This is a genomic window from Streptomyces curacoi (assembly GCF_001513975.1).
Classification (GTDB): domain Bacteria; phylum Actinomycetota; class Actinomycetes; order Streptomycetales; family Streptomycetaceae; genus Streptomyces; species Streptomyces curacoi.
Genome location: NZ_KQ947995.1, coordinates 172,893 through 228,138, shown reverse-complemented (window position 1 = coordinate 228,138; position 55,246 = coordinate 172,893). Strand labels below are relative to the sequence as shown.

The following is a 55,246-nucleotide window of genomic DNA, read 5'->3' as shown; positions in this document are numbered from 1 at the left end:
CCTCTAAGTCCTCGGGGCCATAGCCGTGTGCACGCAACCAGTGCGGCATGTCGGCCATGATCCCAGGTCAAGGGTGGCTTCGCCCGCCCCACACGCTAATTGATCGACTGTCGTGGATCGCGGATGATTTCTCCGGCTCTCTGAAGGAAGCCGGCGTGGGCCAGCACCATCTCCTCCCTAGTCCGGTCAAAGCTGGACGAACGCGCGTTCACGCCCACAGAACCCGCACGCTGCATCTGCAACAAGGACCCCATCGCAGCCAACGACTTCCTCGTCACCCCGTAAGCCAAGTCGATTGCCTCACTTGGCCCCCAGAGCGCCAATTGACTGGTTTTATCCTGCAGTTCACGTATGCGCTCATGCAGCTCACGCCTTGTCGCCTCGTTAAGTTGACCCCCATTTCGCACCTCAGGCACAAACCCTGAAAGGACGTCATCGAGAGCAGCATAAGCCGCAAAGTAGGCAGCAAAGGACTGGTGCCGTTGGCTGCGCACCCACTGCCAGTGCTCCGCTGCCGCCTGCCCCTGCACCTGTGCTAGCGCCGCCTCAACTGCCTTACGCCCGCCGGCCTCCGCTCCTCGCTTAGCGTATCGACCAGCGATCACGGCCCCGATGACTGCAGCTGCGAAAGCGATAACACTCGCAATGAGCGTCCCCGTCACCTCACTCATGGCACCATCCTCACCCGAGCCTGCCATTGCCACAACGGCATGCCGTGCCCCGTGCGTCACCTTGCCGCACCCCACCAACAGCGAACCCATTAACCTCGACCCATGACGACACCCAGGACCGGTTTCCAACCCGGCGAGATCCTCACGCGTGATGAGATCCACCCAGTGCTCGGCGGCAGTGGCTACGCCGGAATCTGCCCCGCAGTAGAAAAGCAGAACGTCCTCATTTTCTCCGATAGCGAGGTTGGCAAGCGCTACGGATACCGCGACGGATGGCTCGCGGAGGACGATGACCTGGGCCCTGTATTCACCTACACGGGAACCGGGAAGCAAGACGATCAGGCCCTCAAGGGTGGAAACATCGCAATCCTGAAGCACGCCGAGATGGGTCGCACTCTGCATTTATTTATCGCAGTGGGCAAAGTTCCAGGAACAGACAAGAAGACACATAAATATATAGGGCAGTTCAAGGTTGATGAGCGTAAGCCGTACGAGACACGTGTAGCCACTGACGAACAACGTAAAGTGCGCAACGTTATTGTCTTCCGACTGCGCCCCATCGGTCCGTACATACGGACAGCCTCCGACACTCTTCAACTGGCATCCACACCCCGGTCTCTGTTCAGTCAGACCGCAGGCCGTTTCGCCCGCTCCGTTCGACGCCAGAGGCGCCAACTCCAGCCGCAAACCAACATCGATCATGTGGAAGCGACCCGCGATGACCTGGCGGATGCCTTCGAGGATCACAAGGTCGCTCAAGGAGAAACGATTGGCCAACTAGAGTTGGAGATGCGAAACACGGCAGATCGGCTCACGTGCGGCCTCTACAGCCAGACGAACAACACGGTGTATGAGCCCACGGGCAGCACGGCAAGTGAGTCGATTGCCCAGGCCATTACTCAACTGCTCCTAGCACGGCACTACCTGAGAGATCTCGAACCCGATCAACCCCTCCACCTCATGCTGCTCACACCAGCGCTTCCCCGCGAGGACCTCCGGGGCCTACTAATTGAACACGGGATTGGCATCGTGTACCGCACCGACAGCGGCGGCTTCGCTGAGTTCACGACGAGCAGCGCGCCTCCAGGCAGCGCCCCTCGGTCTTTCCGCTGTTTGGATTGCCCCGTATCCGCCGCGTAATGCGTCTTGCAGGAGGGGGTGCGCAGGGCATTTCCTGTGTATGGCCACTGGCTTGCGATCTGAGCGGGTGTGGAGGAACTCCTCGCCCTGGGCACCGTCCGAACGGCGCTCACGACGAAGAAAGAGCGTCGACGCTGGGCCACGTCGGCGCCGCGCTGGGGCAGCTCCCGCGCTTCAAGGGGCCGAAGGTGCCCGGTCGTTACGCGGACGTCCGTGCCGGCAGCCGCATCGCTCAGAGCTGTGCCGCTTGCTTCGTCACGAGCCATCCCTCCCCTGGGCACCGACACGCTCACGTCTTGTCGATTCTCCAAGCGATCATGCCCGTTGCGCCCCGCTCTCCCCGGACGTCGAGGCGGAGTTCCTTTTCCGCTGTGAGGCGTGTGAATACCAGGGACTGGTCGCAGGGGACTGGTTTCTTCGGGCCCGCGTCGGGCGGAGTGAACTCGATTACTGCGGCTCCGCTGCCGGCGCAGACCACGGTCAGTTTGTAGGTGGCACCTGGCGTGAGGCCGGGCTGGGTGTGTACGCCGTCGGATACGCGCTCCACGCCTGATGCGGCCGTCGAAGTGTCGTTGGTGGAGGTGGTGTTGAGTGCCGACTCGGCTTGGGCTGTGAGCTTCTTCTCGGGTTGGGTCTCCGCAATTTGGGGGGAGGCGGGGCGGTTGGAGTCGGGGGCGTGGGGCGATGTGCAGGCCGTCAGGAGGAGGACCGGTGCCGCGGCACCAGCCAGGAGTGATGCTCGCCAGGGCCTCATGGTGACGCCTCTTCTTCTTGGTCTCGGTCCACGTCTGCGGGGCGTCACAGTATCCGGATGTTCGGGTTCGGCTTCGGGAGCTTCTCGGGTCCCGTCTTCCTGGACCGGCTGCCGCGTGTGGCGAGCTCCCTGGAGGCAGCCGCCGTAAGCCGTTTGGGGCCCCTAGCCCCGGATGGCGGCGTCGATGAGCGCTGTGGGAGATATCGGATTAGCCTCCGAAATGAGCGCTAAGTGGATCTTTTGTTGGTGCGCTCTACTCGACTCAAGGAGGAGAAATGCGCAAGCTTCAGAAGGCCGCTGTTGCGGCCGCCGTGATCGGTAGCCTCAGCCTCATAGCCGCCGGCCCCGCCAACGCCCAGGGTGCGGTCGCCATGCACGGCGGTTGCAAGTCACATGACCTGAACGTGGACATCCTCGGCCAGGTCGGCCTGCTCAACGGTCTATTGGGCAATGCGCTCAATGGCGAAGGCAACGCAGGCGGACAAGTCACCGACTTCGGATCTGACTGTAACGGCCACGGCCACGGCCACGGGCACCACTGAGCAACACGAAATCGCATGAACGTAGCTCACCGCTCGCGGTAGCTCACCGAGATGGGCCTCGGCGCCCGGGTCACACGCCCGGCCGCCGGGGTCCTTTCGCTGTGCCTTCGCGGGATCTGCGGGGGGGGGGAGAGAGAGCAGACAACCTAAGTCGCAGGCGCCGTAGACCATCGGCCGACGACAGGGCGTGCGGCCTCCCTCCAGACTCGGCACTGGATGGAAGAGAAGAGCAACGGGAGAGTTGGCAGACATGCAGGCGGGGGACATGAGGGATACCAGGGATACTGGGGATTTTCTGAAGGAGGGCGGGCGTGCTCCGGTCGGTGGCGCCGTCGTCATCGCCGAGTCGGCCTGGGTTCTCGTGCTCTGCTGTGTCGGGGGTGGGGCCCTGATCGGGTGGCTTGTCACCCTTCTCGCGGACTGGCTCGTGACGCTGCCCTGGGCGCCGTTGCAGGGGCCGGCCGAGTTGCTGACCTCCCTTCCGGAACCTGGGCTGACCATGGGTGCCGTTGCGGCGGGTGCGCTGCTGGGGCTGCTCGTCGGGTTTGTCGCGGTGCATGAGTCGCTGGCGGTCAGGGTCTCCAGCGGTCAGGTGGTTCTCAGTGTCAGGGACGAGTCGCAGGAGTTCGGGCGCGATGAGGTCGCCCTGGTCGTGCGGGACGGCAAGCAGCTCGTGCCGCTCGGGCCGGACGGCATGGAGATCGCACGGGAGGATTGTGGGCTGCCCTGGCGGCGGCTTTCCGATGCCTTCGCCAGGCATGGTTACCGCTGGGCGGATGAGGATCCGCACCGGGAGGAGTTCAGGCGCTGGGTTCCCGGGATGCCCGGTCTGCCCGAGGCGGCGGACGCGCTGCTGAGGGCTCGTGCGGTGGCGCGGGAGAAGGAGGAGGACGCCGAGGACGTCCGGGAGCTGCGCAGGGAGCTGTGGAGGCTCGGGGTCGTCGTGCGTGACGAGAAGCAGCGGCAGTACTGGCGTATGCCTCGGTAGCCCCGGCGCGCCTCACCTTTGTGGAGCCGGACGGGGGACGGCCGATCGAGGCATTCCCCCGGAACCGCGTCGGCCCTGGCCTCGCCTGCCCTTCGGCCTTCCGTGGCTGAGAGGATTGCGCGGACCGTAGAGGAAGAGGGGGGTTGGGCATGGCCGTGCTCGTCTTGGTCGGCGTTCTGCTGATCGTCGTCGGAGGGTGTGTCTGTGTCGTGTGGGCGTCGCGGGGCGGGCCGCGCTGGGTGCGCGCGGTGGCCGCTGTGACCCTGGCGGCGGGCGAGTTGGTGCGGGCGGGGCGTTCCGGTCGGGGCTCGCGCTCGGGCTCGGGCTCGGACGACGACTGAATCGGACGACGACTGAATCGGATGACGACTGAGTCGGGCGATGTCTGAATCGGACGACGACTGAAGTCGTACGGCAGTCGACGGCGGGGCCGCGCCGAGAGGTCGTGGCGGCGCGGCCCGCGGGCAACCGCGTGGAGGGGGCGGTGGTGCCGGGGTCAGCCTGTCGGCTTTGTCGGTGGGCTCGCTGTCGCCGTTCCCTCGCCCTTCGCCAGAAGCCACTCGTGGTGGAGGGCGCCCAGCGGGATCTTCGTCTGGAAGAGGGGCGTGCCGAAGATGGTCAGCTGGAGCTGGAGTGAGCCGGTCAGGTCCACTCCGCCGTAGAGGGCGTAGGCGCCCGTGACCGAGCCGGTGCCGTCGGACGAGACCTCGGCGGCGGCGTTCGCGTGGGCGCGGATGTACGGGGCCAGGTCGGCGGTGACGCCCACCGTGCCGTAGAGGCCCACGGTGGCCTCGGCGCCCAGCGTGGCCTTGACGTCACCGGCGGCCCTGATGCCGGCCTTCAGGGGCTCGCCCTTCATGTCGGACTCGCTGACCGGGGTCCAGCCCTTGGCCCAGGAGAACGTGCCGCCCACGCGGAAGTCGCCCTTGAGGTCCTGCTCGACATCGACGGTGACGCGGCCGTCCGCGGTCACCTGGATATAGCAGGTCAGGTCCAGGTTGACGACGACGGGGATCGGGCCGACCTGGATCACCGGGTCGGCGTGCAGCCTCGCGAAGGGGATGCGGATCGGCTGTCCCTCGGTCGAGACGGCCGCGCGGCCCTTCAGGGACCACTGGGAGGCCCAGTCCCCGGACAGGCCCAGGAACGCGCCGCCGGGCGAGGCGCCCGTGCCGGAGCCGGAGCCGTCGTACGAGAACGCCACCTCGGGGGCGAGTTGGACGAAGCCGTCCACGGACGCCGACGCCGAGGCCGGGGCGCCCTGGGCCGTGGCCACCGCCGCGCCCACGTCGATACGCAGGCTGCCCAGCGGGAGTTCCGCGCCCTCGGGGCCGAAGTGGAGGCCGCCGGTCTTCGCCCAGGAGACCTTCACGCCCTTCACGAGCGGTTCCACGTCGACGGCCGCCGGGTCCACCGGGACCGTGCCCTCGGCCTTCCTCTCGCCGAGCACGGAGTTGAGCTTCGCCGGTTCCGTCTCGACGGTCGTACCGCCGTCCTCCGTGGCGCCCACGACCTCCGTCACCTCGGCCAGCACGCCGTCGGGGGCGCCTGGGGCCGGGGCGCTGGCGATGATGTCGCCCACGGCTACCGGGGGTTGGGCCGAGGGACTGGCCGGAGGAGTCGCCGGAGGACTGGTCGGCGAACTGGCCGAGGGGCTGGCGGTCGAGGGGCCGGCCGAGGGTTCGTCTGTCGGTTTCGGGGCCGGCGGTGACGATATGACCGCCCGTCCGCTCTTCCTGTCGTACGAGGCCACCTTGAGGGAGGTCTTCTTCGCCGTGCCTCCCTCGCCGCCGTCGGCCACGGCGGTGGGAGTGGCCGTACCGGACGGGGCCGGGACCACGGCGAGTTGCTCCTGCACCGCGGCGGCCACCGGGGTCTCGGCCGCCTTCGCGGCGGCCGATTCGGTGGTGGGCGCGGAGCTGGTGGAGCAGCCGGTGGTGAGCAGGGCCGCGATGACGGCTGCCGACAGTAAGGCATGCCTGTTGAGCTTGGGTCTGTGCACGTGTGTTCCTCGGGAGCGGTGTATGGGGGTGCGCTGCAGGAGGTGACGAGTGGGGAGCAGGGCTGCCGCGCTGCGGGACGGCGTGTCGGGGCATGCCGATACGGCCGTACGGCGCTCTGCGCGGACGGTGATTACTCCTCAGTAGTCATGCATGAGCATGCCAGGCACGCAGAGACAGCAGACGCTTTCTTTCCCGCGCGACTTCGGTGACGTGAGTCACACACAGGGCCTGGTAGTCACCCTGCGGGGACTGGGCGGGTGGAGTGCCCGCCCGGGCTCCGGTCAGTTCCCGCAGTCGTGTCCGGGGTCCTCGTGCGGTGGCCGGGGGGCGGGGGCAGGGGCGGGGGTAGGGGCGGGATGGGGGTCGGTCGTCTCCGTGGGGGTGGGGGCTTCCGGGGTTTCGGGGGCCTCCGGGGTCGCCGGCATCTCCGGGGTCTCCGGAGCCTCCGGGGCCTCCGGGGTCTCCACCACCGGGTCGGGGTGGCTCGGCGCCGGTTCATCGACGGCCGGTGCCTCGGCCTCCGGCTCATCCGCGGTCGGCGACTCAGGGGCAGCCACCGGCCCGTCCACAGCCGACGGCTCATCCGCAGCCACCGGCTCAGCGGCGACCACCGTCGCAGCGCCGACCGCCCCCACCGCCGTATCCGAACCAGCGACGTCGGCCGAAGACGCGTCGCCGGCCGAAGACGCGTCGCCGGCCGAAGACCCGACCCCGCCGTCCGCCCGGCCTTGCCTCTCCCGCCCGGCCTCGGAAGCCCCCGTCCCCGCCCCCGCCGGTCCGCCACCCCGCTCCCCCGGCACCCCGGCCCCTGCCGCAGGCCCCTCCGACGGTCGGGCAACCGGCGCTTCCGCCAAGGGCACCCGTGGCGGAGGCGGTGTCGGGGCGGGGTCGCCGGTGCCCAGGGCGAGCATCATGGCGAGGGCCGCGCCCGCGACCGTCGCCGACGCCGCGATCGCCGTAGGCACCTTCGCACCGGCCCCGCCGCCGGTCACCGCCTGGCGTGCCGCGGGCAGGAAGCCGCCGCCGTGACCGCCGGCCGCGGCGGCCGTGGCGGCGGCCGACCCCGCCGTGAGGGACAGCAGGAACTTGCCCGCGCCGCCGACGGTGAAGACCAGCAGGGCCGGGCCGACCAGGGCGGGCAGGCGGTCGTTGGCGCGCATGAGGACCGCGAGCCGGCCGCGGCAGTCGGCGCAGGCGTCGACATGGGCGAGCAGGCGTTCCGACTGGCGTGGCGTCGCGCTGCCGCGTACGTATGCCGGCATGCGCACCCAGTGGACCTCGCACGCGGGGTCGTCGGGTGCGCCGGTCTGGGAGCGCAGGAAGGCCTGGCGCATGCCCTCGCGGGCGCGGTGCAGGAGGACCGCGGTCGCGCCCTGCTTGGCGCCGATGCGCTGCCCGACCGTCTCCAGCGGCTGACCCTCCGCCTCCGCCAGCCACAGGGCCTGCACCCAGCGTTCGGGCAGTTGGCCCAGCACCCGCACCAACAGGTCCACGGAAGAGACCTGTTCGGCCGGGTCCGCCGTGCCCTCCCCGTGGCCGGGGGCCTCCGTGCGCTCGGCGGTCCGCGGGTCGTGCGGGGTTTCGCGCGCCTCGCCGACGGCAGTCGCCGCCAGGTGCCGCACCGTCGTCATCAGGTACGCCGGTACGTTCTCGATCTCGTGCCCCGCCGACAGCCGTCGCCAGACGCGGAAGTGCGCCTCGGCGACGAGGTCCTCGGCGGCCCAGGAGTTGTTGCGGGTGAGCGAGCGCGCGTAGGCGACCAGGCGCGGCTGCTGTTCCTCGTAGATGCGGGCGTACGAGGCGGTGGCGGACGCGGGCGGTGACGCCTGGGCGGGCACCTTGGGAGAACCGTCGGACATGGCGGGAACGCTCCAGTTGCCTGCTGGGCTGAAGGGCGCGGACGAGTTTGTCAGCGTAGATGACTAAAATCTCAACTAAATGGTTCGAGTGACTTGGATCACCAACGTGCGCTCCGGTTCGGCGTAATCAACAGGCCTGCCACTCGGTCGAGAAAGCGCACACACCCCGACACCGGAGAAGACCGACCATGCGCCTCACCCTGGACCAGCCCGTCCGTGCCCGCCTCGTCACCCCCGGCCACCCGGAGCTGCCGATACGCCCCACGCTGCGCTACTCGGCCGCCGAGCCCTTCGCCGTGCACGTCGTTTTCCCGCCCCATGTCTCGGCCGACGAGAAGGGCGTCACATGGACCTTCGCGCGCTCGCTGTTGGAGGAGGGGCTCGATACGGCGGCCGGGATCGGGGACGTACGCATCCGGCCGTGCGAGCGGTCCCGTACGGTCGTCGAGTTCCACGCGCCGCACGGCCTGGCCGTAGTCCGGTTCGGCACGGCCTCTCTTCGGCGCTTTGTGCTGCGTACGTACGCCGTCGTCGAGCCGGGGCGAGAGGATCTGGGGCCGGAGCTCGACCTCGGTCTGCTGTCCCTGCTCGACGGAGTCTGAGAGTCAGCGGCTCTCGGCGTCGCAGCCCGAGGCGTTCATCGGCGTCAGTACGCGCGTGCCCGTCTGCCGGTAGATCACCGAGCTGCGAAAGCTCACGACCTCCCGGCGGGCGCTGAAGCGGTCCATGAGGAAGGCGTGCAGGTGCTCGATGTCCGGGACGGCCACGTGGACGAGGAAGTCGTCGTCGCCGGAGACCACGAAGACCGAGACGACCTCGGGGAGTTGGGTGAGATAGCCCTCGAAGTCCTGGATCACCTCGCGGCTGAGGGGGCACAGACGGGCGAAGACCAGGGCCTGGAGCGAGCGGCCCAGCAGGCGTGGCTGTACGGCCGCGTGGTAGCCGGTGATCACGCCGCGGGCACGCAGGGCGCGGACCCTCTCCAGGCAGGTGGAGGGTGCGATGCCGACCCTGCGGGCGAGTTCGCGGTTGGTGAGCCGTGCATCGCGCTGGAGATGGGTGAGGATCGCCGAATCAGTGTCGTCCATGGCCGTCATTCTTCCCGGGGTGCCGAATTTCGTTCGGCCGGGCCGCCCAACTCCCGTATTCCCGCCTAGATTTCCCTCGTCCGCCGGACCGAAGGGAGCCCTCGCCCCATGACGACCGCCATGCCGACCACCCAGCCGAGCGCCACGCCTACCGACGAGCCGACCGCCAAGCCGAGCGCCACGCCGACCAACCAGCCGAGCGCCGTGTCGACGGCCGTGCCGGGCACCACACTGAGCACCGTGCCGACCGCCAAGCCGAGCGCCATGTCGACCACCGAGCCGAGCACCGTGCCGACCGCCGAGCCGAGCACCGTGCCGACCACCGAGCCGGCCACCCCCGCCGTCACCGACCGGCCCGTGAACCAGGCCGTCGACCACTACGACCGGTTTCTCGCCGAGCACTACACCTGGATGCTCGGCGGTGATCTCGACGCGCTCGCCGCCGCCCAGCGCGATCTGCTCGCGCAGTGGGGTGTGGTGCCCGGCTCGCAGGACGGGTCGCTCGCCGTGGACCTCGGGTGCGGCCCGGGGCACACGAGCCTCGCCCTGGCCGGTCTGGGCTACGACTCGGTCCTCGCGGTCGATCTGAGCGGGCCGCTGCTCAGCGAACTCGCCGCGCACGCCCGTGACATGCCGGCGGTGCGGCCGGTGCGGGCGGATGTGCGCACCGCTCTGCCGGAGCTGGTGCGGCCGGGGTCGGCGGGGGCCGTCGTCTGTCTGGGTGACACGCTGACCCATCTGCCGACCCGCGGTGATGTGGCCGCCCTCTTCGCCGATGTCACCGCCGCGCTCGCGCCGGGAGGGACGGCCGTGTTCGCCTACCGCGACCTGACGGTCCCGCTCACCGGCACCGACCGCTTCCTCCCGGTCCGGGCCACCGAGGACCGGATCATGACCTGCTTCCTGGAGTACCCGGACGACTACGACGACTACACGGTCGTCGTGCACGACCTCATCCACAGCCGGGACGGCGCCGGTGCCGGTGCCGACTGGCGCCTGAACACCCACAGTTACCGCAAGCTGCGGCTGTCCCACGCCTGGGTGCTGGCCCAACTGCGCACCGCCGGGCTGCGCGTCAGGCACGAGGAGAGCGGGCCCGGGGCCATGCGGACGGTCGTGCTGGAGCGGGCCTGCGAGCAGCCGCGCTGAGCACGACGGGAGCGGCGAAAGCCCAGGCCGGGAGATCTTTCCGGCCTGGGCTTTCGTATGTCCTGAGAGGTCAGGCGTCGTACCAGAAGACCCCGTTGAGGCCCTGCTGGGCGATGGTCTTGGTCATGACGTTGCCGTCCTGTGCGTAGCGCCGGTGCACGTCGGTGAGGAAGAAGTCGAAGGCGGCCACGGGCGTCGTGGCGTCGCAGGCCAGGTCACCGCGGATGCAGAAGCGGGCGACCGGGACGCCGGGGAACTCCCTGGGGCCGGGGCCGGTGGAGGTGAAGCCGAGGGCGCCCAGGCCCTTGGGAACCTTGGCCCACATGCCGGTGTCGGGCTGCTTCGGGTCGGCGTACAGCTTGCCGTCGACCAGCTCCCGCGGGATGGCGGTGCCGCCGTTCGCGATGGTCTCCAGGACCGCGTCGGCGGCCTGGGCGCCCTGGGAGTAGCCGACGATCGTCAGGCGTGCGGTCGGGTTCTCGCGGTGGGTGTTTTCGGCGGCGGTCAGGAGGTTCCGGTAGCCCTGGGCGACGCTGCTGTCGTAGCTCTGCGCGGTGAGGTCCGTCTGGTTCTGGCCGTTGAGCCAGGGGCCGGCGCTGGCCGGGTAGCAGACGGGCACGACCTCGGCGCCCGGCTCCAGGTGCTGGTTGGCGAAGCCGAACGTCCGGGTGCAGTCGGGCGCGGGCAGCGCGGAGCCGGTGCCGCCGATCTCGATGTAGTAGTGGCGGGGGGCGTCGTCGGCCTGGGCGACGGTGGGTGTGAGGGCGGCGGCGGCCGTCATCGCCGCCGTGAGGGCGACGGTTTTGGCGCGGCGCACGATGCGGTTGGTTGTCGACATGGGTGTCCCCCTGGGTCCGATGGTGCCTGTGACGCCGATGGCGTGCGGGCACGTGCTGGCTGGTGCTGTGGTCCGAGACGCTAGGGAGGAGCGATGAAATCGCCGTGAAAGCCCGTGCGGCGATGGCGCTCGGCGAGGTGGTGTTGCAGCCGGGCGTGGCGGAACTGGTAGACCGCGCCGGCCTGGCGCAGCACGCCGCGCTGGTAGGCGTCCTCCAGGAACGTGACCACGGCCCAGGGCAGGCGCCCGGTCAACGGCAGCCAGATCCGGGCGAGGACGAGCCACTGCCCCCAGGCGGTCAGGGTGAGGGCATGGCCGAGGGCGGCGCCGAGGCCGCTGATGACGCCGAGCAGGAGGCTGGCTTCGGAGGGCCAGGTGAGGGGGCCCAGTGGTCCCTGCAGGAGGTCGACCGCCGCTCCGCTGCCGCATCCGACCACGATCCCGAAGGTGGGGGCCCAGACGAGCAGTTGGGTGGCCACGGTGCGGCGGTTGGTGGTCAGGAGGGTGCGCGGGTTGACGGCGGAGTCCAGGTCGAGGGGGGTTTCGAGGAGGCCGAGGAGGCAGAAGGCCAGTCCGGTGCCGGCGCCGAAGACCAGGCCGTAGACGAGCCCGTCGACGAGGCCGATACGCAGCATGGTCGAGGGGTCGGTCCAGGCGTACGACTTCACCAGGCCGACCAGGAATCCGTACGCGAATCCGAACGTCGCGCCGCCGAGTGTGCCGATCACCAGGCGGGGGCCGGCCGTCCATACGGTGGCTCTGGGTCTGCCGCGGATCCGCAGACGTACGGCGGACGGCATGACGTGCTTGCCCTTGGCCGTGTACGTCAGCCAGTGCACGAGCCCGAATACGAGGCCGGCGAGGAGTCCGACGACCGCCCCGTCCACGAGGGAGCCCGTGAGCCTGCCGTAGAAGGCGGCGCTGACGGCGCCGTCGACGAGGCCGATGACGAGTCCCGCCACGAGGGCGGTGACGAGGGTGCGGGTGGAGCGGCGCAGTCCGTTGCCGAGGCGCCACCAGGCGAGGTCGGGGGTCTTGTGCCGGGTCAGGTGGTGGGCGAGGTAGCCGAGCCAGCGGCGGGCGCGGTCCGGGTCGCAGTCGCGCGGTCCGTCGTGGGGGCGGTGGCGGTAGACGGTGGGGAGGAAGTTGTCGAGGAGGTGGTCCTCCAGCTGCTCGGCGGTGCCGAAGCGTTCGGTGTCGAGGAGGTCGGCGGGGTCGTGGTCGGGGGTGTCGCTGTAGATGGTGCGGGCGAGCGACACCATCAGGGGGGTCGTCAGGACGGTGGCGAGCGGGAGGGTGGCGGGCGGGACCGTGGCGGGCGGGGGCGCGGCGGGCGGGGGCGCGGCGGGCGGAGGCGCGGCGGGCGGAGGCGGGGGCGCGGGCCCGTCCGACTGCGGCTGCTGCTGTCGCAGTGCCCTCAGTACGGGGTCCCACGCGCCCTCGGCGGGGTTCGCGGGGTCGGGCTTGCGGGTGGTGCGGGGCAGGTAGGCGGCCAGGTCGTCGAGGGTGAGGTCGGTGAGTTCGACCGCGGCGGCGGCGGTCAGTACGTCGGTCTCGGCGACGGCGGCGGCGTATTCGGCGGGGCGGCTGGTGAGCAGGAGGGGCAGGGTGGTGGCGTTGAGTGCCTCCAGCGCGGGACGGCGCAGGCCGTCGGCCATCTCGTCGAAGCCGTCCAGGACCGGGAGCACCCGGCCGGAGTCGACCAGTGCGGCGGCGAGGCTGGCCCTGCCGGGGCTCCGGGCGGCCGTACCGGGGTGATCGCGCATCAGCTGCTGGGTCAGCCAGTCGCGCAGGGTGAGGGTGGTGGGGTTCCAGGCACCGATGCTGAAGAGGACCGGGACGGGTTCCCCGGGGGTGCGCGTCCGCAGATGGTCGAGGACGAAGCGCAGGGTCAGGATCGTCTTCCCGGAGCCGGATCTGCCGAGGATCACGAGCCGTCCGGAGGGGATGTCCCGGTAGATCTTCGCGATGTGCTCCAGCCGCCCGCTCAGGTCCAGGGGGTCGTTCGCGGCTCCGGGTGGGAGGCGGCGGATGTTGGCCCAGTGGTCGACGAGGTTCTCGTCCGCCTCGCGCCAGCGGACGGGTAGCGGGTAGGGGTCCTGGATCTGCCGTTGCTCCTCCTCGCGCTGCCAGCGGGCGGCCACCGCCTTCGCGAGCTGTTCGGTCGCGTCCGCCAGGGCGTCATGGGCTGCCGGCGGCGGCTGCTCGGGAGCCGGGTCCTGTGGGCTCGGTCCCTCGGTGGTGGGCTCGCCCCGCCGGGCGCTGCCCTGGTTGCTCTGGCTGCCCTGGTTGCCCCGGTTGCTCTGGTTGCTTTGGTTGCTCTGGCTGCCCTGGTTGCCGGGAACGGCGGCCCGCGCCAACTCCTCACGGTCGTCGAGCTGCAGGGCGAGCGCGTCGGCCAGCTGCTGCACCGTGGTCATGCGCGGGTTGGAGCGCTTGCCGGTCTCCAGGCCGCGGATGGTGCTCACGCTGACGCCGGAACGCCGCTCCAGCTCCTCCTGGGTCATCCCCTCCCGGACGCGTAACCGCCGCAGGACCGTCCCGAACTCACTGGCCACAAGTCACGGCCCTTCCCCCTGAGTTGTCGCCTTTTCGCAGGTGAGGGACTTTAGCCCGGTCACCGGTCACATATGACCGGTTCAATGCCCTGTCCACGTTTCCTCCACGTCGGCCAGCTTCGAGGACATCGAGGTGATCGACCGGGACGCCGTGCGTCGCCCGGTCCGGAGAACGGGGAACCACCATGCCGACGACGACCGCACCCCAGGGACACCCGGGCGTCTACGCCCTCACCGCTCAGGAGCGCGAGGTGCTCCACGCCCTCGGCTGCGGCCTGGGGGACGCCGAGATCGCCGAAGCGCTCGCGCTGCCCGAGCATGCGGTGGCCGGACACCTGAGGCGGATCCTGCTGAAGCTCGGGCTGCCCGACCGGGCCGCCGCCATCGTGCACGCCTTCGACTGCGGTCTGGTCGTGCCGGGACAAGGACCGCGCAGGCAGGCCACACCATCGGCGCCCCCTGTCCAGGGGCGGACCGGCCCCTCCCCCGACGCGGGCCTCCGGGTCTGCGTGCTCGGCCCGTTGCGGGCCTGGCGCGGCGGGCAGCCCGTGGACGTCGGCCCGGTCCGGCAGCAGGCGGTGCTGGCGGCGTTGGCGCTGAGCCCGCACCGGTCGGTCAGCCGGCAGGAACTGCTCGACGGCGTCTGGGGGATGGAGTCGCCGGGCGGGAACGTCGTACCGGTCTATGTGTACCGGCTGCGCAAGGGCCTGCGTCTCGGTGAGTGCCCGGACTCGGTGATCAGGCGTGACCGGTACGGCTATCGGCTGGCGCCCGGCGCGGTCGAGGTGGACCTGACCCGCATGGAGGAGCTCGTCACCGCGGCCGGGGCCGCCGAGCGGGCCGGTGATCCGGCCGAGGCGGTGCGGCTGTGTGCCCGGGCGCTGGATCTGTTCCGGGGTGAGCCGCTGGCCGGACTGCCGGGGCCTTTGGCCGAGTTGGAGCGGGTGCGGCTGGTCGAGCGCAGGGCCGCCCTGGCCCAGCGCAAGGCGCAGTGGCAGCTGAGGCTCGGACGGGTCGCCGACGCGATCACCGACCTGTCCGCGCTGGCGCTGGAACAGCCCCTGAACGAACCGGTCGCCGCCCAGCTGATGCTCGCCCTGCACCGCGTCGGCCGGCGGGCCGAGGCACTGGCCGTGTTCGAGCGCACGACCAGGCGGCTCGCCGACGATCTGGGGGTGACCCCGGGCGAACCGCTGCGCCGGGCGCGGTGGTCGGTCCTGTGCCGGGACGACACGGGCCGCGGTCGCGCCCGGGCGGGTGCGGCATGAACGAGGGAACCCACCCGGACCACTCCGGCACCCGCGCCGACGAGCTACTGCTGGCAAGAGTCTCCGAGGCCGCAGGCAGGGGGACGAGGGCAGGCGCACGGCTGGACCTGTACGAACACGGGCTGACGGCCGCCACCGACCAACTGGGGGCGGCCCGGGACGAACCGCTGCGCCGGGCACGGTGGTCGGTCCTGCGCGGGAACGACACGGGCCGCGGTCGCGCCCGGGCGGGTGCGGCATGAACAAGGGAACCCACCCGAACCACTCCGGCACCCGCGCCGACGAGCTACTGCTGGCAAGGGTCTCCGAGGCCGCAGGCAGGGCACGGCTCGGCAGGCGACGCGCCACCTACCGAGCACCACTCACCGAACCCGGAACCTGGCGGGCCGCCGTCGCGGAGGCACGGCACCTGCTACGGACCGGCGCGGGCAGGGGGACGAGGGCGGGCGCCCGGCTGGACCTGTACGAACACGGGCTGACGGCCGCCGTCGACGGGCGGATTCATGTCGTCCGCTACGACACCACGGTGGTGTGTCGGCGCAGGGTGCTGTCCCCGCAGGGCCTCGTCCGTGCCCTGGTGCTCGTCGACGTCGACGGTGGGCGGATCGTGCTGCGCTGCGGCGACTTCGGCCGGCCGGAGGTGTGGGGGCCCGAGATCCGCCGGACCGTCACCGACGCACAGGTGCCGCGGGCCCTGGCCGCGCTGGCCGCGGGGGCGCGGCTCGTCTTCGGCCCCGTGTGGGTCACCGGGGACGAGGTCGGCTCGCGCGGGACGTCCCTGCGATGGGCGCAGGTCCAGCGCATCGAGATCCTCAACGGCTCCGTCGCCCTCCGCGCCGCCGGGCGGTGGCAGGTGTGGGGAACCGTCGCCTCCGAGATCCCGAACCTCTGCGTCCTGCGCGCCCTCGCCGAGCACCTGGCCGCGGCCGAGCGGGACGAGGAATGACGTACGGCCCCTTGTTTCACGGCGATTTCACCGGCCGCTCCTGGCGTCCGACCGGACGTGCCGGCGGCCACTCACCACTCACCCAGCACAGAAGGAGATTCCGGCATGGCCGACAACTACCGATACCGGTGCGGCGAGTGCGGGCACCGCACCGCCTGGGGGAGCGAATCCCGCGGTGAGCAGGCGATGGGGACGCACTACGCCCGACGCCATCGGCACACCGCCCCCGGAGGCATGGTCGAGTTCCGCAAGGGGTCCTCCGGGGGCGGCGCCGGGTGCCTGATCGTCCTGGCGTTCATGGTCCTGCTGCTGATCATCGCTTCCCAGCGCTGACGCCCCCCCGCCCAGAAAACCCTTCACCACCACGGAGGTTCACCCATGTCCATGTCCTCTCTTCCGACCCGGCGCTCCCTGCTCAGGGCCGGTATGGGGCTCACGCTCGCCGGAGCCGGGCTGTCGGTCGCCGGGCCCGCCCTTCCCGCGGTGGCCGCCGGGCCCGCCATGGCCGCCGGGCAGAGCGGTACGCCCTTGTGCGACCGGCCCGGTGACTCGGCGAGTCAGCAGGGCCTCGGCTCCGGCGACCTCGCGATCCCGTACTACCGGGAGCACGACGGCACTTGGGGCTACGTCTTCGGTGACGCGTGGACGGGAACGCGGCAGAGCGGTGAGTACATCGGCTCCCCGGTGATGCTGAACCAGGCGAGCTTCGACGCCTCGGGCGCGACACCGATCTCGTTCACCTGGGCGATGCCGACCGGGGGCCGGGCCGGCCAGTTGTTCGCCTACGGGCACGACACGGACAACGGGTACGGCCACGAGGTGAGCCGTATCCCCAACGACTGCATCGAGTTCGGCGGCCGCACCTACATCCAGTACACGTCGGTGCACACCTGGGACCCGCCGGCCGGCTACGACGGCTCGCTGATGTCCGGCGTCGCCTACTCCGACGACCACGGGGTGACCTGGCACGACTACGACTACCGCTGGGCCGGCGATCTCCAGGGGGCGAACCAGTCCCTGTACGGCATGTGGTCGTTCGCGGGCATCGATCCCGACGGCTGGCTCTACGTCTTCTCCAAGCGCTGGAACGGCACCCACAAGAACACGGCCGACGGCGGAGCCATCCAGCTCTTCCGCATCCGGCCGGACGACTTCCGGGACGGCAACTTCGGCGCCCAGCAGAACTGGGCCCATCTCGGCGGCTCCTGGCAGTGGACCACCGCCGCGCCGCCGTCGGTCATCCTGACCGGGCACAACACCGGCGAGTTCTCCGTGAAGCGGATCAACGGCACGTACTGCATGAGCTACTTCGACGTCGACATGGGCGCGATCTGCACCCGCACCGCACCCCGCCCCGACGCCGTATGGAGCATCCCCGTCCCGCAGATCACCGCCCTGACGGTGCCCAACCTCTACGGCGGCTACATCCACCCCGGCAGCGCGAGCGCCACCTCACTGACCCTGATCGTGTCGCAGTGGAACGGCACCGTGGGCACGCCCTACCGGGTGCTGCAGTTCGACGGCATCCGTCCGTGACGCCCGCCGTAATCCCCGCCGGGACAAATGGTTTGTCCGGCGAAACCGACCCGCCCTACAGTGAACCGACTTCGAAGAGACGTTCCCCCGAAACACGCCGCAGAGCGGGAGCGTCCCACCTCGCGAAGGCTCGCTGAGGTGCAGGAGGGGCGGCAGCTGTCTTTGTCGACCCCTCTTTCGAAAGGCTCCCTCATGAACGTCGGTACGAACGTGGGCATCGGCCTGCCCATCGGCGACCCGACCACCCTGCTCACCTGGGCCCGCCGCGCCGACGCCGGTCCCTTCAGCACCCTCGGCCTGCTCGACCGGCTCGTCTACGACAACCCCGAGCCACTGGTCGCCCTGGCCGTCCTCGCCGGTGCCACGACCCGCGTCCGTGTCCAGACCGAGGTGCTGCTCGCCCCGCTGCGGGACACCGCCCTGCTGGCCAAGCAGGCCGCCACCCTCGACCGTATGACCGGGGGCCGGCTGACCCTCGGCCTGGGCGTCGGCGGCCGGGACGACGACCATCGGGTCGCGGGCACCGACCTGCGCACCCGGGGCCGGCGCATGGACGAGCAGATGGCGATGATGTGCCGCCTGTGGTGGGGCGAGCCGTACGGCGACGGCGTCGGCCCGATCGGTCCGGCGCCCGCCCGGCCCGGCGGCCCTCAGGTGCTGTTCGGCGGCTTCAAGCCCGCCGCCCTCGAACGCGTCGCCCGCTGGGGCGACGGCTTCCTCGCCGCCGCGGCGCCCTCCTGGGCGGGCGGCCTGTTCGACACGGTCCGCGGGTTCTGGAAGGAGTACGGCCGCGACGGCGAGCCCCGGCTCGTGGCCCAGGTGAACGTCGCGCTCGGCCCGCGGGAGGTGCTGGACGACGCCCGCGCCCGCATGCACGCGTACTACGCCTTCACCGGCACGGCCGACCGCATGGTCGCCGGACTGCTCACCACCCCGGCCGAGATCCGCTCCGCGATCACCGCCTTCGCCGATCTGGGCGCCGACGAGGTCATGCTCTACTGCTACGGCCTCGACCCGGACCAGGTGGACCGCCTGGCCGACGTGCTGTGACGCCCCTGTTGCCGGAACTGTGAGCTCCGCCACAGCCGGGTGCGCCGGGCCCTGATGGACTCGGCGCACCCGTCCGTCCTGCCTGGAGACCGTCCGTCCTGCCGGGAGACCGTCCGTCCTGCCGGGAGACCGCCCGTCCCGCCGGGAGACCGCCCGTCCTGTCTGGAGACCACTTGTTACTGCTGCTCCCGCTGGTCACCCTGGTCGCGGTCATCGCCGCCGTGGGCCTGTGCGGGTACGGCAGCCGCACCCTGGCCGACCACGGCCCACGGCGCGCGAGCGCTCCCGTCGTGCTGCGCGGGCTCGCCGCCCTCGCGGGCGCCGGGGCCTGCGCCCTGTACGCATGGGGGCTGCTCGCCGTCTGCGGCGCGGTCCTGGCGGCGGAGGACGGCGGCACCGACTCGGCGCCGACCCCGTCCTGCCGTACGCCGGGCTGGTCGGAGCGGCACCTACAGGGCGTCGAGATCGTCGAGTACACGGTCACCTACGTCCCTCTCGGGTTCGTGTGCGAGACGAGCGACGGCGGCAGGTACGACAACGGTGCCGTGCCCGGGTACGTCAACCCGGCCGTGCCGGGCCTCGCCCTCACCGCCGCCGGATGCGCCATCGGCGCGGGGTACTCGGCGGAACTGCGTGCGCGGGCCGAGTGGCGCGAGGGTGAGGCCCAGCGGGGGAGTTCCTGACCGGCGCGGGCTCCCCCGGCCGCGGTCACTCCACCGGCGAGGCCAGTTCCGCTCTGCCGAACAACAGGGCGTAACCGGGCGGGAGCTGGCCCAGGATGCGCTCCAGCAGATCGTCGCCGACGCGCTTCGGCAGGACGCTCAGGACCGAGCTGGCGTCCCAGCGGGCGGTGGCCGGCGTGGCTCCCGCTATGCGGGCGGCGATCGAGTCGACGAACTCCGCCGCGGTGAGGGGGCGCGTGGCGGGGATCTGGGAGGCGATCACTCTGGCCGCCTCCTCGGGCAGGGCACGGGCCAGATCGACCCGTTCGTCGCCGATCACATGGCCGCCGAGGGCCGACAGGACGATGCGGGTGACGCGCTCGGCCTCCGCCGTCGTCGGGTACTGCCCGGACTCCCGTACCTCCTCGATCAGTTCGGACCAGGTGGGCCGGTCCTCGATCCGGCCGTCGGACGGGTCCGTCAGGGTCGGCACCGTCGTCATGGTCATCGCGCGGGCTCCTCCTCCGGTTGCGCGCAGGGATGTGCCGCGTCCCGCAGGCCCTGGCGCTCGCCTGCGGGACGCTTCTGTGCGGTCGGTCAGCTCACTTGTCGAGCTGCTTGCGGTCTCCGCCCGTGATCTGGATGCGGCGCGGCTTGGCCTGCTCGGCCACGGGGATACGCAGGGTCAGGACGCCGGCCTCGTAGGAGGCGTCGATGCGGTCCGTGTCGAGCGTGTCGCCGAGGAACAGCTGGCGGGTGAAGGTGCCCGTGGGGCGTTCGGCGACGAGCACCTCCGCGCCCTCGGGAGCGGGGGTGCGGCGCTCGGCGCGGACGTTCAGGACGTTGCGCTCGACGTCGAGCTCGATCGTCTCGGGGTCGATGCCGGGGAGGTCGAAGTGGACGACGAAGTCGTCCCCGGACCGGTAGGCGTCCATCGGCATCGCGGCGGGGCGGGCCGCGCCGAAGACCTGCTGCGTGAGTCGGTCGAGTTCACGGAACGGGTCGGTACGCATGAGCATCACAGGTCACTCCTCTCATCAGGCGGTACTGGTGCGATGCCCTACGGTTTTTATATAACTCCGGGGAGAAAAATTGACAAGGGTGGGCTCAGGTTCCCGGGCCGGTTCACCGAGCGGTTGGAGGAAGCATGGCGAAGGTTCCCAGCGCGGTGGTCGCCGCCGGCGGGCTCGTGGGCGGCTACGGAGTGGCCCGCTGGACCAGGAAGCGGCAACTCGGCGGGGCCGTCCTGGCCGTCGCGGGGGCCGCGGCCGCACGGCAGTGGCGGCAGCAGGCGGGCGGCACGGCCGCGGGGGCGCTGACCGCCGCGTATGTCGCCGCCTTCGCCGGCTCGCACCCGCTGGCCAAGAAGGTGGGCGCCTGGCCCGCCGTGTTCGGGGTGGCGGGGGCGGTGGCCCTGGCGTCGTGGGCGGTGGCGGACCGGCGGGGCTGAGAAGCCGCATCCCGCGCGGCCGAGCCGTCCGACGTACGCAGCCGTCCGGCGTACGAAGCCGTGCGACGTACGAAGCCGTGCGACGTACGAAGCCGTGCGACGTACGAAGCCCGGGCCCGGGCCGACGGCGCCGGGCCCGGCGCCGCCCAGCACATGCGCGTACCCGGATCAACGCCGCCGGACGAGTCCGCAACGGTTTTCTGTTATCGCCCTCCGTCTCCCCGCGTCTCCTCACCGTCCCCAGCCGCAGGCACGCGAGGAATTGACGACGTGACACGACAGATCAGCCGCCGGAGCATGCTCAAGGCCGCGGGCGCGGCAGCCGGAGCCGTCGGTATCGGTACGGCGGCCATGACGCCCACTCCGGCCGCTGCGGCCGGCGCCTACGCCCATCCCGGCCTCCTGCACACCCGCGCCGACCTCGACCGGATGGCCGCCAAGGTGAAGGCCGGCGCCGCTCCCTACACGGCCGGGTTCGCCAAGCTGACCGCCAACCGGCACGCGCAGAGCGGCTGGACGGCCAATCCGCAGGCGATCGTCTACCGGGGGTCGGGCTCGCCCCAGAACTACCGGACCCTCTACAACGACGTCCACGCCGCCTACCAGAACGCCCTGCGCGGCCATGTCAGCGGCGACAGCGCCCACCTCGACACCGCCGTCGCGATCCTCAACGCCTGGTCGGCCAAGCTGACGAGCCTGCAGGGCAGCGCCGACCGCTTCCTGGCCGCCGGCCTGTACGGCTACCAGATCGCCAACGCCGCCGAACTCGTCCGCGATCACCCCGACTTCGAGCTCGGCCGGTTCCAGGAGATGCTGACCACCGTCTTCGCCTCCCTCAGCGACGACTTCCTGGTCAGACACAACGGCGCCGTCGTCAGCAACTACTGGACCAACTGGGACCTCACCGCCATGGCTTGCGTCCTGGCCACCGGCATCTTCTGCGACGACAGGGCCCAGGTCGCCCGCGCGGTCGAGTACTTCAAGCACGGCGAGGGGCTCGGCTCGATCAGGAACGCCATCCCCGTCGTGCACGACGACGGACTCGCCGAGTGGCTGGAGGCCGGCCGCGACCAGGGGCACGCCCTGCTCGGCGTCGGCCTGATGGGCACCTTCTGCGAGATGGCCTGGAACCAGGGCGTCGACCTGTACGGCTATGACGACAGCCGTTTCCTCAAGGGCGCCCAGTACGTCGCCAAGTGGGCGCTGGGCGGGGACGTCCCGTTCACCGCCAACACCCGCAAGAAGGGCGCGATCAACGGCTGGTCGGGCTCGGAGACCGTGACCGAGGCCGCGCCCGTGGATCCGGCGATGACCCGTCCGATCTGGGCGATGATCGCCAACCACTACACCAGGCGCCGGGGCCTGTCGGCGTCGTACCTCACCCGGATCGCCGCGAAGTCCGCGCCGGAGGGCGGCGGCGGGGACTACGGGCCCAACAGCGGTGGGTACGACCAGCTGGGCTTCGGCACGCTGGCGTTCACCCGGGACAAGGCCCAGGGCGCGCAGGGCACGGGCGGTTCGCCGAACCCGTCGGCTTCGGCTGCCGCGTCGGCCGGTACGGGCTCGGCCGGTACGGGCTCGGATGCCCGGCCGCAGACGGGGGCCACGGCGGCGCCCTCCGCAGCCGCCTCGGCCACCGCCGACGGTGACCTCGCCGCCACCGGCTCGAACGACGTCATCGGCTGGACCGCAGCCACGGGCGTCACCGCCCTCGCCGGCGGTCTGCTCCTGCTGCGCCGCCGGGACCGGGCCCGGCGCGCGTCCCAGTAGGACCGGCGGGACACCCGCGCCCCGGTCCCGGTTCCCGCCCCGGGGAGAGCCGGGACCCCGTCGGGTTCCCTACGACCCCGTCGCCCGCGCCGCCCGCACCGCGGCGCGAGGCGACCCGCCCACCGCCGTGAGCGGCCGTGCGATGTCCTCCAGCGCCCGCCTCTCGGCCCGTACCGCCAACACCGCGGCCACCAGCCCCGCCAGGCACATCAGCGACGCCCCGATCTGGAAGGCCAGCACAGTGTCGGCCACCCTCCCCGTGCCCGTGAGGTCGGCGAACAGCAGCGGTCCGCTGATACCGCCGGCCGCCGTGCCCAGGGCGTAGAAGAAGGCGATCGACATGGCCCGCGTCTCCATCGGGAACACCTCGGACACCGTGAGGTAGGCACTGGACGCGCCCGCAGAGGCGAAGAACAGGACCGCGCACCAGCAGGCCGTCAGGGTGGCCGCGGTCAGGGCGCCCCGGTCGAACAGCCAGGCCGTGCCGAAGAGCAGCAGGCCCGAGAGCAGGTACGTCGACGAGATCATGACCCTGCGGCCCACCGTGTCGAACAGCTTGCCGAGCAGCAGCGGGCCCAGGAAGTTGCCGAGCGCAATGACGGCGAAGTAGTAGCCGGTGCTGCCGGTCGGGACGTCGAAGAAGGCCGTCAGGATCGCGCCGAAACCGAAGGTGATGGCGTTGTAGAGGAACGCCTGGCCGATGAAGAGGGCGAAGCCGAGCGTGGCCCGCTTGCGGTACTTCGAGAAGACCGTGCGGCCGATCTCCAGGAACGTCACGCTCCTGCGCTGACGGATCGTGATCTCGCCCTCGGGGCGCGGCAGCGGCTCGTTCCGGTCGGCCTCCACCCGCCGTTCGATGGCGGACACGATCCGTTCCGCCTCGTCGTCGCGGCCGTGGATCAGCAGCCAGCGCGGGCTCTCCGGGACGTGCCGCCGGACCAGGAGGATCACCAGGGCGAGGACGGCGCCCAGCGCGAACGTCAGCCGCCAGCCGACGTCCTTCGGCAGGATCGCCGTGTCCAGCGCGACGATGGACAGGAGCGAGCCGCCGACCGCGCCCAGCCAGAAGCTGCCGTTGATCATCAGGTCGACACGGCCCCGGTACTCCGCCGGGATGAGCTCGTCGATCGCGGAGTTGATGGCCGCGTACTCGCCGCCGATGCCGAAGCCGGTCAGGAAGCGGAACAGGAAGAACCACCAGGTCTCGAAGGAGATCGCGGTCAGGGCGGTGGCTCCGAGATAGAACGCGAGCGTGATCATGAACAGCTTCTTGCGGCCCCATACGTCGGTCAGGCGGCCCCAGAACAGGGCGCCCGCGCAGGCACCCGCCACATACAGCGCGGCGGCCAGGCCCGTGACCTCGCCGGAGGTGATCGGCAGTCCGCTGCCGGGTTCGGAGAGGCGGCCGGCGATGTTGCCGACGACCGTGACCTCCAATCCGTCGAGGATCCACACGGTGCCGAGACCGATCACGATCGTCCAGTGCCAGCGCGACCACGGCAGGCGGTCGAGACGGGCCGGGATGTCGGTGGTCAGGGTGCGGCCGGTCTCGGCCTGGGCGACGGCCATGGGCTCCCTCCTCGTCGAGCGGAACCCGCGTCGAGTGCCCCGAGGGGGGCGGGGCTACGCCCCCAGCGCCCGCGACACGGTGTAGATCACCAGCCCGGCCAGCGAGCCCACCACCGTGCCGTTGATCCGGATGAACTGCAGGTCGCGCCCGATGTGCGCCTCGATCTTCCGGGTCGTGTGGCCTGCGTCCCAGCTCGCCACGGTGTCCGTGATCAGGGAGGTGATCTCCTTGCGGTACGTCGTGACGACGTGCACCGCCGCGTCCTCGACCCAGCGGTCCACCTTGTTCTGCATCGAGGGCTCGGCGGCCATCCGGGCACCCAGGGACAGCAGGGAGGCCCGCACCCGCAGGCGCAGCTCGCTGCGCTCGTCCTCGGCGGCCGACACGATCATGGCGCGGACGGCGGTCCAGGCGGACGCGATCAGGTCCTGGACCTCGCCGCGGGCCAGCACCTCGCCCTTCCAGCGTTCGACCCGCGCGCGGGTGTCGGTGTCGGACTGCAGATCGGAGGCGAAGTCGATGAGGAACCGGTCGAGGGCGCCGCGCGCCGGGTGGGAGGGCATGTCGCGCATCTCGACGCAGAAGCGGAGCAGTTCCTTGTAGACCCGCTCGCCGACCTTGCGGTCCACGAACTTCGGCGTCCAGCCGGGCGCGCCGCCCTGCACGGCGTCCATCACGTCGTCGCCGTGCAGCACCAGCCAGTCGTGCGCCTTGGCCACGATCAGGTCGACGGCCCGTTTGTGGCCGCCGTCGGCGACGATGCCCTCCAGCATCTTGCCGACGCCGGGCGCGATCTCGCGGGCGTCGGCGCGGCGGGTGATCGCCTCGCCGACCACCGCCTGGACGTCGGAGTCGCGCAGCACCCTCAGGGCGCCCCTGAGCGCCGTCGCCAGCTCGGCCGTGACACGGTCCGCGTGCTCGGGTTCCGCCAGCCAGGCGCCCAGCCGGCTGCCGATGCCGACGGTGCGCAGGCGCTGTCGTACGACGTCCTCGGAGAGGAAGTTCTCGCCGACGAACTCGCCCAGGGAGATCCCCAGCTGGTCCTTCTTGTTGGGGATGATCGCGGTGTGCGGGATGGGGATGCCCAGGGGGTGGCGGAAGAGGGCCGTGACCGCGAACCAGTCGGCGAGCGCGCCGACCATGCCGGCCTCGGCGGCCGCGGCGACGTAGTCCGCCCAGGTTCCGGCGCCCTGGTGCGAGGCCACCTTGGCGAGGACGTACACCAGCGCCACGAACAGCAGCAGCCCGGTCGCGGTGAGCTTCATCCGCCGTACGCCGCGCTGCTTCTCCTCGTCGGCGGCGGTGAACGTCGTCATCGCCCGTACGGCCGAGGCGGGGACACGCCGGTTACCGGCGCCATCCGGCCGGGCATGCTCCTCTACGCCACGTGTTCCCGTTTCATCCGGATTCGTACGTTCCATACGCTCCACCGTCCACGATCCCCCGAACACATTGTCCCTTCCTGACCGACTCCTGGAACGAATCAGGAGTTCCCGGCGTCTGTCCGATGGGGGGAGGTCGATGGCGAAGTCCGGATGAACTCCGGCGGCCCAATGGGGGGTCCGTGCAACTCCCCTCTGCCTTATGACGCATCATGAGGTGATCACATCGGAGCCTCGGGCTCCCATCCGCCCGAGGAGACTCGCACCGCATGACCAGGCGTAACGGTTATGCCCTGCTTTCTGCGATCATCGCCCTGATCGTGGCGGTTTCCGCCGCCATCTACGTCGGATTCGCCTCCGACGACAGCAGTGCCACCAGCAAGAACGTCACCGCCCAGGAAGGCGCCCCGCGCAACCCCGCCGCGCCCGCCTCCACCGGCATCTGGGTCGGGGCGTGGTCCGCCTCCCCCGTCGGCGCCGAGCCCGGCACCGAGCTGGAGGGCATGGCGGGGCGCTCGGTGCGCAACGTCGTCCACACGAGTGTCGGCGGTACGAGTGCCCGGGTCACACTGTCCAACCTCTACGGCCGGTCGGCGCTGACGATCACGCACGCGTCGATCGCCGTGGCCGCCGGCACCGGGACCGCGGCGGCGATCGCGGACACCATGCGGAGGCTGACCTTCGGCGGCAACACCACGGTCGTCATCCCGCCGGGACAGCAGGTGCTGAGCGACGCCGTGCGCCTCGCGATCCCGGCGGACACCGACGTCCTGGTCACCACCTACTCCCCCACGCGGTCCGGCCCGGTGACCTACCACCCGCACGCCCGCCAGACCAGCTACGTCGCCGAGGGCGACGTCACCGAGGACGCGACCGGCGTGGCGTACACCGGGCAGGTCGAGTACTGGCGCTACCTGACGGCGCTGGACGTGCTCAGCAACGAGTCCGACGGCACCGTCGTGGTCTTCGGCGACTCGCTGACCGACGGCATCACCTCCACCGAGAACACCAACCGCCGGTGGACGGACGTCCTTTCGCGCCGGCTGCGCGCGGCGGTCGCCTCCGGCCAGGACGTGCCGCGCTACAGCGTGGCCAACCAGGGCATCAGCGGCAACCAGATCCTCGCCAGCGGCGCCGGGCGCCCCGCGAACAACGAGGCCGGCATCAGCCGCTTCCACCGCGACGTCCTCTCCCGTACGAACGTCAAGGTCGTCGTCATCGACCTCGGCGTCAACGACATCCTGCGCAACCCCAACCTCGCCGACCCGAACCGCATCCTCGACGGCCTGCGCACCCTGGTCCGCCAGGCCCACGCCCGCGGCCTGAAGGTCATAGGCGCGACCCTGATGCCCTTCCAGGGCCACCGCGGCTACACGGAGGCCCGCGAAGGCGTCCGCCAGCAGATCAACGCCGAGATCCGGGCGGGCCGGGTCTTCGACGCGGTGGTCGACTTCGACAAGGCGGTCCGGGACCCGTACAACCCCCGCAAGTTCCGCCCCGACTACGACTCGGGCGACCACCTCCACCCCAGCGACAAGGGCTACGAGCGCATGGCGGAGGCCTTCAACCTCCAGGACCTGAAGGGCGCGGCCCCGGCGGAGCTGTAGCGAACCCGCCCAGCTGCGGGCAGTCGTGCCGCTGGGGCGGCACGGGTGGGCGCTGGGGGTACCCCCTGCTCGAAGAGCTCGGGGGAGGCACCCCGCAGCGCCGGGCCGCGCGACGCCCCCGCCTCAGCCCAGACGCCGGGCAACCCCGCAACGCACCGCTCAGCCCTCGCCCCGCAGCTCCCGCCGCTGCTCCCGCCGCTCCAGCTTCTCCCGCCGCCGCTCCTCCCGAAGCTCCTGCCGCTGGCCCCGCGTCAGCTTCCGCTCGACCCCGACCCCGCCCCAGAAGGCGAACCCGGTCACCACCACCCGAGGCGCCCCTGGATCTCCCGGCACCCCTTCCTCACGGTGATCGAAGCCCCCCATGATCCCGATCCCCCGCACCACGACCTCGACCCCGGGCGGCACGATCACCTGCACCCCGCCCATGATCGCGACACAGTTGATCTCGATCTCCCGGTCCGCGAAGTCCGCCTCCCGCAGATCGATCTCCCCGCCGCCCCAGAAGGCGAAGCAGCTGAACCGCCTCGGCGCCGTCCACCGCCCCTTGCGCTGGAACCCCGACATCACGGCGACAGCCCACGTCGACGACCCCTCACCGCCGACGATCCGCTCCGCCCAACTCCGCTCGAAGGCACCGGACTTCTTGACCATGTCGACCTTCGGAGCGGCCACCGCGCCGACGGGCAGATCACGGGTGATCGGCGCCAGCTCCCCGTAGGTCCGCGCCTTGTACGTGGCGTCCAGCCGTTCCCCGAACTCCTCCATGTCGAGACGCCCCTCCGCGAGGGCGTCCCGCAGGACCTCGGCGACTCGTTCACGATCGGCGTCGGAGGCGCGAAGCTCCGGGGCATCGTCGGTCATGTACAGCAGCCTACGAGCAACCCCGCACCGCGGCTACGAAACCGCTCGCTCCGCCCGCTCGGCCTGTTCCGCGTACATCTTGGCGATCACGGCCTCGATGTCCGGCTCCCGCACCGACAGGTCCACCAGCGGATACTCCGCCGCGATCCGCGCCACCAGCACCGCCGCCGACTCCGCCGCCGGGAACGCCAGCCACTGCCGCGGCCCCTCCACCTTCACCACCCGCGCGGGCCCGGCCTCGATCGGCGGCAGCTCACGCTCCAGGTCGACCACCAGGGTCCGCTCGCTCTCCCCCACCTCGTGCAGACCGGCGAGCGGACCGTCGTACATCATCCGCCCGTGGTCGATGACCATCACCCGCGAGCACAACTGCTCGATGTCCTGCAGGTCATGGGTGGTCAGCAGCACGGTCGTGGCGCGCTCGGTGTTCAACTCCCGCAGGAACTCCCGGACCTTCGCCTTGGAGATGACGTCGAGCCCGATCGTCGGCTCGTCCAGGTAGAGCACCTCGGGATCGTGCAGCAGCGCCGCCGCGATGTCGCCGCGCATCCGCTGGCCGAGGGAGAGCTGCCGCACCGGGACGTCCAGCAGCGCGCCGAGATCGAGGTGTTCGACGAGGCGGTCGAGGTTCTCGCGGTAACGGCCGTCCGGGATGCGGTACATGCGGTGCATCAGCTTGTACGAGTCGATCAGCGGCAGGTCCCACCACAGCGTCGTACGCTGCCCGAACACCACCCCGATACGGTGCGCGAGGCGCGTGCGCTCACGGGACGGGTCGATCCCGGCGACGCGCAGCCGGCCCCCGCTCGGGGTCAGGATCCCGGTGAGCATCTTGATCGTCGTCGACTTGCCGGCGCCGTTGGGGCCGATGTAGCCGACCATCTCACCGCGCGCCACGGTGAAGGAGATCGAGTCGACGGCCCTTACCTGCCGCCGCTCACGCTTGAGGAAGCCGGTCTTCTTGCGGACGTCGAAGACCTTCTCGACACGGTCGAGTTCAATGAAGGGGTCCATGACAGGTTCAGGCTTCATGACAGCATCCATCGCGCTCGCTAACTCCCCGTACTCCGATACGACCTCAGCCCCGACCGCCACGCCAGACCGGCCGACGCACAGCACACCGCCGCCACCAGCGGCGACGCGAAGGCCGCCCACTCGGGCAGACCGATCGGGTACGGCCGCCCCAACACATAGGCGGCGGGCACCCAGTTGACGAAGGCGAGCGGCAGCATGAAGGTCACGCCGCGCACCAGGTCCTTGCCGAACACGCTCGGCGGGTACTGCAGCAGTGTGTTGCCGCCGTACGTGAACGCGTTCTGCACCTCGGAGGCATCCTGCACCAGGATCTGGAAGGCCGCGCCCGCCACGAACAGCGAGCAGAAGATCACCGCGCCGCTGACCAGCATCACCGGCACCAGCAGCACCTTCTGCGCACTCCAGTCGACGTCGACGGAGACCAGCGCGTACCCCAGCACCACCGCGCCCTGGGTGATCCGGCCCAGGCGGCGCAGCGCGAAGCGGTCCGCGCCGATCTGGGCGAGCACCGGCGCGGGCCGCACGAGCAGCGTGTCGAACGAGCCGTCACGGATCCGGGCGCCCAGCACGTCCATCGAGCCGAGCACCAGGTCGGCGATCCCGAACGCGGTCGCCGACAGCCCGTACAGGAGGGCGACCTCGGGCATCGACCAGCCGCCCAGCGAGTCGACCTGGGAGAACATCAGCAGGATCGCCACGAAGTCCAGGCCGGTCACCAGCAGGTTGCCGAACACGGTGACGACGAAGGAGGTGCGGTAGGTCATGCTGGACCGCACCCACATCCCGGCGATCAGCCGGTAGGCCCGCAGCCCCTCGACCAGGGCGCTCCGCCGGGCGAGGGCACCGGTGTCACCCACCCTGCACCACCACCCGCCGTGTCGCGGCCGACTGCACCAGCCGCCCCGCCGCCAGCAGCACCACCGCCCACGCCGCCTGGAAGGCGTACGCGCGCAGCGGATCGGTCTCCCCCATCAGCACGTCCGCCGGCATCTGGATCTGCGCCGCCCAGGGCAGCACCCGCACGATGTCGCCGAGCACTCCGGGGAAAGCGTTCAGGGGCAGCACCATGCCCGAGAAGAAGATCCCCGTGATCATCAGGGCCTGGTTGACGCCCGTCCCGTCCATGAGCCAGAACACGCTCAGGGCCACCAGATAGCGGATCGCGAAGCTGACGACGGTGGCCAGCAGAAGCGTGACCAGGAAGGCCGCCCAGAGGGTGAGCTCCGTCGGCAGTGCCATCGGGAAGAACAACGCGCCGAAGAGGAACGGGATCACGCCCCGCCCCAGCATCTGGAACAGCGCCCGCCCCACGTCCCCCGCCAGCCACCACAGCTGGAGGTCGGCCGGCCGGTACAGGTCGACGGCGATCTCACCCGTGCGGATGCGCTCCATCAGGTCCTTCTCGGCGCCGCCGCCCTGGATGGCCAGCGTCGCGTAGAGGCACTGCCCCAGCCACACATAGGTGACCGCCTGCGCCTGGTCGTACCCGCCCAGGTGCGGCTTCTCGTCCCACAGCGCCAGATAGGTGTAGACGAGGATCACGCCGAAGACGGTGTTGGTGAACACCCCGGCCGCCGTCGCCGCCCGGTATGTGGCGTACCGTCTGAACCCGCCCACCGCGACGGCCAGATACAACCGCCCCGATCCCACATCCACGGCCCTCCTCGCCCGCGCCCGGCACCGAAGCGCAGGAGCCTAGTGCGCGGATGACGAGGGCTGCCAGCCGATTTCGGGGCGCTCCGGCGCGAGAGCCTGCTCACTTTCCGCGGACACGCTCCGGTTTCCGGGAACGGAACGCCGGGTGGGAGAGTCTTCAATGGGGGCGCAGTAGGCGTACGAGGCGTACGGGAACGTACGACGCGAAACAGGAGTCCGTACACGACATGAGCGACGAGCCGCAGCCGCAGGAGCAGCCGCAGGCCCAGCAGCCGACCGGGAAGGCCAAGCGGCCGAAGAGGACGGGTTGGCGGCGGATCATCCCGACCTGGCGGATGGTGCTCGGCACCTTCGTCATCGGCGTGCTGCTGCTCTTCGGGCTGTTCTTCCTCGGCTACTCCATGGTCAAGATCCCGCCGGCCAACGCGCTCGCCACCAAGCAGGCCAACGTCTACCTGTACGCGGACGGCTCCGTGATCGCCCGCGACGGCAAGGTCAACCGCGAGAACGTCACCCTGGCACAGATTTCCAAGGACGCCCGGTACGCGGTCCTGGCCGCCGAGGACCGCGACTTCTACACGGAGTCCGCGATCGACCCCAAGGCGATGCTCCGCGCGGCCTGGAACACGGCCACCGGCAAGGGCAAGCAGTCCGGCTCCACGATCACCCAGCAGTATGTGAAGAACTACTACCTGCGCCAGGAGCAGACCGTCACCCGCAAGGTGAAGGAGTTCTTCATCTCGATCAAGCTGGACCGCGAGAAGAGCAAGGACGAGATCCTGGAGGGCTACCTCAACACCAGCTTCTTCGGCCGCAACGCCTACGGCATCCAGGCCGCCGCGCAGGCCTACTACGGCATGGACGCCAAGGACCTCGACGCGCCCCGCGCCGCCTATCTGGCCGCGCTGGTCAACGCGCCCAGCGAGTACGACGTGATCGCCCACCCGGAGAACAAGGCCGCGGCCGTGGCCCGCTGGAACTACGTCCTGGACGGCATGGTCACGAAGGGCTGGCTCGCCAAGACCGAGCGGGCCGGCATGAAGTTCCCGATGCCCAAGGAGGCCACGGCCTCCACCAACCTGTCCGGGCAGCGGGGCTACATCGTGCGGATCGTGAAGGACTATCTGATCCAGAACAAGATCGCCACGGAGGAGCTGGAGGCCGGCGGCTACCGCATCACCACCACCCTGCAGAAGGACAAGCAGAACGCCTTCGTCGACGCCGTCAACGACCAGCTGATCTCCAAGCTGGACAAGAAGAACAACAAGGTCGACACCTACGTCCGCGCGGGCGGCGCCTCCGTCGACCCGAAGACCGGCAAGGTCGTCGCGATGTACAACGGCATCGACTACGTCAAGCAGTACACGCCGAACGCCACCCGCCGGGACTTCCAGGTCGGCTCCACCTTCAAGCCGTTCGTGTTCACCTCGGCCGTGGAGAACGGCTCCACCACGCAGGACGGCCGCCCGATCACGCCGAACACGATCTACGACGGCACCAACAAACGCCCGGTCCAGGGCTGGAGCGGCGGCGCCTACGACCCCGCGAACGAGGACGACGTCTCCTACGGCGACATCAGCGTCCGCACGGCCACCGAGAAGTCCGTCAACTCGGTGTACGCGCAGATGGCCGTGGACGTGGGCCCCGAGAAGGTGAAGGACACCGCGATCGAGCTCGGCCTGCCCTCCGCCACCCCGGAGCTCTACCCCTCGCCGTCGATCGCGCTCGGCGTGGCGCACGCCAGCGTCCTCGACATGGCGGAGGCCTACGCGACGCTCGCCAACCACGGCAAGCACGGCACGTACACCATGATCGAGAAGATCACCAAGGACGGCGCCGACGTCATCGAGATGCCGGAGCGCAAGACCTCCCAGGTCGTCAGCCGCGAGGCCGCCGACACCACGACCTCGATCCTGCAGAGCGTCGTCGAGAACGGCACCGCTTCCGCCGCGCAGGCCGTCGGCCGTCCGGTGGCGGGCAAGACCGGCACGGCGGAGGAGGACAAGGCCGCCTGGTTCGCCGGATACACCCCCGAACTCGCCACCGTCGTCGCCGTCATGGGCCAGGACCCGGTCACGGCCGCCCACAAGCCCCTGTACGGTGCGATGGGCCTGAACCGCATCAACGGCGGCGGGGCGCCCACCGACATCTGGGCCCAGTTCACCGAGAAGGCCCTGAAGGGCAAGCCGGTCACGGACTTCGACCTGCAGCTCCAGGAGGGCGCGGACGTGCCCCAGTACCCGACGACCGACCCGACCCGGGGCGACCAGGGCACCGGCGGTCAGGGGGACGGCGGCACCACCGGGGACACCACCGGCGGCCAGGACACCGAGGGCCAGACCGGCGGCGAGACGCCGGGCCAGACGGACGGCGGTACGACGGGCGACACGACGACCGGCGGAACCACCGACGGCGGTACGACCGACGGCGGCACCACTGGCGACACGACGACCGGCGGCACCACCGACGGGGGCACGACCACCGACGGCGGCACCACCGGCGACACGACGACCGGCGGAACGGACACCGGCGGCAGTACGGGCGACACCACGGGCGGCGGGACGGACTCCGGAGGGGGGACGGCCGGCACCACGGGCGGTCCGCGGAGCGCGGTCCGCAACGAGTGAGCGCCGGGCCGCCTCAGTGACCGCTGGTCGCCTTCAGCCCCACCACGGCGACCAGCAGCAGACAGACGAAGAAGATCCGCGCGGCGGTGACCGGCTCCCCCAGCACCACCATGCCGACCACCGCCGCGCCGGCCGCGCCGATGCCCACCCACACGCCGTAGGCGGTACCGATGGGCAGGGACTTCGCGGCGTACGACAGCAGCAGCATGCTGGCGACGATGCCGGCGCCGGTGAACAGGCTGGGGACGGGGCGGGTGAAACCGTCGGTGTACTTCATGCCGACCGACCAGCCGACTTCCAGCAGACCGGCGACGACGAGCAGGACCCAGGCCATGACGGGCACCTCCGAGACGTAGCGACGTGGGACGGGGGTGCGTCGTCTTTGCCTGCATCCCGGTACGGCGCGTCTCGTCGGGCTCCTTCAAAGCTAGCAAGGGAACGGGCAAAGGGGCCGGTGACGATGGTCACCGGCCCCTCGAACCGCTGAATCACAGGTACCGCTGATCACAGGTACCGCTGATTACAGGTAGAGCCCCGTGGAGTCCTCCGACCCCTCGAACCGGTCCGCGGCCACGGCGTGCAGATCACGCTCACGCATGAGCACATACGCGACGCCGCGCACCTCGACCTCGGCACGGTCCTCCGGGTCGTACAGAACCCGGTCGCCCGGCTCCACGGTCCGTACGTTCTGCCCCACCGCGACGACCTCCGCCCAGGCCAGCCGACGGCCGACGGCCGCCGTGGCGGGGATCAGGATGCCGCCGCCGGAACGCCGCTCACCCTCGTTCGTGTCCTGCCGCACGAGGACTCGGTCGTGCAGCATCCGGATGGGCAGCTTGTCGTGATGGGTGCTGTGCTCGTTTCTGTTGGCGCTCACGCCTTTGAACCTACCTGCCTTTGCCGCGTCCGTACGCCGGTGGGTCCGCCGCCCGGGCTCGTCGCTCAGCCCTTGCGGCGCCGGGTGCCCAGGGCCAGCAGCCCGACGAGCCCGACGGCGACGAGCGCGACGGGCACGATCCGCTCCATGCGGGGCGCGCCGTCCTCGTCGGTGAACTTGGCCTTGACATCGCTCACCGCCCGGTTGACCCCGACGTAGGCCCGCCCGAGTGTGTTGTCGATGTTCGAGACGACCTTGGCCTTGGCGTCGCCGACGATCGTCTTCGGGTGCACCCGCACCCCGATCTCGTCGAGCGTCTCGGCCAGCACTGCGCGACGGCGCTTGATGTCCGCCTCGATCTGCGCCGGTGTTCTGGTGTCCGACGTGTCCGCCACCGTACGGCCTCCGAAGTGAAGCTGATGCTGTTTGCGGACAGTCTGTCAGCTCCACGCCGGACCGCACTGTCAGGCTCCCCGGTTACGCTGGTCCGATGAGCGAGCGACTCCAGCCGGGGGACGTGGCCCCCGCCTTCACCCTGCCCGACGCCGACGGCAACGAGGTGTCCCTCTCGGACCACAAGGGCCGCAAGGTCATCGTCTACTTCTACCCGGCGGCCCTGACCCCCGGCTGCACCAAGCAGGCCTGTGACTTCACGGACAACCTGGAGCTGCTGGCCGGCGCCGGCTACGACGTGATCGGTGTCTCCCCCGACAAGCCGGAGAAGCTCGCCAGGTTCCGCGACCAGGAGTCCCTGAAGGTCACGCTGGTGGCCGACCCGGACAAGAAGGTCCTGGAGGCCTACGGCGCCTTCGGTGAGAAGAAGCTCTACGGCAAGACGGTCGTGGGCGTCATCCGCTCGACGGTGGTCGTCGACGAGGACGGCAAGGTCGAGCGGGCGCTGTACAACGTCAAGGCGACCGGCCACGTGGCCAAGATCATCAAGGATCTGGGCATCTGAGCACCCCGCCCGGCCAGTAGCATGGCCGGGCAAGGTCACGCGGCCGTGGTGGAATTGGCAGTCACGCTGGGTTTAGGTCCCAGTGGGGTAACACCCGTGAGGGTTCGAGTCCCTCCGGCCGCACCAGAGTTCGGCGTCAGCCGAGCAGTTCCCGTACGACCGGTGCGAGCGCCCGGAACGCCTTCCCGCGGTGGCTGATCGCGTTCTTCTCCTCGGGGCTCAGCTCGGCGCACGTGCGGGTCTCGCCCTCCGGCTGGAGGATCGGGTCGTAGCCGAAGCCGTTGGCCCCGACGGGGCTGTGCCGCAGCGTGCCCCTGAGCTGCCCCTCGACCACCCTTTCCGTGCCGTCCGGCAGGGCGAGTGCCGCCGCGCACGCGAAGTGGGCGCCGCGGTGGGCGTCGTCGATGTCGGAGAGCTGGGCCAGGAGCAGTTCGAGGTTGGCCTTGTCGTCGCCGTGCCGGCCGGCCCAGCGGGCCGAGAAGATGCCGGGGGCGCCGTTCAGGACGTCGACGCACAGGCCCGAGTCGTCGGCGACCGCGGGCAGTCCGGTCGCCCGGGCCAGGGCGTGGGCCTTCAGCAGCGCGTTCTCGGCGAAGGTGACGCCGGTTTCCTTGACGTCGGGGACGTCCGGGTAGGCGTCCGCGCCGACGAGGTCGTGCTGCAGTCCTGCGTCGGCGAGGATCGCCCTGAGCTCGGTGATCTTTCCGGCGTTACGGGTGGCGAGGATCAAGCGGGTCATGGGACCAGTATCCCGGCCCCGCCGCCCTGCTCGTCCGGCCCCGCCAACCCGCCCGTACCGCGTCGGTGTTACGGGGTGCAGACCTTGGTGAGTTCACCGGCCGCGTCCGTGACCGGGCTGACGTCCGGGGTCTCGTCGCCGTTCTTGACGGCGTCGCGGACGTTGGTGACGGCCTTCTGGAGGTCCTCCACGGCCTTGTTGACGTCGGCGTTGTCCGTCTTGTCGCCGATCTGGTCGAGGTTCTTGTCGATGGAGGTCAGGGACTCCTCCAGCTGGGTCGGGTCGTTGGAGGCGTTCTCCACGGCCTGCTGGAGTTCGGTGACGCTGTCGGCGATGGCGTCGGCGGTCTGCACGCAGTCCATCGCCTTGCCGACCGCGTCACAGCCGGTGGTCAGCCCGACCGTCAGCCCGACTGCCCCGATGGCTGCGGCGGCTATGGCGATACGGCTGCGGCGGCGTCGGCTCGTGGCCATGGTTGACGTTCCTCCCTGCTCAGGCCTCGCAGGCCCCCGTGGTGTATGGCCGGGCGTACGGCGGTGAGCCGTACGCCCGTACCTCTAGGGACGCCGGGGAAGGCGGCGCGGTTGCCCGAAGCGGCGACTGTTCTTGGTGTGTTCTTTACTTTTCGAGGACCGTATCAAGCGCCTTGCGCTGGAGTTCCGCCAGCTCCGCGCAGCCGGAGACCGCCAGGTCGAGCAGGGCGTCGAGCTCCGCGCGGGCGAAGGGTTCGGCCTCGGCGGTGCCCTGTACCTCGACGAAGCGGCCGTCGCCGGTGCAGACGACGTTCATGTCGGTCTCGGCCTTCACGTCCTCCTTGTAGCAGAGGTCCAGGAGCGGGACGCCGCCGACGATGCCGACGGAGACGGCGCTGACCGTGCCGGTGAGCGGCTTGCGGCCGGGCTTGATCAGCTTCTTGCCCTGGGCCCAGGAGACGGCGTCGGCGAGGGCGACGTAGGCGCCGGTGATGGCCGCCGTGCGCGTGCCGCCGTCGGCCTGGAGGACGTCGCAGTCGAGGACGATCGTGTTCTCGCCGAGCGCCTTGTAGTCGATGACCGCGCGCAGGGAGCGGCCGATGAGGCGGCTGATCTCGTGGGTACGGCCGCCGATCTTGCCCTTGACGGACTCACGGTCGCCGCGGGTGTTGGTGGCGCGGGGCAGCATGGCGTACTCCGCGGTGACCCAGCCCTCGCCGCTGCCCTTGCGCCAGCGCGGGACTCCTTCGCTGAAGGAGGCGGTGCACAGGACCTTCGTGTCGCCGAAGGAGACGAGGACGGAGCCCTCTGCGTGCTTGCTCCAGGCGCGTTCGATGGTGACCGGGCGGAGCTGTTCGGGGGTGCGGCCGTCGAATCGAGACATGCCGAGAGCCTAGCCGCACCTGCGAGAGGGCCCCTCCCGCGGTGGGAAGGGGCCCTCGGGGCTTGCAGCCCGGGACGATGCCCGCGCTTCACATCATGTCTTCGATCTCCGCCGCGATCGGGTCGGCGTCGGTGCCGATGACGACCTGGATGGCGGTGCCCATCTTCACGACGCCGTGGGCGCCGGCGGCCTTCAGGGCGGAATCGTCGACCAGCGAGGGGTCGCTGACCTCGGTGCGGAGCCGGGTGATGCAGCCCTCGATCTCCTCGATGTTGTCGATGCCGCCGAGCCCGGCGACGATCTTCTCAGCCTTGCTGGCCATTTCGGTCTCCTCACGCACTGTTGGCCCAACTTCACGAGCGGTTGCGTGGTGCGTACCGAAGGATGACGTCACAGCAACCCAATCGTCGGTAACTGGTCTACACCACCTGACAGGCGGTCGCCAACCCATGAGTGCCGAGACCGAGACCTCCCCCGCAAGCCGGCGGTGGCAGGCGGCTTTCCAGGGTCTGCAGAAGATGGGCCGCAGCCTCCAGCTTCCCATCGCCGTACTGCCGGCCGCGGGCATCCTCAACCGACTCGGCCAGCCCGACGTGTTCGGGGACGACGGCCTCGGCTGGGACAACGTCTCGAAGGTGATGGACGGCGCGGGCGGCGCGCTGCTCGACGGCTCGCTCGGGCTGCCGTTGCTGTTCTGCGTGGGCGTGGCCATCGGCATGGCGAAGAAGGCGGACGGCTCCACGGCGCTCGCGGCGGTGGTGGGGTTCCTCGTCTACTACAGCGTGCTGCGCGAGTTCCCCGAGGACTGCCCGGAGGGGACGAAGGAGATCCCCGACATCGGCTGCGCCGCGGCCGAAGGGGCGGTGAGCGCGTACACGTACCAGAACCCGGGCGTCTTCGGCGGCATCGTGATCGGTCTGCTGGCGGCCTTCTTCTGGCAGCGCTACCACCGGACCAGGCTGGTCGACTGGCTCGGCTTCTTCAACGGGCGGCGGCTCGTCCCGATCATCATGGCGTTCGTGGCGATCGTGTTCGCGGTGCTGTGCCTGTGGGTCTGGCCGCCGATCGGTGCCGCGCTGGAGGACTTCAGCGACTGGATGAGCGGCCTGGGTGCCTGGGGCGCGGGCGTGTTCGGCGTCGCCAACCGTGCGCTGCTGGTCGTCGGGCTCCACCAGTTCCTCAACGTGCCCATCTGGTTCCAGTTCGGCAGCTACACCAAGCCGGACGGGGAGGTGGTGCACGGCGACATCAACATGTTCCTCGCGGGCGACCCCGGCGCCGGCCAGTTCACCTCGGGCTTCTTCCCCATCATGATGTTCGCCCTGCCGGCCGCGGCCCTCGCCATCACGCACTGCGCGAGGCCGGACCGCCGCAAGGAGGTCGGCGGTCTGATGCTGTCGGTGGCGCTGACGTCCTTCGTCACCGGCATCACGGAACCGATCGAGTACTCGTTCCTCTTCATCGCCCCGCTCCTGTACGCGGTGCACGCGCTGCTGACGGGTGTCTCGATGGCGGTGACCTGGGGGCTGGGCGTGCACGACGGCTTCAGCTTCTCGGCCGGACTGATCGACTACGTCATCAACTGGAACCTGGCCACAAAACCCTGGGCGATCATTCCGATCGGCCTGGGCTTTGCCGTCGTCTATTACGCGATCTTCCGTTTCGCGATCACGAAGTTCGATCTCAAAACGCCGGGTAGGGAGCCGGAGGAAGAGGTCGAGGACGCGGCAAAGGTCTGACAAAAGGCCGGAAACCGGGCCCTGAACAGGGCCGGGAAATCCCGCAGGAATCGCGGGTTCCTTATCTCGCCTTCATCGTGCTACAACAGGTCTACACCACTGAGTGGTGTAGACCACCACCCGATGGAGGAAGTCTATGAGCACCGCCACCGCATCGGCGGCCCCCACGAAGAAGTGGGGATCCGGTCTTTTCCAGGGCCTGCAGAAGGTCGGTCGCAGCCTGCAGCTGCCTATTGCCGTGCTGCCGGCGGCGGGCATCCTGCTGCGCCTCGGTCAGAAGGACGTCTTCGGTCCGGAAGGCCTCGGCTGGAACAAGGTCGCGGCCGTCTTCATGACCGCCGGTGACGCCGTCTTCGCCAACCTGCCGCTGCTCTTCTGCGTCGGCATCGCCATCGGCTTCGCCAAGAAGGCCGACGGCTCCACCGCGCTGGCGGCGCTGGTCGGCTTCCTGGTCTACAAGAACGTACTGACCGCGTTCCCGATCACCGAGGCGAAGGTCACCAAGGGTGCGGACGTCGCCGCGACCTACAACGACCCCAAGGTCCTCGGTGGCATCGTCATGGGACTCATAGCCGCTGTCACCTGGCAGCGCTTCCACCGCACCAAGCTCCCCGACTGGCTGGGCTTCTTCAACGGCCGCCGTCTCGTCCCGATCCTGATGGCCTTCATCGGCACCGCCGTCGGTGTCTTCTTCGGCCTGGTCTGGGAGCCCATCGGTGACGTGATCACCAGCTTCGGCGAGTGGATGACCGGCCTCGGCGCCATCGGCGCGGGGATCTTCGGTGCCATCAACCGCGCGCTGCTGCCGGTCGGCATGCACCAGTTCGTCAACACGGTGGCCTGGCAGGAGATCGGCTCCTTCAAGGACTCCGCCGGTGCCGTCTGGCACGGTGACCTGCCGCGCTTCTTCCACGGCGACCCGACCGCCGGCCAGTTCATGACGGGCTTCTTCCCGATCATGATGTTCGCCCTCCCGGCCGCCGCCCTGGCGATCACGCACGCGGCCCGCCCCGAACGCCGCAAGGTCGTCGGCGGCATGATGGTCTCGCTCGCGCTGACCTCGTTCGTCACCGGTATCACCGAGCCGATCGAGTTCGCTTTCATGTTCATCGCGCCGGTGCTGTACGTCATCCACGCCCTGCTGACCGCCCTCTCCATGGCCGTGACCTGGGCCCTGGGCGTCCACCACGGGTTCAGCTTCTCCGCGGGCTTCATCGACTACGCCCTGAACTGGAACCTGGCCACCAGGCCCTGGCTGATCATCCCGATCGGCCTGGTCTTCGCGGCGATCTACTACGCCGTGTTCCGCTTCGCCATCACCAAGTGGAACCTCCCCACCCCGGGCCGCGAGCCCGAGGAGGAGGTCGAGGACCTCACCAAGGCGTGAGCCCCTCCTGAACAGCGCCGAGGCCCCCGGAGCCGTCAAGCTCCGGGGGCCTCTGGCACGTCGTACAGGTCAGATCTCGTACATCTTGCGCGGAACGGCGAGCTCCACCGGACCGTCGTAGACCTCGCGCGCGTCGGCCAGGTTGGCCTGGGGGTCGGTCCACGGCGGAATGTGGGTGAGCACCAGGCGCCGCGCGCCCGCGCGGGCCGCGGTCTGGCCCGCCTCGCGGCCGTTGAGGTGCAGGTCGGGGATGTTCTCCTTGCCGTGCGTGAACGCCGCCTCGCACAGGAACAGGTCGGCGTCGCGGGCCAGTTCGTCCAGGGCCGTGCTGACGCCGGTGTCGCCGGAGTAGGTCAGGGTCTTCCCGCCGTGCTCGATCCGGATGCCGTACGCCTCCACCGGGTGGGCCACGCGTTCCGTGTGCACCGTGAACGGGCCGATCTCGAAGGTGGACGGCTTGACCGTGTGGAAGTCGAAGACCTCGCTCATGGACGAGGCGCTGGGGGTGTCGGCGTAGGCGGTGGTCAGGCGCTGTTCCGTGCCCTCGGGTCCGTAGACCGGGATCGGGGCGCAGCGGCCGCCGTCGTGCCGGTAGTAGCGCGCCACGAAGTACGCGCACATGTCGATGCAGTGGTCGGCGTGCAGATGGCTGAGGAAGATCGCGTCGAGGTCGTAGAGACCGCAGTGGCGCTGCAGCTCGCCCAGGGCGCCATTGCCCATGTCGAGGAGCAGCCGGAAGCCGTCGGCCTCGACGAGGTAGCTCGAGCAGGCCGATTCCGCGGACGGGAACGACCCCGAGCAGCCGACGACGGTGAGCTTCATGAAACAGAAACCTCCGCTGGCGGAAAAACCGAGAGATCGGGAACAGGGGCGTCGGGGGTCGTGCGGTTTGTCGAGCGTAAGGCGCAAAACCTCCGGTCGCTCCTCCGCCAAGGGCTGTTGTGGGCGAACTCACCTGTGCGGCGCCGCCATCCGAGCTACCTGGCGTTCAGCTGTTCGACCAAGATCCGAGGGCACATCGAGGGCACATCAGGCAGCTTCGGACAGGAAGTCCTCGACGGCCTCGCGGGTGTCCTGGTCCTCGTCGGGGAACAGGTGCGCGTAGATCGACATGGCCACGGCCACGGTGTCGCCGAGTCGCGCCGCCACGGTCTTGGGCCCCGCTACGACTTCGACCACCTGCGAGGTTGGCTGCGCCGTCGGCAGATCGTGCCGCGCATCGCCCGCCGCGGGGTGGAAAACTCCAACCGCCTGGGCGCGCACCGCTGGGTTACGTTGGCACCCCGCTTTCCGTTGCAATCCCGGTGCGCCTCCCTGATATTCCGTATGTCTATCGCCAGGTCAGGATGAAGGAACACCGGCTGCACGTGATCCATGGTCCACCCCTTCGCATGCGAGGGAGGAAGGGTTAGATCATGCGCTCCCCGATGGGGGTGGCGCCGCGCACCCCCTTCGCGTTTCACGCCACTCCAGTGCCCCTGCGGGCGGCGGCTTTGGCGGCTCGTGTGTGCGAGGAAGCCAGTGCCAAGCGCTGGAAGTAGGCCTTGCGTGCGTGCTCGGCACGACGCGAACGCTCTTCCGACGTCAGACGGCCCTCGGGGTCCACCTCACGTTCAAAGCGGTCGAGGAAAGCCCGCCTCGCGGGGGCCGTGTGGGCGGCGGGGTCGTCGGTCTTCGCCCAGAGAGAGTGGGCAGCGATGCGTGCGCGCATCGTGCGCTCAGCGGCGTTGGACATGGCAAGCCCCTCTAAGTGTCACTCCACCGGCGCCGGTGCCAGCCCGGAGCCGACATCCGACGCTTCTAGTGGCAATTGTCTCGCAGCTGTGTGGAGGATGTCCTTGACTTCCCGAGCGCCTCAGCCATGGTGTCGCTGTCGCGGATGACCGTGCTGCAAACGGCGACGACATCACCGATGACGTCGGGCAGGGCACGACCCGGACGTGAGCCAGGGTGCTCAGCATGGCGCGGGTAAGGGCCGATCCCAGGTCGCTGGTGGGCTGGGCGTATCAGGGCGTCAGCGACGACTTTCCTCTCCGATGAGCCCTGTCTGCACCAACAGGTTTCCACGCCGTCGCGAGACGAAGATCCCCCGCCCCGCCGGCATCGGGCGGGGGCGTACGTTGCCGAGGATGTCGCCCTCGTTCGGATCGCCGGAGAGCACGACCCCCTGGGCGCCCAGCTCCTTGATGCGCTGCATGAAGGGTTCGTACGAGGAGCGGCCGGCGCCCGCGGTATTGCGGGCGACGATGAAGCGGATGCCGACGTCGCGGGCGAACGGAAGGAGTTCCGTGAGCGGGGCGAGGGGGTTGCCACTGGAGGTCGACACCAGGTCGTAGTCGTCGACCACCACGTAGATCGTCGGGCCGCTCCACCAGCTGCGTGCCCGCAGTTGGTCGGCCGTGACGTCGGGCGAGGGCGTGCGCCGCCGCATGAGATCGGCCAGGGCCTCCACGTGGTGATCCATGGCGTTGGACATGGGAACGTACTCGGCGAGGTGGGTTGCCGGGGTGGCGTCCAGGAGGGAGCGGCGGTTGTCGATGACGAAGAGTTTGCAGGAGTCGCCGTCGTGCAGGTCGGTCAGCTGCTTGATGAGCAGGCGCAGCAGATTGGACTTGCCGGACTCGCTCTCGCCGAAGACGAGGAAGAAAGGGTCCTGGTCGAAGTTGACGTGGACGGGTTCCAGGTTGTTCTCGTCGAGGGCGAAGGCGACGCCGCGGTCCGGCTCCGTAAGGGCTGCGGGCAGGTCGGCGAAGGGGATCTGGCGTGGCAGGAGGCGGACGGCCGGCGCGCCGGGCGCGGTCCAGTGGCGGTCCACGTCCCGGCTCAGGGCGGCGGTCGCCTCGGAGAGGTTGTCGTCGGAGTGGATGCCGTCGATGCGGGGAACCGCCGCCATGAAGTGCAGTGCTTCCGGAATGACGCCCCGGCCGGGCACACCCGTCGGAACGTTTCCGGCTGCCTTGCGGTCCAGTTCGGAGTCCATGGGGTCGCCTAGCCGCAGCTCGAGGCGGTTCATCAGCAGGTCCTTCAAGTTCGCACGGACCTCCATGGCGCGGGAGGCGGTGAGGATCAGGTGGATGCCGTAGCCAAGGCCGCGCGCGGCGATGTCGAGGACGGCTGCTTCCAGGGCCTCGTACTCCGTGCGGAAGTTCCCCCAGCCGTCGATGACCAGGAAGACGTCACCCCACGGCTGGTCCGCCACCTGGATGTCACCGCGAGCCCGCATCCTGCGGAACGTGGCGATGGAGTCGATGCCGGCGCTGCGGAAGTACTCCTCGCGGCGCGTCATGATGCCGTACACCTCGGCGACCGCGCGGCGCACCCGCTCCGGGTCCAGGCGTGAGGCGACCCCGCCGACGTGCGGCAGCCCCGAGACGGCCGCCATGCCGCCACCGCCGAAGTCCAGCCCGTAGAATTGGACCTCGTGCGGGGTGTGGGTCAGCGCAAACGCGGCGATGATCGTCCGCAGCAGCGTCGACTTACCCGACTGCGGGCCGCCGACGATCTGCATATGGCCCGCGGCGCCGGAGAAGTCCCGGTACAGCGTGTCGCGCCGCTGCTCGAAGGGCTTGTCGACGACGCCGAGCGGCACGATAAGACGACCCGCGCCCTCGTAGCCGGGCTGGGTCAGGCCGCGGCCCTGCTCCGCGGCGAGTCCAGGGAGGAGGGCGTCCAGCGAGGGCGGGTTGTCCAGCGGGGGCAGCCATACCTGGTGCGCGGCGGGGCCTTGGCCGGTCAGTCTGCGGACGATGACGTCGAGCACGGTGTCGGCCAGGGCGTCGTCGCCGCCCGCCCGCGGGTCCGGCACCTGCGCCTGGGGATCGGACTGTGCGTACTGGACCGGCACGGGGGCCGCGGTGAAGGGCACGGGACGGCGGTCCACCGGCAGCTGACCGTCCCCTGCGGTGGCCCGGGCCGAGGCGGGCCGGTGCGCGCCCGAGACGTAGGCGGCCTTGAAGCGGGCCATCTCGTCGGTGCCGTACTTCAGATAGCCCGAGCCGGGGACGTTCGGCAGGTGGTACGCGTCCGGCACACCGAGGGCGGCGCGTGACTCGGCCTCGGAGAACGTCCGCAACCCGATGCGATACGACAGGTAGGTCTCCAGACCGCGCAGGCGGCCTTCCTCCAGACGCTGCGAGGCGAGCAGCAGGTGGACGCCCAGCGAGCGCCCGATGCGGCCGATCTGGACGAACATGTCGATGAAGTCGGGCTTGGCGGTGAGGAGTTCGCTGAACTCGTCGATGACCAGGACGAGGGACGGGATCGGATCAAGGGCGGCGCCGGCCGAGCGGGCCTTCTCGTAGTCGTGGATGTTGGCGTAGTTGCCCGCCCGGCGCAGCAGCTCCTGGCGGCGGTTGAGTTCGCCGCGGATGGAGTCGCCCATGCGGTCCACGAGGGTCAGGTCGTCGGCGAGGTTGGTGATCACCGCGGCGACGTGCGGCAGGTCCGCCATGCCGGCGAAGGTGGCACCGCCCTTGAAGTCCGCGAGAACGAAGTTCAGCGTCTCCGAGGAGTGGGTCACCGCCAGGCCGAGCACGAGGGTGCGCAGCAGTTCGGACTTGCCGGACCCGGTGGCGCCGACGCACAGCCCGTGCGGGCCCATGCCGTCCTGCGCGGCTTCCTTCAGGTCCAGCATCACCGGGGTGCCGTCCTCGCCGACCCCGATCGGGACCCGCAGGCGTTCGGCACGGGAGCGCGGGCGCCACGTGCGGCCGACATCCACGGATTCCGCGTCGTCCAGGTTGAGGAGATCGGTGAACTCCAGGTTGGCGAGCAGCGGTTCGTCCGAGTCGCCGCCGGACGCCATGTACAGGGGCGCGAGCTGGAGGGCGAGTGCCTCGGCCGCCTCGTAACTGAGACGGTCGGGCGTCCCTTCGTAGACGAGGCCGTCGCCGGACTCCAGACGCAACGACTGAGGATGCACCACGACCGAGAGACCGCCGCGTGCACCGGTGAGCCTGCCCGGCACGACCTCGACGATCGTGGCACCCTGCAATCCCTCGGCCGCCGCCAGCGCCGACAACGGCGACAGCGTCTCTCCGTCGAGCACGACGACGATATGCGGCTGCTCCAGGAGGGGTTGGCCGCCGGCCTGGAACCGGGGACGCCCTTCGAGCTCCTCCTTGAGCAGCAGCTCCAGGTCCTGCGCACTGGACGTGATCAGACGGCGGCTGCCCGCTCCATCACTTCCCTCGGCCTGGACGTGCGGCAGCCACTTCGCCCACTCCCAGTGCGAGGCCGCGTCCTGCCCGGCCGCGATGGCGAAGACCAAGTCGTCAGGGGAATGCAGCGAGGCCAGGGATGCCACCATCGCGCGCGCCGACGCCCGGACGTGGTTCTCGTCCCCGCTGAGGGTGAGGTGGTAGAAGGCCCGCAGCGAGATCGCCATGGGCAGGCCCTCGATGGTGCTGTGCGCGTTGAGGAACTGCTTCATGGCCCCGGCGGTGAGCGGCTCCAGTTCGTCCACCGGAGCGGTCTCGGGCGCGACCAGTGGAGTGGCGAGTTGCTGGCCACCCAGTCCGATCCGGACCTGCCCGAAGTCGTCGTCGCTGATACGCCGCTCCCAGACGCGGCTGCCCTCGGCGACCAGGGCCCACAACTGCTCGGGCGCCGGATGCAGATAGAACTGGGCGTCGCGCTGAAGCCGCGCCGTACGCAGAACCGTACGACGGGTTTTGGCCAGGTATTTCAGGTAGTCCCGTCGCATATCGGCGAGTTGGCCCTGGGTGCCGCGCCGGTAACGGACGAGCATGGCGATGGCCATGGCGATCGTCGATGCGATCATGACCATGCCCATGATGCGCATGATCGGGTTCGGCGTCATGAAGAAAAAGACGACGGAACCGCCCATGCCCATCATGGGGAGCAGTTGCATCAGCGCGCCCTCCTGCTGCCCTCGGGGCAACTCGGGCGGGGATTGCAACTGCACTGGATCAGCGGGCACCTCGGTGGGCAAGGCCCTCGGTGGCCGTTTGACGACAATCTGGCTCAAAGCTGACCCGTCCCCCTCGCGGACTTCAAGAGCCCTTGTCCGCACCCCCGTGGCGCCGACTTCATCCGGGTCGGATCCTACTGGCGGGCACTGACATTGCGGACGGTAGGGTGACGGTCACGCGTGTGCGCACCCGCGAACAACCAACGGATTCGGGGTCATTCGCGGTAATTCGGAACCGGAATGCGAGCGGACAGGCGAACGGGATAGGGGCGCGGCCCGCGAGTTGAGAAGCACCGCGAGGGGGAGAAGTACGTGCCTGCGACAGTTCGAGCGGCAGGGAGCGCGGGAAACACCGACGGTCACCCGGGACCAGGGGGCCATCCGGGGTCGGGGGCTCATCCGGGACCGGGCCAGCATTGGGGACCAGGGATGCCGACCGCTCGCAGCACCGGCTTCCGCCGGATCATCGTGGCGGCACCCGACAGCCGGATCGATGTGGCGCTGCCCGATGACATTCCCCTCGCGCACCTCTTCCCGGAGATCCTGCGCCTGTCCGGACAGACTCCGGCACCCGGTGCCCCGGTCGGCTACCACCTGGTACGCCGGGACGGCACGGTGCTCGACGAGGCACGTTCACTCGCTGCACAGCGCATCGCCGACGGCGACTTCCTCCTGCTGCGTCCCTTCGCCGACTCCCTCCCGCCCGCGGTGTTCGACGACGTCACGCACGCCACGGCCAGCGCCGTCACCCGCGACCGCAAGCTCTGGAACGACGAACTCCTGCGCACCGCAGGACTCTTCGGTAGCTGTGTGCTGCTGATGCTGCTCGCCTTCGTGGCCTGGAGTTCCGACGTCCGGCACGACATGCACGGGCTCCCGGGCATCGTGGCCGCGGTCTCGGGCCTGGTCCTCCTGGCGATCGCCACGGTCCGCGCCCGGGTGTACGGCGACCGCGGCTCGTCGGTGGCCTTTGGCACCGGCGCCCTCGCGAACCTGGGAGTGGCGGGCAGCGGACTGCTCGCGCTGCCGGCCGGGGAGGGCATCGGCAGGCTGCAGTTCCTGCTCGCCTGCGCCGCCGTACTCGTGGGATCGGTGGTGCTGGTGTTCCTCACACCGAGCGGCGACGGCCCCTTTGTCGCCTTCGCATTCGCCTCGGCCGTCGGCATGCTGCTGACCTTCGTCGCGATCCTCGCCGAGATGAGGCCGTCGGAGACCGCCGCGGTCTGCTCCCCGCTCGCCCTGGGCGCCCTCGCCTTCCTTCCGGGCCTGGCCACGCGTTTCGCCCGCCTACCCATCGGCTTCGACCCGCCGCGCACCGCCGTCGGCAGCGACTACGCCGATGCCGATGATGACGCCGCCGAGGTGTCGGCCGTCATCGACGCCGAGCGCATCGCCGCTCAAGCGCGGCGCGGCCACGAGCTGCTGCTCGGCCTGGTTGGTGGATGTGCGTTGGTGGCAACGGCTGCAGCCGCAGTACTGGGGTTCGCCGACGATGTGTGGGCCCAACTCCTCGCGCTCGCCACGGGCTTGGCCCTGCTGATGCGCGCCCACCTGTTCCGGCACACGGTTCAGGTGGGTTGCACGCTCGCGGCGGGCCTCGCCTCGCTGGTGCTCCTGGGGCTCGGGCTCTCCCTCAACCCGCCCGGTCGGATGGTCCTGGAGGCTCTACGGGGTGACGACACGGCCATGGCAATCAGGCTGGTGTGGCTGTCGGTCGCGGTCGCCGTCGTCGCCGGGGCGATCGCCGCGATCGCGCTGATCGTTCCCAGCAAGGGGGTCACCCCGTTCTGGGGCCGATTCCTGGAGATCGCCGAGAGCTTCGTACTTCTGACGCTGCTGCCGCTGTGTCTCGCGGTGTTCGGCGCCTACCAGCAGATGCGCTCGCTCTCATCGTGAGTTCCTCGTACGAGACCAGAACACCCAGATCAACCAACGGGGGAAAGAGGCAGCAGAACGATGGCATCACGGCGGGATGAGCTCAACGCCTACACCTTCGCGCGACGGCGCCTGGTCGGCCAGTTCCTGCAGCCCAACCCGAACGGCACGGAAGAGGGCTGGCCGCGCCCCCTGCGCGCGGTCGTGCCGGGTGCGATCGTCGCGACGGTCGTCCTCGCGGCCTTCGGGGCGTGGGGCATGTTCAAGCCCGCCGCACCGCAGGGCTGGGACAAACCCGAAGAGAACATCATCATCTCCAGCAAGTCGACCACGCGGTACGTCGTCCTGACGACCGACGGCAAGACACAGCTGCACCCGGTGCTGAACATGTCCTCCGCGAAGCTCCTGCTGACGCCCGACAAGGGCAAGGTCATCAACGTCGACGAATCGGTCCTCGACAGCGGCAAGATCCCACACGGCCCCACCCTCGGCATCCCCTACGCCCCCGACCGACTGCCCGATGCCGACGAAGCCGGATCGAAGAAGCGCTGGGTGGTCTGCGAGCGGCCCGGAGAAGGCGGCCGTGCCATCCAGAAGGCGGCCTTCATCCTCGCCGCTCGCGACATGGACCGGACCGAGGGCGCGGAGCGGCTGCGCGGTGGCGAGCTGATGTACGTGGAGGGCCCGGGCCCGGATCGCACCCGCTACGTCGTTGACGCCAAGGGAACGGCGTACCCCGTGACGAACGACGAACTGCTCCTGCGCCAGGTCGTCGGCGAGGGCCGGGAGCCCCAGCGGGTGTCGGCCGGCTGGCTGAACACACTGCACAAGGGCGACACCATCGCCTTCCCGCAGATCCCGGACACGCCCGGCGCCGACGCCGGGATCCAGGGCCAGCTGCCGGCCGAGGCGAACAAGGTCGGCATGGTCCTTGAAGCAACGTCCGGCACCAGGATCCAGAAGTACGTCGTCCTACGCGGGCGGGTCGCACCGGTCTCCGACTTCACGGCGAAGCTGCTGCTCAGCAGCAAGGACCTGATCAGACTGGGGCAGGCGGGCCGAGCCATGCCTGTCAGCGCTGGCAGCTTCACGCCCGGGGCGCCCTTCGGCGCGGACAAGACCTTGCCTCAGCAGGAGCCTGAGCCGGTCAACGCGGCGAGCACCGACGAGGGGAGCCGCAACACGGTGTGCAACGTCCTGCGCGACGTGGACGGGGACAACGGCGCCACGACCCTCAGTACCTGGGCGGGCAAGGACTTCCCGGCTCCCCTCCCCACCGGGTCGAGCAGCGCGTACGTCACCCCCGGCTCGGGCCAGTTCTTCCGCCAGTTCACGGGCTCGTCGACCAGTTCCGGCTTCTTCTTCTTGGTCACCGACACCGGCCTGCGCTACGCGATGCAGTCCAACGGCGACAGCGAGACGGACGACGCCGGCATCGGCTCCTCGGGCTCGGCCACAGAGCGTCGGGAGCAGCGCGAGGCGGCCCTGCAGGAGGCCCAGCAGGCGCAGAACCGCCTCGGCTACAAAGACGTGACACCGGCGCCAATCCCAGCCGCGTGGTCCGCGTTCCTGCCGACGGGACCGCGACTGTCGACGGGGGCGGCGCGGCAGCCGCAGGGGTCGTGAGGGGGCGGGCTGCATAGTGCGCACACGTCACCAGTTGCGCTTCCTCGCCGGTACGGCTGCTGCCACCCTCACGTTCGTCGCGGTGCCTCTGGCTCCGACAGCCACGGCGGCCGATCAGTGCACCTTTCCCGGCAAGACGTACGAGGGCCGCCCCTGGGCCCTGCAACGGGTCCTGCTGGACGAGGTGTGGAAGCAGTCCAGGGGCAAGGGTGTCCGAGTCGCGGTCATCGACACCGGTGTGGACGTCAAGAACCGCCAGCTCGCCCCGGCGGTGGACGTCAAGAAGGGCCGTAACTTCCTGCCGCCGAACCTCAAGGACGACCAGGGCAACAAGATCGAGCGCGGCAGCGAGGACGGCACCACCGACGTGGTGGGCCACGGCACCAAGGTCGCGGGCATCATCGCCGCCAGGCCGGCGAAGGGCACGGGCTTCGTCGGCCTCGCCCCCGAGGCGACGATCATCCCGATCCAGCAGAACGACGCCGAGGGCCACGGAGACACCGACACCCTGGCCGTTGCCATCAACTACGCCGCCGACAAGGCCCGGGCCGACGTCATCAACATCTCCCAGGACACGGTCAACCCGATCACAGCCACCTCCGAACTGAAACGGGCGGTGGACAACGCCCTGGCCAAAGAGATCGTCATCGTGGCCTCGGCGGGCAACGACGGCCTCGACGGCAAGGTGAAGAAGACCTACCCGGCCTCATACGAAGGCGTCCTGGCCGTGGCCGCCTCCGACCGCAACAACGAACGCGCCGCCTTCTCCCAGTCCGGCGACTTCGTCGACGTCGCCGCCCCCGGCGTCGACATGGTGTCCACCGTCCCCGGCGGCGGGCATTGTGCCGACAACGGGACGAGCTTCTCCGCGCCCTACGTCGCCGGGGTCGCGGCCCTGATCAAGGCCAAGCACCGGGACTGGACGCAGCAGCAGATCACCGCCCAGATCATGCAGACCGCGGAACGCTCCATCCCCGGCCACGACCGCCTGGTCGGCTGGGGCGTCGTCGACCCCGTACGCGCCCTCACGGAAGACGACAAACCGATCGACCAGCCAGTGCCCACCAACGAAGGCGCAGGGCAGGCCAAGGCCCCCACGGTGGCCCAACTCCCGCTCGGGGAAACCCCGCAGGAGCGGGCGGCTCGTCTCGGGACCTACGTGGTGGTGGGCAGCTTGGTACTGGTGGCGGTCATCGCCGGCGGGGCGGTGGCGATGCGGGACAGCCGGAGGAGGACGCCCTCCGGTTAGCCGAGAAGGCCGTTGGTCCTGTCACTGGTAGTGGCTAGAGTGACACGCATGCAATCGGTGACTTTCGCGTCACCGCGATCGCAATGACCTGCGGTCGTAGCAAACGGGGAAACGGGGAGGGCGAGCGTCATGCGGTGCGCCGACGATGTTCGGAGCCGTGAGGGACGGCCACGGGGCTGCAACGCTCCATGAGCGGGCCGCTGCCTGACAAAGAACGCGAACGCCTCACCACGGCCCACCGCGGCGGATCACACCGGACGCACCATGAGCGTTCGCCATGCACCTCTCCAGGCCGCCGGACCCACTGAACCGGAATTCGGAAGGGAAGAACAGATGGCAGGAACCCAGAAGGTCACTGACGACGTACTGCGGCAGTTCGAGCAGGAGCTCAACGAACGCTTCGGTTCGGTGAAGCAGCAGCTGCAGCAGCTGCACGCCGTGATCGACGGCGTGGAAGGCAAGTGGCAGGGCCAGGGTGCCGTGTCGTTCGACCGGAAGCAGACCGAAATCAACGAGCGCATGGCCCACATCGGCAACCTGCTCGTCCGTTTCCAGAACGCGGTCAACGACAACCGCCGCATCGCCGGCAGCACCGACGAAGAGATCTACCAGGCCCTGGCGGGCATCGACGCGGGCGGTTCCGGCTCGGCCGGAAGCGCCTCGGCGTCGGGCAAGACGTCTGCATTCTCCGGCATGTAGCACAGCCGCACTTCAACATACCGGACGCGAAAGGAAGTTGGAGAAGTCATGGCAGTGGACAACGGCACCATGCTCGTCACCTACGCGGAACTCGAGCGGGCCGCAGGCGACATCACCGCCCAGGCCAAAAAACTGGACACGGACCTGGAAGCCCTCCAGCAACGGATGAAGGACCTCTCCGCCTTCTTCGAGGGCGAGGCCAAGACCGCAGCGGACGGCCTCCACCGCGAGTGGGACATCAAGGCCAGGGAGATCCACCAGGCTCTGAACGCCATCGCGAACGCGGTCCGCGAGGCGAGCGCGGCCTACAGCGCCGCCGACCGTAAGGCCGCCGCCAACTACTAACAGCGGTCAACGGAACCGGGGTGGGCACGCACGGGAGGTGTCCACCCCACCTCTGGAACGAAAAAGGTCGCAGGAAAGCGATCGGACAATCCGGGAAGGGCACCGATGGCGTGAGGTGCCTCGCGGCAGGCGCGCTCATGTGCCAGCAGCTCCGCGCGCTCACCCTTCCAGTTTGGGGAGGCGATGGGCCGTCTTTGGGACAAACTGACAGGTACGAAACACCCTGACAGCGGTGTCGCACCGCTGCCGACCATGGAAGTCCGAGCCGCGCTGCTCGCGCTCAACGGGCCGGACGTGCCGTACCGGGTGCGCAACGCTCTCCCCACCGAGAAGGCCGACATTGTCGCGGAGTGCCGGATTCCACGGGTGGGTGTGACCCTCAAGACCCAGATGCGCCTGATCCCGGAGAAGCACGAGGTGCGATTTCTTGACGAGCGGTGGGAAAACCGTTCGTCCGGCAACGCCGATGCGCAGTACGGACGTGGGCACGCACCTGCGGTGTACCGGCAGTGGGAGACCAAGCAGGGCCACGACGGCCGTCGGCGCAAGGTCGAGACGTTTCGCTTCGACACGCGGGAGATGACGGAGCCCCTGCGGAACGCAATCCTCGGCGCCGGATGGACCTGCCGGGGAGTGCTCAAGCTCTGATCGGCCGGTGACCCGCGCGTGGATGGCACCGTTGCCTTGCACGCGCCCACTGAGGCCCGGCGTTCCAACGTCATTCCGGCGAGGAGTTTCGGGTGACGGCAGACGGTGGCGGAGGCAGAGGCGGGTAGGGCGGACGGGGCGGGATCCGGGGCCCGGGCGGAGTCGGCGGTGGTGGCGGCTGCGGTTCCAGCGACTGCCGAGGGCGGGATGGTGGCTGCCGCGGCGTGAGAGGTGGGGCTGGAGGTGGCGGCGGGGGCGGAGGAGGCTCGATAGCCGGCAGTACCGGACCGCCCGCGCGCAGCCGTTCGATGGTCTGCTCGGCTCGGCGGCGGGCATGCGGGGTGTCGTCGCGTTCGTAGCGGAGCCGGACGCCGGCGCGGCCGAGGTTCTCGGTTGCGAGCAACCGGTAGCCGAGTTCGTGGGTGATCTGCTCAATGCGGTGCTTTCGCGACGCGTCCAGGCGGCCGGGCAGCAGCTCGACACGGCCCCGTCCGTCGAAGTGCCGGACTATCTCCTCGTCCTTCACAGCTCCCCGCTCGTCTCAGTTGTCCTTGTCCGACTTGGCCTGCATTGCCTTGATGGCCTTCTCCTCGCGGGTGAGCATGGGCCCGGCCGAGACCATATTACCGATGGATTAGGCGAATGCGATGGCGCATTATCCGCAGCAGCTGCTTCTAATGAAGCCAGGAGACCAGTGACTGAAATGACACAACAAGGGAGGATGTCGGCCAGACTGGAGGATCAGCGGCATTCGCCGAAGCCCTCAAGTGCCTTGGTGTAGGAAGTAACCAGACCCCACCAGCACCCGAATAGAAATAGCGATCGTCATCCGTTACTTGACCGCTGTCCATTTTTGCGTACGCATCAGCAACAGCGGTAACGCTCTCCTCTTCATTCCACCACGCCTGCACCTCCCGAACGGCCATCTCTCCATCGATAATCACGTCACATCGCTTCGTCCCACCGTTTGGAGACGATTGCTTCACGGCTATTACCTCATCCCCTGGCAGGAAGGGGTCAAGCAGCTCGGGATCCAATGAAATGCCGCATTGAGTTCGAAGGATTGCGTAGTTCTTTTCATCTCCGCCGCCGCTTGAGCATGCAGTTACGACCAGCGCTCCAGCAAGAGCGACGGAGACTGAAGTCAACGCCTGGACGAGTGCCGAGCGTAAGCTACTTTGAGGGCGGTGCACAACGTTTTCCCGACTCACCCGCTAATGCCCAGGTCATCTGGGATGCTCGGCTCATTGGTGCATGCCAGCTCATCCCGCAGCGTGCGGGCCAGCTGGACGGCCAACTGCTGGTGGAACGCTTCCGACACTCTCGGGGCATCCGGCGCGCTGACCCTGGCTTCGAGAAGCACCTGCGCCTGCCCACTTGCGCCCTTGATGTCACAGCGGAAAACGAGGTCGACGTCCCCGCCGACGCTGGCGGTGTCAGCCACGTAGACGTCCGTGGCTGCTCGATGCCAGCGCTCGGTGTTGGTCTGCACGGCCTGTAGGGGGTCTGCCGCCCACCCCGCCATCGCAGAAAAGCGGCCGTTGCCCGAGAGTCCACAGGCGTCGTATTCTTCAAACCCCCTAGATTTGTTGTAGGGTTCGATCGCTTCTTGCGTCAGCTCCTTCTTGATGTGGTCGACAGAAAGAGCACTGTTGGAGAACTTGAGGTCACCGGAATCAAGGATGCCTCGCAGAGACTCCATATTCTTGGCGCCAAACAGTGCATTACAGGTCTTCCACTGGGTGGGGTACTTCTCACTCAGAGATTGTTCGCCCGAGCAACCTGTCGACAACGCAAGCGCCGCTATAGCCCCACACCAGGAAATCCGGATCAGGGATCTCACGATGACACCTTTTCATTGTTCGAGATGGCCGTTTTCCCAGCCAAGTAGGACTGTTCGATCTCATTGATGAGATCGGTGGCCTCCTTGTTGCTCATGCCGGTGGTCTGGGCGAAGTTGAGAACGGGTTGAGTGGCCGCCCGCTCGCCGATCTTCTCCACGTCCTGCACGGCTTGGAGTGCCTGCGGGTCGTTCGTGTACTCGTTGTCCTTCAGGTATTCCATCGTATGGTTGCCATATGCGGTACTGATCGCGGACCCGGCGGACTCCATGACCAACGGAACGGCGGTGGCGGCCACGACACCCGCTGCCGGGCCGAGCAGTATCGCGGCGCCCGCAGTCGCTGCCACCGTGACTCCTCCGCTGACGAGCGACTTGCGCCACTCTCCGTTCTGCTCTTGCAGCATCTGCTGAGCCTCTTCCGGATCCTTGAATTCCTCACGAATCCCATGAGACCGTGATTCATCGAGGATTCCATGCACTTTCGCAGCGTTTTGGGCGAACGCAATGCCGCGATCCTCGTCGTTCTCGAAGGCCGCGAGGCCACTCGCCATAAAGAGCTGCTGAGCCGAGGTCAGTGACTTGTATCCGTCCTCGTCGCCAGCCACCAGCATCATGAAGTTCCGCGCCTTCTGCTCGTCGAAGGAAGTTCGCGTCGAACCGTCGCTGCTGTTTTTGAAGAGTGCGTCTCGGTCCAGCGCGTCGCCCGAGCCACCGAAATCCATGATGGAGTAGTTCAGGTCGTCGATGTACGACGCCCCCATCTTGGCCAGGCTGTCCTTCATGACCTCGGGCGGCGGCCCTTCCTCGGAGGCGACGTTGTAGCGCTCGATGACCCTCCTCATAATCTCGGCCGTATCCTCGTCCCTGTGCAGCTCCGGCGGGTCCGCGTCCCAGGCGTCGCCGGTGACCGCCGCCTCCAGCGCGTGCCCTAGAGCGTTAGGTCCCATCTCGCGTGCGTGCTTC

The 55,246-nt window shown here is 69.6% G+C and carries 52 protein-coding genes, 1 tRNA gene, 1 pseudogene and 1 riboswitch (1 of these 55 running past the window's edge); of the genes and pseudogenes, 28 read left to right on the top strand and 26 right to left on the bottom strand.

What is annotated here, in order from left to right; translation table 11 throughout:
* Window positions 1–95: 95 nt before the first annotated feature.
* On the bottom strand, window positions 96–671 hold the full coding sequence (locus tag AQI70_RS39310) for a hypothetical protein (RefSeq protein WP_159042729.1): 576 nt from the start codon (window positions 669–671) through the stop codon (window positions 96–98).
* Window positions 672–773: 102 nt separating this feature from the next.
* Between AQI70_RS39310 and AQI70_RS33535 the strand changes: the two genes are divergently transcribed.
* The 4 genes from AQI70_RS33535 to AQI70_RS33520 all read left to right on the top strand — a co-directional run bounded on the left by AQI70_RS33535 (window position 774) and on the right by AQI70_RS33520 (window position 4,436).
* On the top strand, window positions 774–1,811 hold the full coding sequence (locus AQI70_RS33535; protein ID WP_062156208.1) for an SRA domain-containing endonuclease: 1,038 nt from the start codon (window positions 774–776) through the stop codon (window positions 1,809–1,811).
* Between the two features lie 1,029 nt (window positions 1,812–2,840).
* On the top strand, window positions 2,841–3,107 hold the full coding sequence (locus AQI70_RS33530) for a hypothetical protein (protein WP_062156207.1): 267 nt from the start codon (window positions 2,841–2,843) through the stop codon (window positions 3,105–3,107).
* 265 nt (window positions 3,108–3,372) lie between these two features.
* The gene (locus AQI70_RS33525) at window positions 3,373–4,095 is read left to right on the top strand and encodes a YqeB family protein (RefSeq protein ID WP_062156227.1); all 723 of its coding nucleotides are present in this window, start codon (window positions 3,373–3,375) and stop codon (window positions 4,093–4,095) included.
* 149 nt (window positions 4,096–4,244) lie between these two features.
* Complete coding sequence (locus AQI70_RS33520) at window positions 4,245–4,436, top strand: hypothetical protein (RefSeq protein ID WP_062156206.1); 192 nt, start codon at window positions 4,245–4,247, stop codon at window positions 4,434–4,436.
* Window positions 4,437–4,591: 155 nt separating this feature from the next.
* Here AQI70_RS33520 and AQI70_RS33515 read toward each other — a convergent pair whose 3' ends face one another.
* Both AQI70_RS33515 and AQI70_RS33510 read right to left on the bottom strand, forming a co-directional pair.
* Window positions 4,592–6,097: a hypothetical protein gene (locus AQI70_RS33515; protein ID WP_062156205.1), complete on the bottom strand. Its 1,506-nt coding sequence runs from the start codon at window positions 6,095–6,097 to the stop codon at window positions 4,592–4,594.
* Between the two features lie 282 nt (window positions 6,098–6,379).
* Window positions 6,380–7,957 carry a sigma-70 family RNA polymerase sigma factor gene (locus AQI70_RS33510; RefSeq protein ID WP_062156204.1) on the bottom strand — a complete coding sequence of 526 codons (1,578 nt, stop codon included), beginning with the start codon at window positions 7,955–7,957 and terminating at the stop codon, window positions 6,380–6,382.
* Window positions 7,958–8,145: 188 nt separating this feature from the next.
* On the opposite strand from AQI70_RS33510, the gene AQI70_RS33505 reads away from it, so the two are divergent.
* Complete coding sequence (locus tag AQI70_RS33505) at window positions 8,146–8,559, top strand: SsgA family sporulation/cell division regulator (RefSeq protein WP_062156203.1); 414 nt, start codon at window positions 8,146–8,148, stop codon at window positions 8,557–8,559.
* A 3-nt stretch (window positions 8,560–8,562) separates the two neighbouring features.
* Here the strand turns inward: AQI70_RS33505 and AQI70_RS33500 are convergent, their stop codons facing one another.
* Complete coding sequence (locus AQI70_RS33500) at window positions 8,563–9,045, bottom strand: Lrp/AsnC family transcriptional regulator (protein ID WP_062156202.1); 483 nt, start codon at window positions 9,043–9,045, stop codon at window positions 8,563–8,565.
* A gap of 108 nt (window positions 9,046–9,153) precedes the next feature.
* On the opposite strand from AQI70_RS33500, the gene AQI70_RS33490 reads away from it, so the two are divergent.
* On the top strand, window positions 9,154–10,194 hold the full coding sequence (locus tag AQI70_RS33490) for a methyltransferase domain-containing protein (protein ID WP_244181936.1): 1,041 nt from the start codon (window positions 9,154–9,156) through the stop codon (window positions 10,192–10,194).
* 70 nt (window positions 10,195–10,264) lie between these two features.
* On the opposite strand, the gene AQI70_RS33485 is transcribed toward AQI70_RS33490, so the two are convergent.
* Both AQI70_RS33485 and AQI70_RS40730 read right to left on the bottom strand, forming a co-directional pair.
* A complete protein-coding gene (locus tag AQI70_RS33485; RefSeq protein WP_062156200.1) occupies window positions 10,265–11,032 on the bottom strand; it encodes a PE-PPE domain-containing protein in 768 nt (255 codons plus the stop codon).
* A gap of 80 nt (window positions 11,033–11,112) precedes the next feature.
* The gene (locus tag AQI70_RS40730; protein WP_062156199.1) at window positions 11,113–13,590 is read right to left on the bottom strand and encodes a helix-turn-helix domain-containing protein; all 2,478 of its coding nucleotides are present in this window, start codon (window positions 13,588–13,590) and stop codon (window positions 11,113–11,115) included.
* A 185-nt stretch (window positions 13,591–13,775) separates the two neighbouring features.
* Here AQI70_RS40730 and AQI70_RS33475 point away from each other — a divergent pair, with 185 nt between their 5' ends.
* From AQI70_RS33475 to AQI70_RS33445, 7 genes are all read left to right on the top strand, one after another.
* Window positions 13,776–14,858, top strand: coding sequence for an AfsR/SARP family transcriptional regulator (locus tag AQI70_RS33475; RefSeq protein ID WP_062156198.1), 1,083 nt, complete (start codon window positions 13,776–13,778; stop codon window positions 14,856–14,858).
* On the top strand, window positions 14,855–15,100 hold the full coding sequence (locus AQI70_RS33470) for a hypothetical protein (RefSeq protein WP_062156197.1): 246 nt from the start codon (window positions 14,855–14,857) through the stop codon (window positions 15,098–15,100). Before AQI70_RS33475 ends, AQI70_RS33470 begins: the two co-directional genes overlap by 4 nt.
* Window positions 15,097–15,804 (top strand): DUF6585 family protein, encoded by a 708-nt coding sequence (locus tag AQI70_RS33465; protein WP_062156196.1) that lies wholly within the window; start codon window positions 15,097–15,099, stop codon window positions 15,802–15,804. Before AQI70_RS33470 ends, AQI70_RS33465 begins: the two co-directional genes overlap by 4 nt.
* A 105-nt stretch (window positions 15,805–15,909) precedes the next feature.
* Entirely contained in the window at window positions 15,910–16,137 is a 228-nt protein-coding gene (locus AQI70_RS33460) for a hypothetical protein (protein WP_062156195.1), read from the top strand.
* Between the two features lie 51 nt (window positions 16,138–16,188).
* Complete coding sequence (locus AQI70_RS33455; RefSeq protein WP_244181932.1) at window positions 16,189–17,340, top strand: DUF4185 domain-containing protein; 1,152 nt, start codon at window positions 16,189–16,191, stop codon at window positions 17,338–17,340.
* Window positions 17,341–17,532: 192 nt separating this feature from the next.
* A complete protein-coding gene (locus AQI70_RS33450; protein ID WP_062156193.1) occupies window positions 17,533–18,390 on the top strand; it encodes an LLM class flavin-dependent oxidoreductase in 858 nt (285 codons plus the stop codon).
* Window positions 18,391–18,563: 173 nt separating this feature from the next.
* On the top strand, window positions 18,564–19,073 hold the full coding sequence (locus tag AQI70_RS33445) for a hypothetical protein (RefSeq protein WP_062156192.1): 510 nt from the start codon (window positions 18,564–18,566) through the stop codon (window positions 19,071–19,073).
* Between the two features lie 25 nt (window positions 19,074–19,098).
* On the opposite strand, the gene AQI70_RS33440 is transcribed toward AQI70_RS33445, so the two are convergent.
* Window positions 19,099–19,554 carry a DUF2267 domain-containing protein gene (locus AQI70_RS33440; RefSeq protein ID WP_244181943.1) on the bottom strand — a complete coding sequence of 152 codons (456 nt, stop codon included), beginning with the start codon at window positions 19,552–19,554 and terminating at the stop codon, window positions 19,099–19,101.
* A 100-nt stretch (window positions 19,555–19,654) separates the two neighbouring features.
* Window positions 19,655–20,071 (bottom strand): Hsp20/alpha crystallin family protein, encoded by a 417-nt coding sequence (locus AQI70_RS33435; protein WP_208607499.1) that lies wholly within the window; start codon window positions 20,069–20,071, stop codon window positions 19,655–19,657.
* A 128-nt stretch (window positions 20,072–20,199) separates the two neighbouring features.
* On the opposite strand from AQI70_RS33435, the gene AQI70_RS33430 reads away from it, so the two are divergent.
* Together AQI70_RS33430 and AQI70_RS33425 are read left to right on the top strand one after the other, a co-directional pair.
* Window positions 20,200–20,502: a hypothetical protein gene (locus AQI70_RS33430; RefSeq protein WP_062156189.1), complete on the top strand. Its 303-nt coding sequence runs from the start codon at window positions 20,200–20,202 to the stop codon at window positions 20,500–20,502.
* Between the two features lie 297 nt (window positions 20,503–20,799).
* Entirely contained in the window at window positions 20,800–22,272 is a 1,473-nt protein-coding gene (locus AQI70_RS33425) for an alginate lyase family protein (protein WP_062156225.1), read from the top strand.
* Window positions 22,273–22,341: 69 nt separating this feature from the next.
* Here the strand turns inward: AQI70_RS33425 and AQI70_RS33420 are convergent, their stop codons facing one another.
* Window positions 22,342–23,841: an MFS transporter gene (locus AQI70_RS33420; protein ID WP_062156188.1), complete on the bottom strand. Its 1,500-nt coding sequence runs from the start codon at window positions 23,839–23,841 to the stop codon at window positions 22,342–22,344.
* 54 nt (window positions 23,842–23,895) lie between these two features.
* Window positions 23,896–25,263, bottom strand: a complete 1,368-nt coding sequence (locus tag AQI70_RS33415; RefSeq protein ID WP_107117138.1) for a DUF445 domain-containing protein — start codon at window positions 25,261–25,263, stop codon at window positions 23,896–23,898.
* A gap of 230 nt (window positions 25,264–25,493) precedes the next feature.
* On the opposite strand from AQI70_RS33415, the gene AQI70_RS33410 reads away from it, so the two are divergent.
* Window positions 25,494–26,831, top strand: a complete 1,338-nt coding sequence (locus tag AQI70_RS33410; RefSeq protein WP_062156186.1) for an SGNH/GDSL hydrolase family protein — start codon at window positions 25,494–25,496, stop codon at window positions 26,829–26,831.
* 159 nt (window positions 26,832–26,990) lie between these two features.
* Here the strand turns inward: AQI70_RS33410 and AQI70_RS33405 are convergent, their stop codons facing one another.
* The 4 genes from AQI70_RS33405 to AQI70_RS33390 form a co-directional block, all read right to left on the bottom strand.
* A complete protein-coding gene (locus AQI70_RS33405) occupies window positions 26,991–27,692 on the bottom strand; it encodes a DUF1707 SHOCT-like domain-containing protein (RefSeq protein ID WP_062156185.1) in 702 nt (233 codons plus the stop codon).
* A 33-nt stretch (window positions 27,693–27,725) separates the two neighbouring features.
* Entirely contained in the window at window positions 27,726–28,736 is a 1,011-nt protein-coding gene (locus AQI70_RS33400; RefSeq protein ID WP_208607498.1) for an ABC transporter ATP-binding protein, read from the bottom strand.
* 8 nt (window positions 28,737–28,744) lie between these two features.
* Window positions 28,745–29,509 (bottom strand): ABC transporter permease, encoded by a 765-nt coding sequence (locus tag AQI70_RS33395; RefSeq protein WP_062156224.1) that lies wholly within the window; start codon window positions 29,507–29,509, stop codon window positions 28,745–28,747.
* 67 nt (window positions 29,510–29,576) lie between these two features.
* Window positions 29,577–30,377 carry an ABC transporter permease gene (locus AQI70_RS33390; protein ID WP_062156183.1) on the bottom strand — a complete coding sequence of 267 codons (801 nt, stop codon included), beginning with the start codon at window positions 30,375–30,377 and terminating at the stop codon, window positions 29,577–29,579.
* 233 nt (window positions 30,378–30,610) lie between these two features.
* Between AQI70_RS33390 and AQI70_RS33385 the strand changes: the two genes are divergently transcribed.
* Window positions 30,611–33,010, top strand: a complete 2,400-nt coding sequence (locus AQI70_RS33385) for a transglycosylase domain-containing protein (protein WP_062156182.1) — start codon at window positions 30,611–30,613, stop codon at window positions 33,008–33,010.
* A gap of 13 nt (window positions 33,011–33,023) precedes the next feature.
* Here the strand turns inward: AQI70_RS33385 and AQI70_RS33380 are convergent, their stop codons facing one another.
* The 3 genes from AQI70_RS33380 to AQI70_RS33370 all read right to left on the bottom strand — a co-directional run bounded on the left by AQI70_RS33380 (window position 33,024) and on the right by AQI70_RS33370 (window position 34,282).
* Window positions 33,024–33,344 (bottom strand): DMT family transporter, encoded by a 321-nt coding sequence (locus tag AQI70_RS33380; protein ID WP_062156181.1) that lies wholly within the window; start codon window positions 33,342–33,344, stop codon window positions 33,024–33,026.
* Between the two features lie 36 nt (window positions 33,345–33,380).
* Window positions 33,381–33,451, bottom strand: a riboswitch (guanidine-III (ykkC-III) riboswitch).
* Window positions 33,452–33,530: 79 nt separating this feature from the next.
* Window positions 33,531–33,887: a GroES family chaperonin gene (locus AQI70_RS33375; RefSeq protein ID WP_004000934.1), complete on the bottom strand. Its 357-nt coding sequence runs from the start codon at window positions 33,885–33,887 to the stop codon at window positions 33,531–33,533.
* A 65-nt stretch (window positions 33,888–33,952) separates the two neighbouring features.
* The gene (locus AQI70_RS33370) at window positions 33,953–34,282 is read right to left on the bottom strand and encodes a DUF3618 domain-containing protein (protein ID WP_062156180.1); all 330 of its coding nucleotides are present in this window, start codon (window positions 34,280–34,282) and stop codon (window positions 33,953–33,955) included.
* 95 nt (window positions 34,283–34,377) lie between these two features.
* Between AQI70_RS33370 and bcp the strand changes: the two genes are divergently transcribed.
* Window positions 34,378–34,845, top strand: a complete 468-nt coding sequence (gene bcp, locus AQI70_RS33365; protein ID WP_062156179.1) for a thioredoxin-dependent thiol peroxidase — start codon at window positions 34,378–34,380, stop codon at window positions 34,843–34,845.
* A 39-nt stretch (window positions 34,846–34,884) separates the two neighbouring features.
* A tRNA-Leu gene (locus tag AQI70_RS33360) sits at window positions 34,885–34,971 on the top strand.
* A 10-nt stretch (window positions 34,972–34,981) separates the two neighbouring features.
* Here AQI70_RS33360 and rdgB read toward each other — a convergent pair.
* The 4 genes from rdgB to AQI70_RS33340 form a co-directional block, all read right to left on the bottom strand.
* The gene (gene rdgB, locus AQI70_RS33355; RefSeq protein ID WP_062156178.1) at window positions 34,982–35,584 is read right to left on the bottom strand and encodes an RdgB/HAM1 family non-canonical purine NTP pyrophosphatase; all 603 of its coding nucleotides are present in this window, start codon (window positions 35,582–35,584) and stop codon (window positions 34,982–34,984) included.
* A gap of 68 nt (window positions 35,585–35,652) precedes the next feature.
* The gene (locus tag AQI70_RS33350) at window positions 35,653–36,057 is read right to left on the bottom strand and encodes a hypothetical protein (protein ID WP_004000930.1); all 405 of its coding nucleotides are present in this window, start codon (window positions 36,055–36,057) and stop codon (window positions 35,653–35,655) included.
* Between the two features lie 145 nt (window positions 36,058–36,202).
* Window positions 36,203–36,940: a ribonuclease PH gene (gene rph, locus AQI70_RS33345; protein WP_062156177.1), complete on the bottom strand. Its 738-nt coding sequence runs from the start codon at window positions 36,938–36,940 to the stop codon at window positions 36,203–36,205.
* 88 nt (window positions 36,941–37,028) lie between these two features.
* Entirely contained in the window at window positions 37,029–37,262 is a 234-nt protein-coding gene (locus AQI70_RS33340) for a PTS sugar transporter subunit IIB (protein WP_037888512.1), read from the bottom strand.
* A 127-nt stretch (window positions 37,263–37,389) separates the two neighbouring features.
* On the opposite strand from AQI70_RS33340, the gene AQI70_RS33335 reads away from it, so the two are divergent.
* Both AQI70_RS33335 and AQI70_RS33330 read left to right on the top strand, forming a co-directional pair.
* Entirely contained in the window at window positions 37,390–38,679 is a 1,290-nt protein-coding gene (locus AQI70_RS33335; protein ID WP_062156176.1) for a PTS transporter subunit EIIC, read from the top strand.
* Window positions 38,680–38,815: 136 nt separating this feature from the next.
* On the top strand, window positions 38,816–40,066 hold the full coding sequence (locus AQI70_RS33330; RefSeq protein WP_062156175.1) for a PTS transporter subunit EIIC: 1,251 nt from the start codon (window positions 38,816–38,818) through the stop codon (window positions 40,064–40,066).
* Between the two features lie 69 nt (window positions 40,067–40,135).
* Here AQI70_RS33330 and AQI70_RS33325 read toward each other — a convergent pair whose 3' ends face one another.
* Window positions 40,136–40,888 (bottom strand): MBL fold metallo-hydrolase, encoded by a 753-nt coding sequence (locus tag AQI70_RS33325; protein WP_062156174.1) that lies wholly within the window; start codon window positions 40,886–40,888, stop codon window positions 40,136–40,138.
* 207 nt (window positions 40,889–41,095) lie between these two features.
* Window positions 41,096–41,245, bottom strand: a complete 150-nt coding sequence (locus tag AQI70_RS39305) for a hypothetical protein (protein ID WP_159042728.1) — start codon at window positions 41,243–41,245, stop codon at window positions 41,096–41,098.
* Between AQI70_RS39305 and AQI70_RS39705 the strand changes: the two are divergent.
* Window positions 41,231–41,338 (top strand): annotated as a pseudogene (locus AQI70_RS39705) (IS5/IS1182 family transposase); the annotation flags it as partial. The gene AQI70_RS39305 and the pseudogene AQI70_RS39705 overlap by 15 nt on opposite strands.
* 742 nt (window positions 41,339–42,080) lie before the next feature.
* On the opposite strand, the gene eccCa reads toward AQI70_RS39705, so the two are convergent.
* Window positions 42,081–46,055 (bottom strand): type VII secretion protein EccCa, encoded by a 3,975-nt coding sequence (eccCa, locus tag AQI70_RS33315; RefSeq protein ID WP_079051584.1) that lies wholly within the window; start codon window positions 46,053–46,055, stop codon window positions 42,081–42,083.
* Window positions 46,056–46,427: 372 nt separating this feature from the next.
* On the opposite strand from eccCa, the gene eccD reads away from it, so the two are divergent.
* From eccD to AQI70_RS33285, 6 genes are all read left to right on the top strand, one after another.
* Window positions 46,428–47,894 carry a type VII secretion integral membrane protein EccD gene (gene eccD, locus AQI70_RS33310; protein ID WP_062156172.1) on the top strand — a complete coding sequence of 489 codons (1,467 nt, stop codon included), beginning with the start codon at window positions 46,428–46,430 and terminating at the stop codon, window positions 47,892–47,894.
* A 60-nt stretch (window positions 47,895–47,954) separates the two neighbouring features.
* On the top strand, window positions 47,955–49,499 hold the full coding sequence (gene eccB, locus AQI70_RS33305; protein ID WP_062156171.1) for a type VII secretion protein EccB: 1,545 nt from the start codon (window positions 47,955–47,957) through the stop codon (window positions 49,497–49,499).
* 16 nt (window positions 49,500–49,515) lie between these two features.
* Window positions 49,516–50,748, top strand: a complete 1,233-nt coding sequence (gene mycP / locus AQI70_RS33300; RefSeq protein ID WP_062156170.1) for a type VII secretion-associated serine protease mycosin — start codon at window positions 49,516–49,518, stop codon at window positions 50,746–50,748.
* Between the two features lie 333 nt (window positions 50,749–51,081).
* Window positions 51,082–51,447 carry a WXG100 family type VII secretion target gene (locus tag AQI70_RS33295; protein ID WP_062156169.1) on the top strand — a complete coding sequence of 122 codons (366 nt, stop codon included), beginning with the start codon at window positions 51,082–51,084 and terminating at the stop codon, window positions 51,445–51,447.
* Window positions 51,448–51,495: 48 nt separating this feature from the next.
* Window positions 51,496–51,792 carry a WXG100 family type VII secretion target gene (locus AQI70_RS33290; protein ID WP_062156168.1) on the top strand — a complete coding sequence of 99 codons (297 nt, stop codon included), beginning with the start codon at window positions 51,496–51,498 and terminating at the stop codon, window positions 51,790–51,792.
* Window positions 51,793–52,044: 252 nt separating this feature from the next.
* Window positions 52,045–52,440: a hypothetical protein gene (locus AQI70_RS33285; RefSeq protein ID WP_244181931.1), complete on the top strand. Its 396-nt coding sequence runs from the start codon at window positions 52,045–52,047 to the stop codon at window positions 52,438–52,440.
* Window positions 52,441–53,647: 1,207 nt separating this feature from the next.
* On the opposite strand, the gene AQI70_RS33280 is transcribed toward AQI70_RS33285, so the two are convergent.
* Complete coding sequence (locus tag AQI70_RS33280; protein WP_159042727.1) at window positions 53,648–54,283, bottom strand: hypothetical protein; 636 nt, start codon at window positions 54,281–54,283, stop codon at window positions 53,648–53,650.
* Window positions 54,280–55,246: the 3' portion of a hypothetical protein gene (locus AQI70_RS33275; RefSeq protein ID WP_062156165.1), read on the bottom strand. Its footprint extends 1,328 nt past the window's final position; the window shows 967 of its 2,295 coding nt (coding positions 1,329–2,295); the start codon falls outside the window, past its right edge; it ends in the stop codon at window positions 54,280–54,282. The genes AQI70_RS33280 and AQI70_RS33275 overlap by 4 nt, the downstream gene beginning before the upstream one ends.

What these genes read in the sequence shown, in the direction of transcription:
- AQI70_RS33500 (WP_062156202.1), bottom strand. Translation starts at nt 9,045, where the DNA reads ATGGACGACACTGATTCGGCGATCCTCACCCATCTCCAGCGCGATGCA.
- AQI70_RS33450 (WP_062156193.1), top strand. Translation starts at nt 17,533, where the DNA reads ATGAACGTCGGTACGAACGTGGGCATCGGCCTGCCCATCGGCGACCCG.
- AQI70_RS33290 (WP_062156168.1), top strand. Translation starts at nt 51,496, where the DNA reads ATGGCAGTGGACAACGGCACCATGCTCGTCACCTACGCGGAACTCGAG.
- AQI70_RS33520 (WP_062156206.1), top strand. Translation starts at nt 4,245, where the DNA reads ATGGCCGTGCTCGTCTTGGTCGGCGTTCTGCTGATCGTCGTCGGAGGG.
- AQI70_RS33385 (WP_062156182.1), top strand. Translation starts at nt 30,611, where the DNA reads ATGAGCGACGAGCCGCAGCCGCAGGAGCAGCCGCAGGCCCAGCAGCCG.
- AQI70_RS33420 (WP_062156188.1), bottom strand. Translation starts at nt 23,841, where the DNA reads ATGGCCGTCGCCCAGGCCGAGACCGGCCGCACCCTGACCACCGACATC.
- AQI70_RS33430 (WP_062156189.1), top strand. Translation starts at nt 20,200, where the DNA reads ATGGCGAAGGTTCCCAGCGCGGTGGTCGCCGCCGGCGGGCTCGTGGGC.
- AQI70_RS33330 (WP_062156175.1), top strand. Translation starts at nt 38,816, where the DNA reads ATGAGCACCGCCACCGCATCGGCGGCCCCCACGAAGAAGTGGGGATCC.
- eccD (WP_062156172.1), top strand. Translation starts at nt 46,428, where the DNA reads ATGCCGACCGCTCGCAGCACCGGCTTCCGCCGGATCATCGTGGCGGCA.
- rdgB (WP_062156178.1), bottom strand. Translation starts at nt 35,584, where the DNA reads ATGACCCGCTTGATCCTCGCCACCCGTAACGCCGGAAAGATCACCGAG.
- AQI70_RS33400 (WP_208607498.1), bottom strand. Translation starts at nt 28,736, where the DNA reads ATGGATGCTGTCATGAAGCCTGAACCTGTCATGGACCCCTTCATTGAA.
- AQI70_RS33325 (WP_062156174.1), bottom strand. Translation starts at nt 40,888, where the DNA reads ATGAAGCTCACCGTCGTCGGCTGCTCGGGGTCGTTCCCGTCCGCGGAA.
- AQI70_RS33295 (WP_062156169.1), top strand. Translation starts at nt 51,082, where the DNA reads ATGGCAGGAACCCAGAAGGTCACTGACGACGTACTGCGGCAGTTCGAG.
- AQI70_RS33530 (WP_062156207.1), top strand. Translation starts at nt 2,841, where the DNA reads ATGCGCAAGCTTCAGAAGGCCGCTGTTGCGGCCGCCGTGATCGGTAGC.
- AQI70_RS33490 (WP_244181936.1), top strand. Translation starts at nt 9,154, where the DNA reads ATGACGACCGCCATGCCGACCACCCAGCCGAGCGCCACGCCTACCGAC.
- AQI70_RS33380 (WP_062156181.1), bottom strand. Translation starts at nt 33,344, where the DNA reads ATGGCCTGGGTCCTGCTCGTCGTCGCCGGTCTGCTGGAAGTCGGCTGG.
- AQI70_RS33465 (WP_062156196.1), top strand. Translation starts at nt 15,097, where the DNA reads ATGAACAAGGGAACCCACCCGAACCACTCCGGCACCCGCGCCGACGAG.
- AQI70_RS33350 (WP_004000930.1), bottom strand. Translation starts at nt 36,057, where the DNA reads ATGGCCACGAGCCGACGCCGCCGCAGCCGTATCGCCATAGCCGCCGCA.
- AQI70_RS33535 (WP_062156208.1), top strand. Translation starts at nt 774, where the DNA reads ATGACGACACCCAGGACCGGTTTCCAACCCGGCGAGATCCTCACGCGT.
- AQI70_RS39310 (WP_159042729.1), bottom strand. Translation starts at nt 671, where the DNA reads ATGAGTGAGGTGACGGGGACGCTCATTGCGAGTGTTATCGCTTTCGCA.
- AQI70_RS33395 (WP_062156224.1), bottom strand. Translation starts at nt 29,509, where the DNA reads ATGTGGGTGCGGTCCAGCATGACCTACCGCACCTCCTTCGTCGTCACC.
- AQI70_RS33505 (WP_062156203.1), top strand. Translation starts at nt 8,146, where the DNA reads ATGCGCCTCACCCTGGACCAGCCCGTCCGTGCCCGCCTCGTCACCCCC.
- AQI70_RS33415 (WP_107117138.1), bottom strand. Translation starts at nt 25,263, where the DNA reads ATGGAACGTACGAATCCGGATGAAACGGGAACACGTGGCGTAGAGGAG.
- bcp (WP_062156179.1), top strand. Translation starts at nt 34,378, where the DNA reads ATGAGCGAGCGACTCCAGCCGGGGGACGTGGCCCCCGCCTTCACCCTG.
- AQI70_RS33460 (WP_062156195.1), top strand. Translation starts at nt 15,910, where the DNA reads ATGGCCGACAACTACCGATACCGGTGCGGCGAGTGCGGGCACCGCACC.
- AQI70_RS33435 (WP_208607499.1), bottom strand. Translation starts at nt 20,071, where the DNA reads ATGCTCATGCGTACCGACCCGTTCCGTGAACTCGACCGACTCACGCAG.
- AQI70_RS33440 (WP_244181943.1), bottom strand. Translation starts at nt 19,554, where the DNA reads ATGACGACGGTGCCGACCCTGACGGACCCGTCCGACGGCCGGATCGAG.
- AQI70_RS33525 (WP_062156227.1), top strand. Translation starts at nt 3,373, where the DNA reads ATGAGGGATACCAGGGATACTGGGGATTTTCTGAAGGAGGGCGGGCGT.
- eccB (WP_062156171.1), top strand. Translation starts at nt 47,955, where the DNA reads ATGGCATCACGGCGGGATGAGCTCAACGCCTACACCTTCGCGCGACGG.
- AQI70_RS33335 (WP_062156176.1), top strand. Translation starts at nt 37,390, where the DNA reads ATGAGTGCCGAGACCGAGACCTCCCCCGCAAGCCGGCGGTGGCAGGCG.
- AQI70_RS33455 (WP_244181932.1), top strand. Translation starts at nt 16,189, where the DNA reads ATGTCCTCTCTTCCGACCCGGCGCTCCCTGCTCAGGGCCGGTATGGGG.
- rph (WP_062156177.1), bottom strand. Translation starts at nt 36,940, where the DNA reads ATGTCTCGATTCGACGGCCGCACCCCCGAACAGCTCCGCCCGGTCACC.
- AQI70_RS33475 (WP_062156198.1), top strand. Translation starts at nt 13,776, where the DNA reads ATGCCGACGACGACCGCACCCCAGGGACACCCGGGCGTCTACGCCCTC.
- AQI70_RS33285 (WP_244181931.1), top strand. Translation starts at nt 52,045, where the DNA reads ATGGAAGTCCGAGCCGCGCTGCTCGCGCTCAACGGGCCGGACGTGCCG.
- AQI70_RS33485 (WP_062156200.1), bottom strand. Translation starts at nt 11,032, where the DNA reads ATGTCGACAACCAACCGCATCGTGCGCCGCGCCAAAACCGTCGCCCTC.
- AQI70_RS33510 (WP_062156204.1), bottom strand. Translation starts at nt 7,957, where the DNA reads ATGTCCGACGGTTCTCCCAAGGTGCCCGCCCAGGCGTCACCGCCCGCG.
- AQI70_RS33410 (WP_062156186.1), top strand. Translation starts at nt 25,494, where the DNA reads ATGACCAGGCGTAACGGTTATGCCCTGCTTTCTGCGATCATCGCCCTG.
- AQI70_RS33425 (WP_062156225.1), top strand. Translation starts at nt 20,800, where the DNA reads ATGCTCAAGGCCGCGGGCGCGGCAGCCGGAGCCGTCGGTATCGGTACG.
- AQI70_RS33405 (WP_062156185.1), bottom strand. Translation starts at nt 27,692, where the DNA reads ATGACCGACGATGCCCCGGAGCTTCGCGCCTCCGACGCCGATCGTGAA.
- AQI70_RS33340 (WP_037888512.1), bottom strand. Translation starts at nt 37,262, where the DNA reads ATGGCCAGCAAGGCTGAGAAGATCGTCGCCGGGCTCGGCGGCATCGAC.
- AQI70_RS33470 (WP_062156197.1), top strand. Translation starts at nt 14,855, where the DNA reads ATGAACGAGGGAACCCACCCGGACCACTCCGGCACCCGCGCCGACGAG.